Source organism: Reichenbachiella agariperforans, from assembly GCF_900142205.1.
GTDB classification, from domain to species: Bacteria; Bacteroidota; Bacteroidia; order Cytophagales; family Cyclobacteriaceae; genus Reichenbachiella; species Reichenbachiella agariperforans.
The window spans coordinates 1-57,671 of sequence record NZ_FRAA01000006.1 but is presented as its reverse complement, the minus strand read 5'-3'; the positions used below and the strand labels follow the sequence as shown (position 1 = coordinate 57,671).

Here is a 57,671-nt window from a genome sequence, read left to right as displayed (position 1 = left end):
ACTTTAATTTATAACCAACTCTTACAAACATGAAACTAAACAAAGGTCATTCAATCTATTGCTAGTGACATCTTTAGTAACCTAACTCGACCGTTTAATTCCCCCCGATTAAAACGATCCCATAGAGAAATAAACCGTGTTGATCGAAATACAATGTTTTTTTATCAACCTTATCGTTTTTAGGTATGACTTTTGTCATGTCAGTGGAAGTAAATATTTAACACAATTTCAAACAATTAAAATCTAAGTCTATGAAAATTATTAAGAACCTAACAAGATTAATGTGCCTAAGCTTATTGGTATTTGCCGTGGCATGTAGCACCGATGATGAAGAAACATTCGATGCACCAGTCATTACGATCACTAGCCCTTCGTCTTCAGTTACTGAGATCACCGCTGGCGAAGAAGTTACATTCAGCTATACAGTAGATGCTCCAGGCGTTTTCAACACGACTACTGCAACTATCGAAGATGCTGACGGTGCAGACGTGACAACAGCATACACTGCCTCTAAAGAACCAGGTGCTACAGAAACTAGCTTTACATCTGATAACATTTTGGTTACAATTCCTGAAGCTTACGCAGGTCAAACTTTGACTTTCACAGTGACTGCCGTAGATGATCAAAATGCAACTGCATCCGTTTCTATAGATCTAGATATCACATCTATCCCAGCAATCTCATATACAGAAAAACTATTGTATGCGCCTACTCAGACAAGAGACTCTCATACATTTTTCTCTACTAACTTAGGAGAAACTATTAGTTCTGGTGAAGTCGTTGCTAGTACTGCTAGCTCTGCAGATGTTGATTTTGGATACTATTACTTCAGTGAAGCTAATTTAGGATCACCAGCGACATACCCTTCTTCAGTTTATGACTTGTCAGCAGATGGTCAAGGTTGGGGAACTTTAAATGCTACAATGTTCAAAGAAACGACTTTGTCTTCTGAAGAATACATGGCACTATCTACTTCTGCTGCACTAGCTACTGCATATGCTGACAATACCTCTGATGAGATTGGTACAGTAGAAGATCTAACTGAAGGACAAATCATCCTTTTCAGTACTGATGCTGGCAAAGAAGGTGGGTCAAAAATAGGCGCAATCAAAGTAACTGAGATTTACAAAGGTCAAAGTGGCAATGGATATGATAATGATGCTTATTTAGAAATCGAAGTATTGGTTCAGCCATAATAAGAATTTCTCTCCCAAAAGGAGAATAACTAAAAACCTGGCGGTCTCCGTCAGGTTTTTTTTGTGCCTAAAGAGGTAAATTAAAAATGCCATGACTTTGTGCTATCCTTGATACGAGTTCACAAAACCATATAACCATAAAGCAAGACCGTAGAGGGTGGACTTTTGAAACATAAAACGGTTGTGCAAGCATGGGCTTGAGGTTGCGCAAGCAGACCGTCATCCTTGCGCAAGCAGGAGGCAGTCTTAAGGGTTAAAGTGATTTCTTAGAAAGGATCAGACTATACTCTCTTCCATGTTTCATCCCTAAAAAAAGTAAGAAAGCCTAAAAACTACCGTGTACGAAGCGTCAAATCCACAAGGCCATACATGATGAAACTAAAATTAATGAAAGGTAGGGTTTTGCTTCGCACCTGATTTGATTCGCTCTTCTTCTTTGAGTTTCTCATCTAGGTAATCATAGTAGCCGTCTAGGTTTTTAGGTAAGATCTGTACAAGCTCGTAGACTTCCCTCCTCGCAAAGGACTGTAAGTCCATCCCTGCATAGTGAATAAAATCGATGTAGTAATATTCATCTAGTCGCTGTCCCATGATCTCTAAGATCTCCTCCATTTTTTCTTTCGCCACATCAAAGGTTTCACCCTCCGCCTCACGAGCCAGCGATTCATTGTAGACACGTTTCTCTTGTTTGTACTGCTTGCTCACCATACGGTAGACCGCCGTGGCAGGACTAGCGACTGCACCCATTGCCCCTAATCTATAATCGTCCGCTTCCGTTTTGGGGGCTGCATAGACTCCATTAACATGCACTGATTCGAGACGAGGGTTTCGGATGATGGTATTCGCCTGATACATACTACTGACCTGCACATCCTCTAACACGATGGTAGTTTTCTTCATGCTGATCATGATGTTTTGATAGCGAATCGAGTCGGTCACCACATACTGCTGCTCCTTGTAGCCCAGCAAGGAAAAGTGTAGTGTATCCCCTGACAGCACTTTTACCACGAAGTTGCCATCGATATCGCTATACGTACCCGAGTGGATGTGCGTATAAACCTGAACATCCCGGAGTACATCCGCTGTCTCACTGTCCATCACAGCACCTCTTACCAAGATGTCTTGGCAGATAGCCATACCCGACTGGGTCATAAAAAGTATCGATAATAAAATGATTCGTCGCATAGTAGTCTACTACAGTCTAATGCAAACTAACGACGAAATGATGTATAGAAGAAAATCTATTTTAAAAAGGCGTTTAATTTTTTCTTAAGCGACAACTTTTCGCTTTTGATCACGAGATTCTTGTGCACCAAGGGATACATCTCCATCACAGCACCATAGCTATAGCCCAGTTTGTCAGCGATCATGTTGCAGTATTCAACCTCCTCGTTGAAGATCTCGTCATCTACCTTCATGAGTTGGATGATGCTATAGAGGAATTCGAACTTCTCGTCAGGGTCCAAATTAGCCACCCCGGTAAGTTCACCGGGGTGGTCTACTATCTCTTGAATGGACTCGTCAGAGAGACCATGAGCGCTACCTATTTTGAAGATCAAAGAGCGTTCGCGCTCATCGATGTTATCATCACTCTTAGCGAGATTCACTAAGGCCGTCAATTGCTTTTTGATCATGGGCATAGGTTTAGAACATTTTTTTCAGGGCATCTTTGGCTTTTTTCTTGGCCTCCTCTGCTGCTTTTTTAGCTTGCTCCTCAGCCTCCTTTTCTAGTTCTGCCTGTTTCTTCGCTAACTCTGCTTTGGCCTTAGCCTCTGCCGCTTTTTTCTGTTTGTCTAGCTCGGCCTTAGCTTTGTCCTCGGCAGCTTTGAGCTGCTTATCGATTTCTGCTTTAGCGGCAGCCTTGACAGATGCAGCGGGTGATTGTCCTCCCGCAGATTCAGCACTGGCGATTCCTACCTTCGGATCCTCATAGGTGCCGGATACTTTTAATTTGACCAGCATGGTCTCATCGATAACTTTCGCACCACCAGTGTAGGTGGCCAACGCAGCATTGACCGCACTGCCTACTTTTCCCGTCTTTACGACTGTACTGATTTTATAATCCAGAGAGCCATCTATGCCATTCGAGCCATAGATGGTGGCTTTCTGCCCTTTCATCGACACATCGAATGGATCAACATAGATACGCCCTTCTTTGATCTCTACTTGGAGTTTGACATCCTTCACCGTCACCTCTTCGCCACTGAACTTAGATACCGCGGAGATGGTTTTCATCAGCTTGTCTCCTTTGAGCGCAGCATCATCGATTTGTATCACGCCTGTGCCATATAGATGCTCATAGATGGGCATCATATCCGCTCCGAGGTTACCTGAGAGTTGCAGTAGTGCAGAAAAATCTCCTGTGACATTCTTCGCTACAGGTGCTAATTTCTGGACAGTATTGAACGTCTCGTATGCCTTCGGGATAGAAAGGTCGCTGATGTCAAACCCGAAATCAAACGCAGGTTCTTCGACTACAGAATTATAGGTGCCATTCATCACAAACGCTCCATCGAGGAGATTAAAGTCTATGTTGTTGAGACGAGCGATTCCTTCTTTGACTGTAATCAATCCGTCCAAATCTTTGATCTCCATACCGTCGTAGTGTATGGTATTGATCGCGGACATAAACGCAAAATCAATGTTGGTCGGAACACGAATCACCTCTAAAGGAGCAGCAGTCGTATCGACTTCTGCTGTTTCCTCCGTCATCCACTCATCCAGATCAAACGATTTGGAGCGTAGGTTGAGCTTCCCAACTAGTGTTTCGTTCTCCGACAGAGCAAAACCTATGAAATTAGACACCACACCGTCGAGCTGTATATCGCTCTTGCCCAGCATCGCATCGAACTCTTTCAAGGCAACTTGTTTTGGGGTGAATGTCATGCTCGTCTTTTTGATGCTAAAGCCCTGAGGCAGGTCTTCGCTAACCACCTCAAAACCCGTCAGTGACAGTGAACCCGCGGCGGGTATTTCCGCATAGCGCTCCTCCTCTATGAGTTTCATATTACCCGAGGTACTCAGGTCAGCTGTCATGAGTCCTTTGAGATTCATTCCCTCTACAGGGACGACTTTTAGCAGCTTCTCTAGGTCGAGATTGCCATGTAGTCCAAAGTCCCACGTATAGTTCTGTAGATTGCTAAAGGCCAAATTAGCAGAGACAGTCTCACCATCTAGGAGCATCGAGAAGGTCGGCATGTTAAAGGTCATGTTGTCCATATTCTCGCCTGGGACATTGAGTGCGGTACGTATGGTCAGTTTCTCGATAGGAATTGGATACTCTGCATATTTGATTTTCCCATTGTCTACATCCAGTTTAGCCGTCACATCAGGTAGGCGGTTTTCGTTGTAGGTACCTTTGGCCGTCCCCGAAAACGAAATGCTACCACTCGTCTCTACGCCAGCAAGGTATTCCTGATATACGCCTGGAATCAGAGATAAAATACTCTTGATAGAAATATCGGATCCCGAAAAATTCAAATCCATGTCGATATCCTCGGTAGGCATGGCAACATACCCGTCAAAACCTATCCCGAAATCATTGAGCGCAATCTTGTTCTCTTTGAATGTGTACTTGGCATGGGGCAAGTCCATATTGAGTGTGAGGTCAGCGGTCAGCGTTTTGTTGCTCAGATACTCGACTCCATCCATGTTGACAGTCAAACCATCGACCGTTGTCTGAGTGGTGAGGTCAAATATATCTTGCGTAAAGTCACCCGTTCCGCTGTGGTTCAAGCCCAAAATCGTCGTATAGAACTTCATCGACTCATCATAGTAGATAAGGTTGGCATTCCGGATCTCCCAGCTTTTGATCGCAACAGAGAATGCCGCAGTACTAGCAGTCGTATCTTCCTCGGCTACTTCTTCGCTCGCCACGGCTATGTCATAGTTTGCTTTGCCGTTCTCCAAAACCAGCACCGTGATCTCTGGCTGATCCAGCAGGATGGAATTGACTTTGATCTGCCCTCCATTGATGACAGACATCAGGTCAATTTCAAATCCAAAAGAAGCGACCGACAAAAGCGTATCCTCTTCGAAAGGTGCTTTACCCACGATACCGAAATCATCTATCGCCAAACTAAAATTGGGGAAGCTTTTAATCAAAGAGAGCGAAAAACCTCCTCTATCATAGTAGACCGTCGCATTGATATTTTTGGCTATCGCATCATCGACCGCCTTTTGTATGTCATCTTTGAAAATAATCGGGATCAAAATAAGAAGTGCAACGACGAGCGCTACGATAGACCCCAAAATAATTAGGAGCTTTTTCATCAGTTTTTACGTTTTGGTATGAATATCTAATTTAGGATTAATTGCTAAGGAACACTATCTATTACCCAAATCACTTGGTTAGGAAAAGATAGACATCCTCGACGAGCTGTAGTTTGACCTTACTATCACTCGCTTCTAGGATTTTGTAAGGCATCCCGAACTCATCTCCTTTGTTCTTGACATTGAGTGTGTCACCGAGCATCTCCCACTCTAGACTATGAACCAAAGTATCCTTGCCAAAGATACAGTTCTCATAACCAAACGCACTAATCGTGATTTTCCCATCAGGCTTAATGTCCATTTTTCCATTCATGGTGAGGTTAATGCTAGGGTCCATAGGAGCTTCATTGTCTGGGTAGGTTACCCACTGAACGTCCCAATTACCGACTAGACTTTGCTTCTTTTCCTTACCTGATTCGCATGATGACAAAACGAGCACAAAAAAGAGCACAAAGGTTGCAATTGCCGATTGATTAAAATTAGCTGTCATTTTACGTGTGTTTTTGTAGTATTTATTATGCCGTAAGGTAATTCAGAGTTTGTTCGAAAAAAACCATATCCCCTCTGTATATCCTTTTTATTACGCGCATTTGAACCTAGATTTGCAGAATTTTATACCCCTTAAAAAAACAAAAGTCGTCGCAAAATGCCAAAGGATAAAAGTATCAAATCGGTTTTAATAATAGGAAGTGGACCCATCGTCATCGGTCAAGCATGTGAGTTTGATTATTCAGGATCACAGGCTGCTAGGTCACTAAGGGAAGAAGGAATCGAAGTGACGCTGATCAACTCGAACCCAGCGACCATTATGACCGACAAGGTAACCGCTGACAATGTCTATCTCAAGCCTCTCACCAAAGCATCGATCAGGGAAATCCTAGAAAAACATGATATAGACGCTGTACTCCCTACCATGGGAGGTCAGACCGCACTCAACCTAGCCATGGACTGTGACAAAGCAGGCATCTGGGACAAATACAACGTGCGAGTAATTGGATCTAACTTCGATGCGATCGAAACGACCGAGGACAGAGAGAAATTCAGACTCAAAATGGAGGAAATCGGCGTAAGTGTCTGTAAAGGACGTACAGCGACTTCATTCCTAGAGGGAAAAGAGATTGCACAAGAAATAGGTTTCCCATTGATCATCCGTTCTTCATACACGCTAGGTGGTGCAGGAGGTGGATTTGTAGAAACACCTGAGGATTTCGACAAAGCACTAAACGATGGATTACACGCCTCTCCTATTCATGAGGTACTCATCGAGCAGAGTATCCTAGGATGGAAAGAGTACGAGTTGGAAATCATGCGCGACAGCATAGGCAACTTCATCGTCATCTGTTCGATCGAAAACTTCGACCCTATGGGGGTACATACTGGTGATTCTATCACAGTAGCACCTGCGATGACTCTACCTGATACAGTCTACCAAAGAATGCGAAACCATGCCATAGAAATGATCAACTCTATCGGTCAGTTCGCAGGGGGATGTAACGTACAGTTCTCTGTCAGCCCAGACAACAAAGAAATCATCGGGATCGAGATCAACCCAAGGGTCTCTCGATCTTCTGCACTGGCATCTAAAGCCACTGGATATCCAGTCGCCAAGATCGCTGCTAAACTCGCTATCGGTTACAACCTAGACGAGCTCAACAACCAGATCACTAAAAATACTTCTGCGTTCTTCGAACCATCGATTGATTATGTAATCGTCAAAGTACCACGCTGGAACTTCGACAAGTTCAAGGGAGCTGATAGACACCTAGGCCTACAGATGAAATCAGTAGGAGAAGCGATGGGTATCGGTCGCAACTTCCAAGAAGCCCTACAAAAAGCCTGTCAGTCACTAGAGATCAAAAGAAATGGGCTTGGCGCAGATGGCCGTGAGCTCAAAAGCCATGATCAGCTACTCGATAGCCTAAAGAACCCTAGCTGGAACAGACTGTTTCATATCTATGATGCTTTCAAATTGGGCATCCCGTACAAGACGGTAAGAAACCTCACCAAAATCGATCCATGGTTTCTATACCAGATCGAGGAGATGATCGCGCTAGAAAACGAAATCGAAAAGCATACGCTAGCTGACATCCCTAAGAAGCTCATGATGACGGCCAAGAAAAAAGGCTATGCCGACAGACAGCTCGGTCATTTAATGGGCAGTCTCGAAAGTGAGGTCTTCGCCAAGCGACAAGAGATGGGTATCAAGCGTACCTACAAGATGGTAGATACTTGTGCGGCAGAGTTCGAAGCGCAAACACCGTACTTCTACTCTACATTCGAAGAAGAAAACGAGTCGATCCCATCGGATAAAAAGAAAATCATCGTACTAGGTTCAGGTCCTAACCGCATCGGTCAGGGAATCGAATTTGACTACTCCTGTGTACACGGTATCCTCGCAGCGAAAGAGTCTGGATACGAAACGATCATGATCAACTGTAACCCTGAGACGGTTTCTACTGATTTTGATATCGCAGACAAGCTTTACTTTGAACCCGTATTCTGGGAGCATATCTACGAGATCATCTTGCTAGAAAAACCAGAAGGGGTCATCGTACAACTCGGTGGACAGACAGCACTCAAACTAGCAGAGAAACTATCCAAGTATGGTATCAAAATCATAGGCACAAGCTACGAAGCACTTGATTTGGCAGAGGATAGAGGTTCATTCTCTGATCTACTAAAAGAAAACGACATCCCTTACCCAGAGTTCGGTGTAATCGAGAATGCTGACGAAGCACTCGAGTTATCCAAAACTATTGGCTTCCCTATGCTCGTGAGACCATCCTATGTACTAGGCGGTCAGGGTATGAAGATCGTGATCAACGAGGAAGAGCTCGAAGAGCACGTAGTAGAGATATTTAGAACGATACCAGGCAACAGAGTACTGCTCGATCACTTCCTAGAGAATGCACAAGAAGCCGAAGCAGATGCCATCTGCGATGGAGAGAACGTCTACATCATCGGGATCATGCAACACATCGAACCAGCAGGGATCCACTCAGGGGATTCGTTTGCTGTCTTGCCTCCGTACAACTTGGGAGACCTAGTCATTAGAAAGATCGAGGACTACACCAAAAAAATCGCTTTGGCCCTCAATACGGTTGGTTTGATCAACATCCAGTTCGCGATCAAAGATGATCAGGTCTACATCATCGAGGCTAACCCAAGAGCATCACGTACAGTACCGTTTATATGCAAGGCTTATGATGAGCCGTATGTGAACTATGCGACAAAAGTAATGCTGGGAGCTAAAGTCACTGACTTTAAATTCAATCCGAAGAAAAAAGGATATGCGATCAAAGAACCCGTATTCTCGTTCAACAAGTTCCCGAACGTAAACAAGGAACTCGGACCAGAAATGAAGTCTACCGGTGAAGCGATCTACTTCATTGACGATTTGATGGACGATTACTTCCTAAAACTATACAGTGAACGCAACCTTTATTTGAGTCGATAAGTACATATAAGTCTATGTTGAAGTTTTTAGTATTATTTATTCTGTTCTTTTGGATTGTGTTCAAGCTGGGCGGCTTCTTTATGAGGATGTTCTTGGGCAACATGGTCAATCAAAACAGGCAACAGTCTGCACAGCAGCATCAGCAGAGACAGCCACAGGATGGCAATGTACATATTGATTTTGTCCCTAAAAAGGGAACTAAAGCAGCAAACAAATCAGATTTCAAAGGAGGCGATTACGTCGATTACGAAGAGGTTTGATAACGATAAAAACAACAAAAAACGAGGATCAATATTGATCCTCGTTTTTTGTTTCTAGCCATGACACGTCCAGATCAAGATATAGTAGACCTACGTCCCGAACTACCACAAGCTACCACTGGGCGCAGTGGAGAGGTCGAGCGATTCCAAAACGGCATCATTCGCCCCATCATCAAACTACAGCACGAACTAGTCATCGCACTGGTCCAAAAAGAAAAGACCTTTGAACTCGGCGTACTCCAAGCCAAAAACAAATCCGAATACAGAAATCTCGCCGGCATCTGGCTCCAAAAGCGTCCAAAGATCAAAAATCAACTGCTGGGGGTCGTCATCGCCATGATGACAATAGAGGAGCTAACAGGCTACCACCTGCATTATACCGAATACAACAAGCGTATCCTCCAGATCATCGTCACACGAGTGGCCGATACGCTGTACATAGAATGAAAAACACAGCGTCTTAAGCTACTCCTCTTTTATAAAATCCAAAGACACGGAGTTAATGCAATAACGCAAGCCTGTAGGAGGAGGTCCATCATTGAAGACGTGCCCTAGGTGTCCACCACATCGCGCACATTGTATTTCAGTCCGTCGCATGCCGTGCGAATTGTCTTGCAACTCTACAACACTACTGTCAGTAGCATACTGGAAGTAACTCGGCCATCCACAGTGTGCGTCAAACTTAGTATCGGAGTTAAATAACGGATTGCCACAGGCTGCACAGACATAGAGACCAATTTCGTCATGGTCATCATATTTTCCTGTACCAGGACGTTCGGTTCCTTTCTCTCTAAGAATATAATACTCCAAATCACTCAATTCAGACTTCCACTCTGCATCAGTTTTATTGATGGTATAGCTACCGCTAGATTTATCCTTCTTGCTTTGGCCCTGTGTCGCACAGGCAGTGATCAGGACTAGGGAGATAATGCTTATATATTTCATGCTGTTTTCATTTTGTAGTGCAATAACCTATACTACCTACGAAATAGTTCCTTGATTAGATTTGTAAGTACAAGCGCATTTAAGAATCCAGTCAGGGCTCTATGTGTGTTAACTTCTCATACCCCATCTTCACCACCATCTTCATACCCCGACTTCACCCCCCGTCATACCACGACTTCACCACCACCTTCATACCCCGACTTCACCACCCCCGTCATACCCCGACTACACCACTACCGTCATGCCCCGACTTGATCGGGGTATCCCTCACGTATGGCAGACTATCAGGAGTTCTGGTTTAAATGCGTTTTCTCTGCAAGGAGCAGCTAAAAGTTTTTTTTCGTCAAAAGACTTCCTAAATTATGCCCTCAAATTAAACTAATCATAGCTATGAGATTATTAGTCATTTTAGCCTTTGTATGCACTTCTTTTTTGGCGGTCGGCCAGACGCCTGTCAAGAGTATCCCTTTCGAGCTATTTGGAGATCACATCATCATTCAGCTCAATGTAGATGGTTCTGAACCCTTGGATTTCATCTTTGACTCTGGCGATGGACTGACGGTCATTGACCAAGATGTCGCAGAGGCCCTCGGTTTGGAAAAGCATGATGCCACCATCAACAATGGTACTGTTAGAGGTTCATTGATCAAGCACAACACGCTAGCCATCGGTGATTTCTTGTTAGAGAAAAACATCAAAGTATACGCCACGGACTTAGATCATCTGGAGATCAGTCTAGGGAGAGATTTTGATGGGATTATAGGATACGACCTAATGATGCACCACGCGGTACGAATCGACTATGAGAACAAAATATTCGAAGTGTACAACCACGGTGAACACCCTAAAGTCGGCAAAGCCATCCCCTTCAAACTACATGCTGGCATCCCTACTGTAGAAGGAAACGTGATTTTAAACAATGGCGAAACACACCCAGGTAGCTTTTTCGTGATGACAGGAGCTGGTACGACCATGGATTTCAACTCTCCTTATGCCCTGCAATATGACGTAGCACACAAGACGGGCGACCACTACTCCTATATGGTCAAAAGCATCTCGAACAAGGAGACCAAACACTATGAAGGACGGGTACAATCTTTCTCGTTCGGAGGAGAAAAATTTGATAACATCCCCGTAGGGATCAGCGAAGCAACCACTGGTGTACAAGCTGACAAGAAAATCGCTGGTATCATCGGAAATGAAATCCTCATGCGCTACAATCTAGAATTTGACATGCCTGCCAAAATGATCTACATCGAGAAAAATGGCAACTACGACAAACCCTTCCGTATCAACTGTAGCGGACTAGATGTGCAACTATCCCCAGACAAGCAAAAAGTACTCATCCACCAAGTATTCGAAAACAGCCCAGCAGAGGCCGCTGGCATCCAGCAAGACGATGAACTAGTCAAACTAAACGGCATGTCGATGAGCGAAGTGGATATGGCAGAAGTCAAAGAAACCTTAAAGACCGATGGCAAAACTGTCGAGCTCGTCATCCTCCAAGACGGTGCTGAAAAAACCGTGACGCTGGAGCTGAAGCAACTGCTGTAACGCTACTACTACACGAAACAGAGAAGGCATCCATGGTATGGATGCCTTCTCTGTTTTTGACCTAATTCTACTTACTCCTATTTCTATCTCAATGCCGCTATTTTGTCCTGAATGTGAGTTGTGTTCACATTGGCGTTCTCTACTTTCATCGCGTCCATAGACTTGATATAGTACTCCGTTGCTTGCTTATTCAAGTTACACTTGCTGTAGTAGTCTCCCATAACTTCTAAGTTGTATGGAGCCTCCTTAATGCTAAGCGATTCTTGTATCCAACCTTTCGCATTGGCGATGCCCGCATTCTTCTTTATCAAATAATCTGCTTGTTCTGCCAATAGCATCCAGTCATCTGGCGCACCGTTTTCGACTACACTTACTGCTTTTTCAACAGCCTTTTCTTTCGCTCCCGAGGCAAAAGAAGAGGTGTTCATGAACAAGACTGCTGCTACTACGAATGTGATTGTTTTGATTGTATTTTTCATGGCTTTATAATTTAAGTTTTTAATATCTGATTCTATATTGACCAAACTCATGCCAAAACAAAAAGACTACTGTTAATCAGATACTTACAGTTTTGAACGCGAAAAAAGAGGGTAATAGCGAACACTAAAGCGTTCTAAAACGAACACATCACACTAGAAAGTATGGACTATACTGAGGGGAAACATCATTCTGATACAGAAAAATGATAATTACTGGGACCGCCCTTCGGTCACGTACGAGACCAACACTCCGTCACGAGCGAGACCGACCCCCTGTCCAGCACGAGACGGCCCCATCAAACCATAAGGTAGCGCGACCATCCACTTCAAAAAGACGGTAGGGTTTCTGGCTCGGTAGATATACCTGCTATGATGGCTGTGAACTTCTTGAAATCTCTGATGATGTCAGACAAAATATCGCCCTCTTTGGCAGAGGCGATCAAATACAAATGCGCTACCACAGCATCCTCGTCACAGACTCGGGTGATGGGGACGACCGTGGTTCTCGCTGAGAGCAAGGATTACGGTAGTTGCTCTACCATCAATCTACACCTCTGGTTGTAGCGTCCGCTACGACCTTGTCATGACAGGCAGATCATCTCATCCTGCATAACTCCAGCACCGGGCGGACCTGCCTCGCCGGACAGGCAGGCGCCCTTCTATATTTTGGGTCTTAGTGGATACTAAGACCAGTGGGGTTCAGAAAGATGAAAAATCCTGCGATCTGCACTCAGTAGAAAGCACAACCATTTCCCAGCGGCTGATTCATGGTATGGTTTGCACTGATATCTGTAAAGTGGCAGTTGGCGCATTCCTGCTCAGCGATTGTTATCTTCTTTTTTTTCCGTCAATTCGAGAGTTCGTTCAAGTGTTTCAGTGATGTTCCGATAGTTACTTAGCCCTCCGAAGTTCACCACTATTAGAAAAATCAAGGTTTGAAATGGAAGAATGTACCACTCAGAACGAAAACCTAAAATCAAGCTTGTCAGAAGTCCAAATGTTACAAAAATCATCATGAACACGGCAAATTTGAATTGTTTTGATGGCTTCAAACTCAAGTTGAGTTGACCGTTAGAAAGAGTTCCTCGAACCACAGGAGTTAGCCAAAGACCAACCTTCACGTTATAAATTTCCAGTTTATTCTGTTTGTAAGTCCCTCCAAATACATTCGGTGCGGTTTGTTGCTTCGAATCAAGTAGGTTGTTAATTCGTTCCGATATCTCCGTTTCAGAAAGTTGTGTCTGGTAGTAGACTTCTTGGTTGGGCTTCAGAATTTCCATGCGACAAATTGAAGATAACGTCTAGTATATGGCAAGTAGGGCAGTAGAAAACAATGAACTTTCAAGTTTGCACTGAGCCAAAGCGTTGTATTTTGTTTTTATTTTATACATTATAAAAGCCAAATCGTTGATTTGGCGGTGTTTCAAATAACCACTGGACTTTCATAAGCCACTAAACGCCCTATTTGCTATATACAGTGTTGGCTGTATTTTTATAATCCTAAAGGTATTGGGATGTATTCCAAAATTTCCTCTTTCTCGCAATTCTTTAAAAAGAAGTAGAATGTTGAATCAATAATTTTCACAGAAGAGGTTCCGATGTCATAATCAAATATCGGTGGTGAAATTGATTTTTTTACCTGGTTTGAAACGAGGGTTTGTAAGAAGTAACCCATATCTGATGGTCTCACATCATCTGCTCTATGGTGGATTACTTTTATTTTCTCCTGAATTACTCTACGTTTTAAACCGTTTGTGATGTCTTCAAATTCCTCATTAAATAATGTTTTTATAAAATAGTATGGAATATACAAAGGTATTTCATCTGAGCTTTTGGCTTTCTGTTCTACAAAAGCTTCCAAGCAACGAATATGTCTACTTGAATAGTCGCTAAGCTTTATATCAATTGCTTGCTGAATATTTTCAATTGATATAAATACAGTTTCTTCAGCTGTTTGCTTAACTCCTGCAGCATAACATGATTCTTTGCATAATTCTTGAAACACTCCAACGCTATCAAAGCATGTTTCAACTAATGTGTCAAATACATTTTCAAAACTTACATTTAAAAGAGGCATACCCTCTTGAACTATTGCTTCTAAATGTTGCTTTTCCCAAGGTTCAACGGGTATCTCAATTAGTCTATCAACTAAATCTCCGTTGAATTGAATTAATCTATTTTTTTCTCTCCATATTCCTAATACAATAAATTGAATTTTGTAATCATCAAAGATTCGTAAATCTATTGCAAGTAACTTCTGGTTATCTTCTGTTAGATAATGAAAATTCTCTACAATAATCTTTTTATCAAATTCAATTACCCTCAATAATTCCGATAAGTCTTGAGCTAAGAAAAGATTATAATCGACAACCTTATACGATAATTTGTCTCCCTCTTTTGTTGATGCCTTACCTTCTACACTTGCTTCTCCTGAGCCAAAGAATGGTATTTTTACCTTTGCTTTAACACCCGCTTTTAGCTCGCCACCGACTTCCTGTGTTACTTCTCTTGATTCAATAATTTCAATGTTTAGTTGTCGAACTATTGAATTATATAAATCTTGAATTGTCGATGCTGGTGAGCAATTAACTTTAATGTAATCCTTTTCTTCTAGGTGCTTAGCTGTCAGTGCGGTTTTACCCTGTTTAGAAGCTCCATATATTACTATATGTTTGTTTTTCTCTAGACCTTTAACAAACAAATCGTCAACGTCTGGTCTTTCAATATATGTTGAAACCATTTCATTCGAAACCCCAAAGACTTCATGTGTTTGATACATATTGTTATTTATTATAAGGTATTCATTCAAATTACAGCCAACATTTCGCTATACGCAATTGCGTATATATATTATTGGCATCAACACTACGTCAGTCATTGATTTCCCAAGAATACTCCTTAGCCCTGATAGATACAAGCAAGCGGGTCTCTAAGATCAAAGTACAGCCTGTATATACCTAGATTCAGGGGGCTTGAAGTGTGTCAGGATTTGCTCCTGACGTCATCGGGAAGGAAACACTGACGCTAAATACTGTCCTGCAGGCTGCAGAAAGGATCTGTTTTTGTCTTTTCAAAAACCCGTGCAGATTCGGAGCAAAGTCTGCGTAGGTTTGATCTAAAGTCTGCGCGGATTTCTAGCAATGTTGCACGGGTTTTCTAGCAAACCTGTACAGGTTTAGTGTAAAGTCACAGCAGGTTTGGGACAAAGTATCAGTAGGTTTTTGGTAAAGCTTCAGTAGGTTTGGGACAAAGTCTGCGCAGGCGGATCAAAAGAGGTGTAACTATAAAAATCTGAAATCCATATTCTATGTCGATGACCCGCTTAGTGCAGCGCTGTACTATGTTCGCTTTAAGTAGGAGACTATATTATTCCTTAAAAGAAACCCCAAACGACACTACTCCTTCCAATCCTTCGTGATCTCATCGAGCTTTTTGATCTTGTAGTCAAAGTCACCTTTGAGTTTGTCACGGACTTTGGCCATTTGGTCGAGGACATCATATTTTCCTGTGCCAGAACGCTCGGTTCCTTTCTCTCTAAGAATGTAATAGTCCAAATCACTCAATTCGGACTTCCACTCTACATCAGTTTTATTGATGGTATAGCTACCGCTAGACTTATCCTTCTTGTTTTGGTGTCGCACAGGCAGTGATCAGGACTAGGGAGATAATACTTATATATTTTATGGCTGTGTGTTTAAGGAAAATAACGATAGTCAAAGAGGAATGGTTCCTCTCATCATTGGCTGTCATTACCAATGGCCATGAATTTTACCTACAAGGATTTCCTAAAAATCGCAGTGCTAAGAAGCTTGTTTTTTAATTTATTGTGAATCACTTTTGTAGCGTTCTATTGAATTGTATTAACAACCAGCCATGACACGTATTCAATTTAAGATAATTTACCCCATACTATTCTCCCTCCTGTTTGCTTCCATACTTTTGTATAGCTGTAAGGAAGATGACGTGCAACCAAACGTCGTGCAACCAAAAGAGGAAGAAAAAGCAGTCGAAGATTTCATAGATTATTATTCACTTTTGAGTTATCCGATCGTGTCTTCCCAACCTACAGGTAGCCAGTTTCTGTTGCCTGAGTTGGTTTTCGCCTATCCGATTGATTCTGCATTTGAAGTGGAGACGGACACGTCTACGCTTACTTATAAGTTCGAGATGCTGGATTTTTCACTCAGTTTTTTTGATCAAATACAAGAATTTGATCGTGACGTATGGAGCAACACCAAAGACACCCTTACCCTATTGCCTTCGTCCCCCCTCCAACGAGAAGGCACTTACTTAGGTGAGATCAAACTCCAGCTATATGTGCAAGATGACAATGAGCAGTGGATAGCGGTCAACCACACAAAAACATCGAAAAGGTATGAACAATATTTCAACTATTCTATTTCACCAGTTGTCCATTTTCAACTGGTCAAAGGGATGCATTTTTTAGAAGACCGAGCGTTGAATCCATACCGACCCAACATCCTATTCGATCTGTACTTTATCCCAGTCGACACTTTCTATTGGGATGAACAACTAGACATAGAGGTCAGACACGAGTACAGCATTAAGATAATGCAGGATGGCAGGGAAGTAGCGTTCGATTATGAAATCCATGAGAAAGATATGCAGTTAGAAGTCACTCTGGACGAGGCACTATGTGAGTCTTGTACGTATTCGCTTGATATCGAGTTGGCTTACTTTACGCGAGTATTTGGCGAAGAAAAGCAACTGGAAGACCCAACAGGCCCTATCGTGGACGAAAACTCCTACACATTCGTGGGGGGAGAAAATCAACTGTCAGATCAGATCATAGCAGATAATATAGATTACCAATACCCAGTAGATAGACAATACACTTTTTTAACCAAAGAGTATCCTTATGGATATTTAAAGCTCCTATATCATCAAGAAGGCTTGCTGAACAGTGACAGTGACCCGTCCTGGGCTACACAAGTTCGTATCTCTTCACTAGACGATACGTATAGCAAAACAGTTCCATTGACCTATGAAAACTTAACTTTTCAGTACGAAATGCCCGACGACCTAGCCAAAGAGACAATACACAAAATAGAATTTTTGGAAAGTTCACAGGACGGTCAAGAGTCTGTCTTTCATACCCTTCATATTCGCACCAGTTTGTACGACACTTTTTTGGAGAAGATCGAAGACAATGGGCCGAGTGATGGATATTGGCAATATCCTGGAGAGAAATATGATGAGTATGAGTTGCGAAGATTTGGCAACAATTTGATAATCAAAGAAGAAGCTTTTGATTGGGTAGAGGTCAAAGGAAATGAGAAAAACCATGTGAACCCATTCCTAATCCTTACCAATGATTTTGATGATAGTTCTTACTATCAAAAAATCTATGATCTGGTATATAAGGTGGTAGAATTAGGACTTCTAACAATAGAAGAAAACACTGAGGATGGTGTACCTCCACTCGATGCGGTTTATTGGTGGGGATACCCGTACTCATTCATTTTAAATGATGAACATATACAAAACAATTTTGCCCCTAGAGAAGACTCAGAGGGTACGGTTTCAAATTTAACCTATAGTTATTTTGTGAAACATTTTGTAGAGCTTAGAGACAAAGCAAAAATTCACCCTAATCAGGATAATAGTTTGATTAAGAACCTTCAAAACACTCAATTTTATTCTCCTAAGAGCACTTGGCCTTACTACGTCTACTATACACTCCCTGGAGACATACATACCAGTACCTACCATCACAACCCATAAGCACCAATAGTTTCTCTTTATTGATTAATTGGTCATTATAATACCAACTAAAATGAAAAAACTAGTCCCCTACCTCCTTCTCTTTACTGTGATCGCTTGTCAAGAAGAAGAGTTGAACCAAGAAGAGTTGAACCCAGACAATCAGATCGTCTCATTGCGGATTAATACATTTGAAATATCGATAGATCATGCATCACATGAAATTGTGGTTATTGCAGATTACGGTGAAGATCTTACAGATGTCCTGGCCACAATAAAACTCCCCGCTGGCGCCAGTTGCGATCCTGACTTATCCGCCCCCCTAGATTTGAGTGAAGATGTCAAGCTGGAAGTGACAGCCGAAAATGGTGATAAAGTTACCTATTCGGTTAAGGTGAAAAAACGGCCTGGGATTTCTTCCTTCAAGGTCTATGGTAGAGAGGCGCTGATCAACAACAACATGATAACATTTGACATCTACCAATCCAGTGATCTAACGTCCATCCAGCCCGTAGTTGCATTGGGTGAGGGGCTTACAATCAGCCCAAGTATCGATCAACCCATCGACTTCACCAAGCCAGTCACTTTTACCGTTGAGACTGAAGAGGGACTTTCTACCTCATATCAAACACAAGTTAATTATATCAACGGAGTAGAATCTGTCGAATTCTATATTGGAAATCACTCCAGCACGGGCTATGTCAACTCTGGTAACATTATATCGATAGATGTGTCGTACACCAAGGTAGAAAAATACCTTGAAGATTATCTAATCAATATTCAGCCCAGGTTGTTGAATGGATTTAGCAAGACCGACAATATAGTTATGGACCACTTCTTAACCGATCTAACATTTGCTGTTACTGATCCATTAGGCAATGAGGAGAAGTACACTATTTCTTTCAAGAATACGGAGAATGAAATCCTTTCTTTCCAAAACCCAGAAGTATTCCAATCATACCCTAGTGACTGGGGGAGGAGAAATTATACGGGTGTAGTAGGTGATGATTTCAGAGGGATGCCAGACACGCATTGTTACTTGATTTATGTTTGGTCTTATGTAGATTTAAGCCGTTTCTCTCTGATAGCCACTGTCTCTGAAGGTGCATCAATTCAAGAAGGAAATAATACGCCATTGGATTTTACGAATGACCGATATATCACAGTGATCTCCGAATCAGGACATAGTCAGAAATATCTAATACGAATCAAACCATATACTGTTCAATTCACTGATTATCACGGTTATATTCGTAATTGCGATAGTCAAAAATCCACAACACCACAATCCTTTACCATTAAGTATCGGAGCTATGATAAACTTGAGACAGTGAGCCTAGTAGATCAATCAGATGCAAATCATATTATTGATTTAACTATTAACTCTAATTATTATACTTCTCCCGGCAAGTTCGCTAATATAAGCTTGGGCTATCCAGAGGCTATCCCAGAAGGAGACTACTATTTGACGGGAACTTTAGAAAATGGTGATTCCTTTTCATTAACACAAGGCCTGTGCTTTTATGAGTAATTTATACTAAACAAAGCGAGTCATCACTCCTAGTACACCTTTGAGGGGGATCATAACAAATGGTATATGTGATGAAAGGCTCGATTTCATCCGACACTATACTATTCACATGTAAAACTACAATCTGGTACATGAAAGAGATTCTTTTGACCACAGTGTTGGCACTGACAACACTCACTGCTTCGCTTGCCCAAAATATCCATATCAAAAAAGACTTTGGTCTGAACCAATATACGCTAAACGGGAAAAGGGTTGGCATGAAGGAGATGGTAAAACTCACCATTATCGATCGAGAAGCCCATAACCTAATGAAAAAAGCAAAGAAGGGGCATGTCTGGACGCAAATACTTACTGGAATTGGTGGAGGTATGATAGGTGTCTCTATAGGTGCATCAGCGGCAGGAAATGATCCACAGTGGGATTTGGCGCTTGTCGGTGTTGGTTTCATCGCGATAGCTATACCCATAGCGTCCCGAACCAACAAGAATGCTCGCGAAGCGATCGGTATATACAATTCCAATTTGATGGAAAATCAATATAGACTAGGGCTTAAACTGATAGGGAGTCCTAATGGCGTTGGGGTAGCGATGACCTTCTAAAGAGCTTATTGAGAAAGTTAATTCGTCGTTAGTCTTTCACTCAGTTCTTCCAATCCTTCGTGATCTCGTCGAGCTTTTTGATCTTGTAGTCAAAGTCACCTTTGAGTTTGTCACGGACTTTGGCCATTTGGTCGAGGACATCATCGATGGTCTCGGGGATCACTTCGGTGAGCATTTCACGCATGCGTTTGGCGACTGTTGGCGACTTGCCATTGGTGGAGATGGCGATTTTGAGATCACCTTTCTTGACCACTGAGCCGAGGTAGAAGTCACACAGTGCCGGTTTGTCTGCCACGTTGACGAGGATGTTTTGCTGACGACAGATGACTTGGATACTGGCGCTGGTCTCTGGATCATCTATACCGACGATGGCTAGGTTGATTCCCGCTAGGTCTGACGGTTCGAATGGCTTTTCGACCAACGAAATATTTGGGTAGCCCTCCGCCATTGCTTTGATTTCGGTACTCATCTCAGTGGCGACTATCCTGATGGTCGCTTTCGGACTGTTTTTGAGTACTGCACCCAGCTTTTCACACCCTACATAGCCTCCACCTACAAGGAGTAGGTTCATGTCTTCGAGTTTGAAAAATACTGGAAAGAGATTGTTGCCTGTGTCAGTCATGTGTGCGCTAGTTGAGATAGATTATATATTGAGCTTGTTGATTTCCTTGTTGAGTTTGGCCTGACCGAGTTGGACGGTCTGCCCTACAACGATGATGGCGGGTGATTGGAGGTCTTTTTCCAACACCAGCTGCACCAAGTTCTCTACAGTACCGATGACGATCTGTTGGTCTTCTCTTGAACCGTTTTGGATCACTGCGGCCGGCGTATCTTGTTTCCCATGCTTGACGAACACAGCCATGATTTCTTCGAGTCGTTTCATCCCCATCAGGATCACGACGGTGGCGGTGGATTGTGTGGCCAGCTCTATGTCTGCAGCCAGACTACCATCGCTTTTGACGGCTGTCATCACCCAAAAACTCTCGTTGAGCCCACGACGGGTGAGGGGGATCTGGTTGAGGGCAGGCACCGAGATGGCACTCGTCACACCTGGCACGATCTCTACCTCTACACCATTCGCTTCGGCATACTCTAGTTCTTCGTGTCCTCTACCAAAGACGTAAGGGTCTCCCCCTTTGAGACGAACGACATGCCCATGAGCCAAGGCCTCACTGACGATCGTTTCGTTGATTTTGTCTTGCTGATACACGTGGAAGCCTGCCCGCTTACCGACGAAAGTCTTGATGACTCCCTCTTTACAATAGTCGAGTAGACTCTCATTGGCCAGCGCGTCGTAGAGTACGACATCTGCATCTTCGAGTGCTTTGATGCCTTTGAGCGTGATCAAATCCGGATCTCCGGGACCAGCACCTACGAGTGTGAGTTTTGCTTTGCGTGCCATACGGTAAATTTATGCTAATTAGCGGATTGGAAACGCACTTGGTTATTCAATACACTAATTCAATCTTTCCTGAATAGGGAATAAAAAAACACCCTTCCATAGCGTCCTCAGTGAGGGATACAGAAGGGTGTGTTTCGTTTTGTGTCTGTGACTTATACGGTTTCTGCTTCAGCAGCTTGTACTTCTTTGACTCTCGCCAAATATGCGTCTGCCTCTGCGATGTATTTCTCCGCCCATTCTTTCGTCGGTTCGTTTTGCTTGATTCTCAAAACAAAATCTGTGTAGGATGATCCCACAACTCCTTCGAAATCAGAACCGAACTCTTCGTCAAAGCTCTGCATGATGCCTGCTTGGGTATTGACAGAGACACCTCTGTCTACCAATAGTGCCTTCGCTCCGTTGATGAAGACGTTGTAAGCGTGATAGATCGAATCAGCATAGTGGTCGAGCTCATAGGCTTGTTTGGCCCACTCTGCTTTCTCTTCTGCCTCGAACATCAGTGTCGCGAACAAATCGATGATCACGCCCGCACATTCTCCTACCTCAGTCTCTACTTTGAACTGCTGGTCTTTGCCCCAGTCCACATAGTCAGAGTCTACGAGATTGTCCGTGTCTGCCAAGAATTTCAGCAATTGGTAGAAGTAATCTTTGCCTTGTCTTCTGAAGTACGTCGCGTAGTACTCGCCCTCTTCTGCATTGTCATCATAGTCGTTGAACAAGACTCTCAATACATCTGGTGCTTTCTTACTCGGCACTTTGATGACTTTCTCAGCGATGTAGCCATCTCCGTCTTTGTCGATACCTCCACCGAGTAGCACTTGCACAGCTGGCAAGACCTTTTTGTTGGCTTTGTTTTTCAAAGACGAACCGTGGAAACCAATCGAGGCAATCCCGTGGTGACCACATGAGTTAGGACACCCACTGATCTTGATCTTGATGTCGTTGTTTTTGATCAGCTCTGGAAACTCTCTTTCGATCACGTTTTCGAGTTCCAAAGCGACACGTGTACTGTTGGAGATCCCAAGGTTACAGGTATCCGTACCTGCACAAGCGATGATGTCGGCAGTACTGTCGAATCCTGGGTTTGCCAAATTCAAGTCATCTAGCTCTGTAAAGAGCGATTTCAAACTATCCTCTTTGACATATCTGAGGATGTAGCCTTGGTTGACTGTCACACGAATGTCATCTGCGGCATACTTGCCAATGATGTCTGCAAACTTGTGAGCCTTTGCTGCGCCAATATCACCATTAGGCACTTTGATTTCTACATAGTAGTAGCCTTCTTGCTTCTGCGGATGAACATTGGTCTCTTTCCATAGCGCAAATCGCTCTGGGTTGATCAATGCCTTGTCAGAGAATGCAATTGTCGCTGGCAAAGCAGGCTTAGGCACTGCATTCGTATCTATTTTGTAGCTTTTCGTGCTGAGCGATTTCCACTCTTCTTGGATGAGTTTCATCACTTCTTCCAGTCCGATATCCGCCAACAAGAATTTGAACCTTGCTTTTACTCTTCTCTTGCGCTCACCGTATCTATCGAATACTCTCAATAGCGCCTCTGCGAACGGAATGATTTGATCCTCTTCGAGGAAATCGTAGGCTTTGACCGCAGCAGCAGGCTGCGCACCGAGTCCACCACCGATCATTACTTTGAACCCACGAACTTCTTTGCCATCCACCATTTTGATTTTTGGAATGTAACCAATATCATGGATAAAAGAAATCCCTGTGTCCTTTTCGCTTGATGAGAAAGAAATCTTGAACTTTCTACCCATGGCCTGACAGATTGGGTTACGCAGGAAGTATTTGAAAACTGCCTGAGCGTAGGGAGATACATCAAAAGGTTCGTTTGGATCGACCCCTGCGATGGGTGATCCCGTTACGTTTCTCACCGTGTTTCCACAGGCTTCACGCAAAGTGATATCATCTTGCTCTAGTTTGGCCCATAATTCTGGGGTACGGTCTAGGCTCACGTAGTGAATCTGAATGTCTTGACGGGTCGTCGCATGCAAGTTGCCTCCACCATATTCTGTAGAGATATCAGCGATACGTCGCATCTGCTGGATGGTCATCTTACCAAACGGGATCTTGATTCTGACCATTTGATTGCCAGGCTGACGCTGGCCGTACACCCCTCTAGCGAGTCTTAAACTTCTGAATTTGTCAGGATCGATATCTCCTCCATGGAATTTTTCGATCTTAGCCGCCAAATCAATAATGTCTTGTTCAACGACTGGGTTGTCTAGATTTTCGAGTTCTGTTCTGAAACTTTGCATAGTATGCTTTTCGTTTTAATCTAAAAAAAGCCTCTCCTGTAGAGCGGGAGAGGCTTTTTTTAATGTCTTATTGTTATCGGTTAACTTCTATCTAATAACGCACTAAAATATATCTCCACTGGTGCTCGTGACTGCACAGCAACAACACGGCTGACAACAGCCCATCATTCTTGAGGTATATAATGTGTTAATTTTCATTGTCTTATCCCTTAGGTTCATGCTTAACGCACTACACTTAAATGGGGTTCAAAGATAGGGCGCTTTTTTATAAAAGGGTCGTTTATTTGCCCTAAATGACATCCATTAGGTTTATTTTTATCAAAATCACAATTATTTGTTAATAATTTAAACTTTCAGTAATCCATCTCTAGCCCAACCATTGTTTAAATGCACTGGCTTTTTCGCTACTAACAATAATCTGCTCTTCTATCGGTAGACATGCTTCGACGAGAAGTTGACTCTTCCCATATTTGTGTACTGCAGCGATACAGTGATAGCATAGTACAAATTGGCGGTTGACGCGGTAGAATTTTTCGGGATCCAATTCTTTCATGATTTCATCCAATGTCATGTCTATCACATAGCGTTTAGCAGACTGACTCACCAAATAGACCAACCCGTTGTTCGCCTGAAAACAAGCGATGTGCTCTGTCTCGACGGACATCATTTTCTCGCCCATTTTGACAAGAAAGCGTGATTTGTACTTGATTTGGCCAAACTGAATATTTTTGACCAGCTCTTGAATATTGGGTTGTGATAGAGGCTCATTGCTGAGCTGTGCCTTGAGTGTTCGGTATTTGTCCAAACTCCGCTGAAGTTCGGACTGCTTGATTGGCTTGAGGAGATAGTCGATGCTGTTGACCCGAAAAGCCTTGAGCATGTACTCGTCAAAGGCCGTGGTGAATATCACGGGTTTTTTAACTTCCGCTTGATCGAAGATTTCAAAACTGATGCCGTCATTGAGCTGGATGTCCATGAAGATCAGATCGGGTGTTTCATGTGCATTCAGCCACTGCACCGTATCCTTCACGCCATCTAGTACCTCGACGATTTCTATGGAGGGATCGATTTCTGTGAGAAGTTTTTGCAACCGTCTAAAGGCAGGCGCTTCATCCTCTATGATGAGTACTTTCATAATTATACAGCGGATTTGAGGTGTTCTACTTCGGAGATCAATTCGATCAGAGGTACTTTAACGATAAACTGTTCATCACCCTGGCTAACACTTATTTCTCGCTGACCGAGTAGTTCATATCGCTTTTTGATGTTGTCCAGCCCGAGTTTAGTGGACTTCTCTAGTGACGTTTTGATTTGTAGGTTGTTGGATACGGTGACACGGTTGGTCTCGTCTATGTGGATATCTACAACTAGTGGCTGGTTTTTAGAAACAATGTTGTGCTTGATGGCGTTTTCGATCAGCATCTGAATGGTCAGCGGCGCGATGTAAAGCTGCCGTTTAGCAGCATCTACATCTATCCTGACATGAAAGTTTTCGGGAAAGCGCTTCTTCAACAAAAAGATGTACCCTTCGCAAAACTCGATCTCCTCATCGAGCCTTACCAGTTCCCGTTCCTTGTTTTGGAGGATGTAGCGGTAGACCTCTGAGAGTGTTTGGGTAAAATCAATGGCTGTTTTTTGATCTTCAGTAATGAGTGTCGTCAGCGTATTGAGGCTATTGAAAAGAAAGTGCGGACTCATCTGGTTCTGTAGTACGCCATATTGAGTACGGATCTGTTGGCTTTTGAGTGCTTCATTTTGGATGACAGACTCTCTCCACTTCTGAAAGAAATAGGTCGCCTCATAGATCGATGCAATCATGAAGGCAGAAATGAAATTGAGATGTGCATGTCGAAAGAAAAACTCAGGAGACTGAAGACTCGAAAACGAACACAATCCTAAACTAACCCCTATCATATTTGACCCGATGGTTAAAAAAAGGGCAGAATAGAAAAACGTTAAGACAAGTCGCTTGGCCGTTTGGTTGACTGCATCAAAACGTCTACGCATCCATTTGATAATCATAAACACACCGTTCCATAGAATGGCAGTGAAAATCACAGAAATGAAAAATTCCTCAAGAAGTGACATCCGATCATGCACATCGTCATCGATAAGAAACGTCATGATGAAACTCAGAATAAGAATCCCAACCCACCGAATATGTACCTCTTTGATTTTGCGCATGAACAAGGCTAGCTTGATTTTGAATCAAAAATAACTATTCCCAGACGAAGCAGGAATAGCTGCCAGTCAAACAGGAAAAGTAAATAGTGAACTGGAATGAGTAACTAAAAACGATTCAATAGACTAAAATGACGGTTCAGATCGAATAATGCCCTATTCACCTTGCTTTCATTTTCTAAAAAAAAGCACTCCCCTACTTTCGTCGAAAACCAATAAACGAATGAAAAAGACCATTACCATTCTAGTGGGTATCCTACTCGCCCTGATTAGTATCAGCCAAGCCCAAGTGCAAACAGTAAAAGGAAGCATCATAGATGCCCAATCCGAATACCCACTCATCGGTGCATCCATACAACTAGTCGGATCCAGCCCCATAGTCGGTGGCCTCAGTGACATAAATGGACTTTTCAGTCTAGAAAATGTACCCACTGGACGACAATCTCTACAGATCAGCTACATAGGATACAAAAGTATCACCCTACCCAATATCCTCGTAACAGCTGGAAAAGAAGTCATGCTGCGGATCAAACTAGAAGAATCTGTCGAGCAACTCAGTGAAGTCGTGATCTCTGCGGATGCTGATAGAGACCTACCCATCAATGAACTCGCCAAAGTCAGTGCCCGGACTTTTAGCCCTGATGATGTCACTCGTTTTTCTGGAGGGAGAAATGATGTGGCACGACTGGCAGCTTCTTTTGCAGGAGTAAGTGCTCCCAATGACTCTCGAAACGATATCGTCGTGCGTGGCAACTCACCCACAGGCCTACTCTGGCGACTCAACGGCCTCCCCATCGCCACCACCAATCACTTCGCCACACTCGGGACGACAGGAGGCCCAGTCAGCGCACTCAATACCAACATGCTCCGTAGCTCTGACTTCCTAACGGGGGCTTTCCCAGCAGAATATGGCAATGCCAACGCAGCGGTTTTTGATGTCAACTTTCGCAATGGCAACTCAGACCAATATGAGTTCACAGGTCAAATGAGCATCTTCTCTGGTCTAGAAGCTATGGCAGAAGGGCCTCTCAGTAAGAAAAACGGCTCTTCATTCTTGATATCCTACCGCTACGGGCTGGCCCAGATGGCTGCTACTGGGACGAGTGCTGTACCTATCTATCAAGACTTATCTTTCAAACTAAACTTTGGCACCAGCCCATTGGGTCGTTTTGAACTCTTTGGTATGGGAGGACTGAGTAGCATTGATTTTTTCGGAGAAGACATTGACGAGAATGATCTCTTTGCCAATCCCGACGAAGATGCCTTTGTAGACAATGACCTTGGCCTTTTGGGATTAAGCCATACAGGCCGATTGGGCAAAACAGCTTATATCAAATCGACCGTTGGTGCATCCACCTATAGCAATCAGTTCTTTCAGGACAATTTCGTCAGAGATGCCAATGATGACATCACTGACAAATACCGAGCAGTCAATGTCAACAACCGTGAAAGCCGTATATCACTCACCTCTGCGCTCAACAAGAAGTTTAATGCACGATGGTCGTTGCGTACAGGCTTTTTGAGTGAAATGTATCTCCCTAACTTTTTCACAGAAAGTCGAGACAACCAAGCCGACATCCCGGACAATAATGGAGATGGCATTCCTGACTATTATATACTGGCTAGAGATTTTGATGACCGCTATGCTGTCAGTCAGCTCTTCGCTCAGGCAATGTACAATGCATCTGACCGTCTCAGTATCACCTATGGTCTCCACGCTCTCTACCACTCCCATACCGAATCCAAGGCTTTGGAGCCACGGGCTGCCGTGAGTTATGAGCTAAACAGCTATCAGCGCATAAGTTTCGCCTACGGACTACATGCGCAGGCCATTCCTAGCCCAGTGCTCTTCTACGAAGAAGAAACCAGCCCTGGGGTTTACGAACGTACCAACGAGAATCTTGGCTTTACGAGAAGTCACCACTTTGTTTTGGGATACAACCGCAGCCTAGGCACGGACTGGCGACTCAAGTCAGAACTATACTATCAGTACCTCTTTGATGTCCCAGTAGAATCTTTACCCAGCAGTTACTCGGTGGTCAACGAGGGAGCCGACTTTGTCTTCGACAACAAAGGCTCACTTGTCAATGAAGGAACTGGACGTAACTATGGTATAGAGCTGACTTTAGAAAAATTCTTTAGTCAAGGCTACTATCTCCTCATGACAACTTCCATCTACAACTCAGAGTACAAAGGCAGTGATGGCCTGATGCGCAATACCGCATTCAACAACCAGTTTGTTTTCAATACACTCTTCGGGAAAGAGTGGAAGTTCGGTAGCCAGAGCCAACATGCATGGACATTTGATACCAAATTCACAACCGCTGGCGGCCAGCGCTATACGCCCATTGACCTAGCCGCCACACGACAAAACAATGGCGAAGAAGTACGCTACGAGAATCAGGCGTTTGAAGATCAGTTGGCCAACTATCTCCGTTGGGATGTCAAACTAGGTGTCCGACTCAACAGCACCAAACGCAATGTGTCACACCAGTTCTACATTGATTTCCAAAATGTCACCAATCGAAAAAATGAATTTGTACGTCGCTACAATGAGGTCACTGACGCTATCAACGTAGTAGAACAAACAGGCTTCTTTCCAGACGTACTCTACCGAATCAACTTTTGATCTCAGGCTCATTTATTCCAATACAAAACCATGAAACTAACAGGAAATAAAATACTCATCACAGGTGGTAGCCGAGGCATAGGTCTAGCTATGGCAGAGCGTTTTTTACAAATGGGCAATCAAGTAATCATCACAGGTCGAAACGCCTTTGCACTGAATAGTCTCGCCAAACGACTACCTGCGCTAGAAGTCTACCTGTGTGACCTCACCAAAACAGATGACATCCAAGCGCTCATCAGGCATATACAACATCAGCACTCTGACCTGAATATCCTCATCAACAACGCAGGTGTACAGTTCAACTATCACATCCCAGAGCAACCCAACGTCACACACTGGGTATACGAAGAAATGGAAACCAATCTGATCGCTCCCATCCTCTTGACCAATGGACTACTGCCTGTACTGGAGCGTAACCCCAACTGTGCCATAGTCAACGTCACCTCGGCCTTGGCTTTTGTACCGAAACAATCCGCGCCCATCTATGCCGTGACCAAGTCTGGTCTGCACACCTACACGCAGGTGCTACGCTATCAACTAGAAGATCGGATGAAAGTATTCGAGCTCATACCCAGTCTAGTAGATACGGCCATGACAGAAGACAATGAGGGGATGAAAATATCACCAGAAACACTGGTAGATGAGTTTATGAGAGGACTCAAAAAGGATATGTATGAAATCAATATCGGAAAGGTAAAACTACTCCGACTTCTTCACCGTCTTGCACCTAAAGTGGCACTCAGGATGATGCGTTTCAAATAGCTTCTTTGAACACCAGCTCTCTGTGCTTGACCCCTTTATAAAACAAAATCAAAGACAGGATCATAAAAACATGGCTGACATCATCTCTGTTAAACCAAAGGTGTAAATCTATTCCTCCCAAACGAAACGGGAGTGTCAAAATCATCAAACCAATCGAATAGAGAAATAAATAATAGTGAGACGCTCCCATGCGTACTTGATGGATAGAAGATGCGCCTAGGATAAACAAAAGGCCAATCGCAGTATGTATCATCACCCATGTGAACTGGAGGTTGATAGATAGTAGCAGGAGTATAATGACGGCTTTGGCTCGGACAAGATTCTTTAGTGTATTTTGACGGCCTTCGTACTGGGTCGCTACGGCCATTTCGATACTAGAGATTGCCAAAACACCCGCTAACCAACCAGGTATTTTGCCCATCATCCCGAAATAATTAAACATCAAATGCGAAAAGCCTCCGAAGAAAGTAGACAAAGCAAAGAGCCAATAGAAATTGATCCAGTACTTTTTAAAGTCACTGATCTCTTCGTCCTTCAGTCTAAAATAAAGGAACATGGAGAGTAGGCACATCACCATGTTAAGCAAAAATCCCATGGGCTCCAATAATTGCAATCCCCACAGGTCAAATGAAATCTTCGTCATATCGCATTTTGATCGAGCTGCAAAATATGCACAAATGGCATAGAATAAATAATATTGCGCTCGAATATTTAAATGAAAGAGCGATTATCCATGAATAAATCAAGAGCAATCACATCCCAAGAAAAAGCCATAGTAACAGCAATGCTCTCGCATATCACTGCTAACACTGATCAATTTCCTGTATCTGAGACAGTCACACAGTATGGTGACCCCTATATGGGCAGCATTAATTTTGACAATGATCGCCCTGACCTCTATGACGGAGATCTCGTGCAGTGCAAGTATGTGGACACTGATGGTGTGAAGGTCGTGCTCTCACTGACCAAAGACAAAGAAGGTAAGCTACTAGACCTAGATTTTTGGAAAGAGAACTTTACACCGCTGGTACAATACCCTACGCCTGAAATAGTAGATTATAATGTAAAATAAGGTGCAGGAATGCCCCTACACCTTATTTAATTTCTGATCTTTTACTCCTTAAATGCGTCAAACTCGGACTTGACCTCTATGCGAGGAAAAGAATTGTTCTCCATGTTCACATCGGGTAACTCTTGTTGCGGATCAATAGTGATACTAGCCACCTCTTTCTCTTTTAAGAAAGTCTTTTTGATCTGCACTTCATTGAGCCGCCACACCTCGGCTGGCAACCTATCAATCTCAGTACTACCGTCTGTATACGTCCACTCGATGATGACTGGCATGATGAGCCCTCCTTCATTTTTGAGGGTTAGCTCATAGATGTTTTTCCCTGAAACTTGATCACGCATAGCTGTCTCATCTATTCTACTGAGGAACCCGCCATAGCTTTTGTCAGGTGTGTTAATCATATTGAAAGGTTGTGGGCCAGCAGAAAAATCCTTTGTCATTTCTGCCTTTTCATCTTTCCCGCTGATTTTTGATTTTACTTTCTTGCCTTTGTTTTCAATCACTACCTCTTCTTCACTCATCTGAAACCATTTGACTTCCGTCAGATTGATGTCGACCTTGTCTGTGGTAAAGTACCACCCTCGCCAAAACCAATCCAAATCCACGGCAGAAGCATCTTCTAGCGTACGAAACAGATCCGCTGGGTTCGGGTGTTTGTACATCCATCGTGTGGCATACTCTTTGAACGCCGCATCAAACAACTCTGGCCCCATCACTGACTCTCTCAAAATCTGAAAGCCAGCCGTCGGCTTGTCATAGAAGTTGGCTCCTATGCTATACAATGACTCGACATCAGATGTCACCATGATAGGACGCATGACATTTTGATCTCCATCCATGTAGGGGATCATATCCTTTGGTGTCAAACTATGAAACTGTGGATAACGCTCCGCCATAGTTTTTTGGTCTAGGTAAGTATTCAACCCCTCGTCCATCCACATCCATTTGCGTTCGTCAGAGCTCACGATCATTGGAAACCAGTTGTGCCCCACCTCGTGCACAATAGTTCGGATCATACCTTCTTTGGCATTGTGACTCATTTCTCCATCGATTGGTCGCCCGCCGTTGAAGCTGATCATCGGAAATTCCATCCCGATATTAGACGTATTAACCGATATCGCTACTGGATAGGGATAGTTGAAAGTAGCCTCCGAGTACACCTCTAGCGCATGGACGACTGCCTGAGTGGACTCCTCACTCCAAACGGGCAGCCCTTCTTTGGGATAGAAAGACATAGCCATCGTGATACGGTTGGGCAACTTGACAGCCTGTGCATCCCAGATGAATTTTCGCGAACTCGCAAAGGCAAAGTCACGCACATTTTCTGCATGGAACTTCCACGTCTTGGTATCGGTGCTTTTTGTTTTTTCATTGGCGGCAGCCTCCTCTGGGGTCACAATCATAATAGGTTCGTCAAATGATTTTCTGGCTTTCGTCATTCGCTTTTTTTGGTCCGAAGACAGGATGTCCTTATCGTTTTGTAACTCCCCAGTCGCCGCGACGAGGTGATCAGCTGGCACAGTGATCTCCACATCATAGTTGCCAAACTCTAGCGCAAACTCCCCCAGCTTCTGAAACTGTTGGTTTTGCCAGCCCTCGGTATCGTTGTACACCGCCATGCGAGGAAACCAGTGTGCGATTAAAAAAACACAGTTATCATCCTCTGGAAAATACTCATAGCCCTCCCGAGACAGCAGAAAATTGGATCGGTCCGTCACAGGGTAAGACCAACCAATAGAGAAAGTCACCGACGTGTTCGGCTGCAGCGGTTCTGGTAGCATCACTTTCATCATCGTATTGTTGACGAGGGATTTCAAGGTCTTACCCGAAGCATCCTTGATATACGAGATAGTGTACCCTGCCTCAAACTCAATCGGTCGTAGCAGATACTGCATACGCTGAGAAGTCATCGAGTCCTTGACACTAAAGATCCCACCAAAGCCTTCATTCTCCTTACGATTGACATTTTGCTCTAGCTGTAGCCAGAGGTATGGCAATTCATCCGGAGAATTGTTATAATAAGTAATGGTCTCTTCGCCCGACAGTACTCGGGTTTTCTCGTCCAAAGACGCTTTGATTTTGTAATCAGCACGCTGCTGCCAGTAGTCTGCGCCTGGGGCACCAGAGGCAGTACGATAGGTACTCGGTGGATCAATCATCCGATCGATTGGCTCGAACTTTCCTCGCCAAGTTTTGTCCTGTGCGAACGACATCCAAGAAATGGATGAAATCAGCACGACTAGGGTTAATACTCTCATGAGGTTGTTGTTTTGATGAATGAATAAATCTATGCAATCATGCTCAAACAAAAACCACCTATTATTTGAAAGGTTCTAGAAAAGACTAAATAGCCTGATTATCAAACTTTTAATATCAATAGTTGTATTTAAAAAATTGATCTAGATCCAATTTCCAATGTTGAGCGGATCCAGAGCTTCGGCTTTTTTCTGGATCAAAGCCTCCAAAGACATGTAGCTCACCCTCTAATACTGCTGCTCCCATGTGTCGTCCGCGGAAGTTCATCTTAAAGGTTTTTGTCTTTAAGCTTTTAGTATCAAAAACGACCATTTGATCCATAAACTTATAATCCCCTATAAGAAAAATGTACTGTTGATACTGAACAAGAGCATAGGCAGAACAGGGGTTTTTCAATCGACCTATTTTACTCCACTTGTCTTTTTGAATATCATAGGCATGGATCTGATCACTGGCCTTCTCTCCATACCCACCTAGTGTATACAACGTTCCTGCTACAATACAACCTTTGGTTTCTTTGCCCTCTGGCATATCAGATAGCTGCTGCATGAGTCCCGTTTTAAGGTTATAGACATACATGCGTTTGTTAAATTCGAACTCAACACCTTCTTTATCTGCCTTTCTCCCTGTCGAGCCACCAAAGATGTAAACTTTATCATTTGCATAAGCCAAACCTTGATTCTTCGCTGCAATAGGGTTTTCGCCTAAATCCGAAGACTGAAACGTCTTCATATCGTAAAACTGAATGTTGTCAATCAGCAACACATGATCACGTGTCTGCGTCGTGCCTCCAGCGAAAAGCACGCTACCATAATCCTCAAGGTATACCGCCCCTCCAAAAAGTGTTGGTTTCAACGGACTAGACGAAGACAAGTTCAACCACTCATCAATGGCACTATCATATACATATATCTCGTCCGAATTAGCCGAAAAAGAACGCCCTCCAGCAAGTATTGCTTTTTGCCCGTTTGCGGCATACGACATTCCAAAAATAGGTTGGGGTAATTTTTTCGCTTTGGTAAAAACAACATACTCGTTGCTTTGTGCAAAACTAACTTGAGTCACAATCAGTCCAATACTGAGCACTCTTAACAAGTTTTTCATAGTGGTGTAGATCTGATATAAAAGTACATATATCTATGCCACTAACCTTATGAAAGCAAAAACTGTCTTAAAATAGCTTACTACCCGCATTAGCTATCCCGAGATTGATGTGGTGAGCTAACCTGTGGAGCAATAAGCTGAACAAAATTCATTTTTCTGCACAAAAAAAGGAGCCGCATACACGGCTCCTTTTCAAAAGGGGGAATGATATATAAATAAAAGAGTGCAGATTAACTTAAAGCTTTTTTGTTCACGTAATTCCCTTCGGTATCGAACTGTATAGCCCATTTCACACCTTCAGAGGTCACGACGAACTCATAGAGTGTCTCGTCAGTCAAATCTAGTTTGTATACCTCTTCTACTTCAGCAGTTTGGATGTTGGTTTCTTGAAGGCCATCTTGTACTTCAGCAGGAACTTCTTCCATAGCGATGGCTGTTTTTTCAGACTGCATCTCTTGTTCCATGGCTTCATCAGTAGGAGCATTTGGATCTACAGTTTGAGCAAAAGCAGCACCTGCTACTACGAATGACAACATCAATGACGCGATTAATTTTCTTGCAATTTTCATAGGTATAAAATTTTAAGTGAATTTTTAATTTTGTTTGATAGTCATATAGACAAAGGCGTGCCAAGGCAAAATAAAAAACTTAAATAGCTGATTTACAGTTGTTTTGTGTTTTTTTAGACCATGCCAAATCCAGAAACACTTTGATTAGCATCACCCCAGACTGTAGAATCTCTCTACAAAAACAGCGTCCTTTGGTGCGGGACGTACTGGTATGCATTCAAAATTAGTCCTAATTTTAACTCCATGAACCGTATTGACCGCCTGTCTGCTATCATGGTACAGCTGCAGAGCAAAAAAAGAATACCATTGGTGGAGATCGAAGATAGATTTGAGATCGGCAGGCGCACAGTCTTTCGTGATATCCGTGCATTGATCGAGGCGGGCGTACCGATAGGAGGCGATGCTGCTCAGGGGTACTTCATCGTCGAGGGCTACCATTTGCCTCCAGTGGTGTTTGACAAGCAAGAGGCCGCTGCTCTACTGCTCGGCGGAAAGCTACTCGCGCCAAGATCAGACAAGAAAACAGTTCAGGCTTTTGAGGAAGCATTGATGAAAATCAAAGCAGTACTCCGCTACTCTGACAAAGACTATCTCCAGACGCTAGAAGAAAAAGTAAGTGTGCTTCAGAGAAATAGTGCTAATCATGATGATTTTCAGGATCAGTTTTTCCCAGATGTGCAACAGGCAGTAGCGGAGCATCTAGTGGTAGACATGGAGTACTTTTCCAATTATAACGAGACCGTCTCCAATCGGCAAGTGGCACCATTAGGGTTGATCTACTACAATGACAACTGGCATTTGATTGGTTATTGTTTTCTGCGGGAGCAGATTCGTGATTTTAGGACGACCCGCATCCGAAACCTAGAACTGACTCCACGGACGTTCGACCCAAAAGACTACCCCAATTATGATGATTTTATTGAGGAGCAAAGGTCACGTTTCGTACTGGAAGAGGTCACCGTCGAGCTACATAGTAGTATAATCAAATACATAGTCGATAGTAAGTACCAGTATGGTTTCGTCAGTGAGATAAAGAAAGGAGAATGGAGCGAAATGAAATTTATGATTCCAGACCCGTATTACTTTGCGCGATGGATGATGATGTATGGCAAGTATGGACGCATTGTAGCACCGTCATCTTTGAAGAAGATTGCCAAAACCCTCAGTCAAGAGATTTTTGACCAGTATCAATAATTTTTTTGATTCAAAAAATGCAGTGACATAGGGCTGTCACTCACGCGAGTTTCTTTGTATTCGAACAAAACAAAATCAACAGATGAATACAGAAATCAAAGAGCTGGTGATCTATACGATCAAGGAAGAGCTGAAAATGGAATACCAAAAAGTGCAGCATATCGTCAAAGCATGTCTAGAAGAAATGCCGGGCTATCTCGGCGTACAGAGCTACAGATCCTGTGGTCAGGACAATCAGCTGATGGACTGGGTCGGCTGGGAGACGCTAGCCCACGCCAAAAATGCACAACAGGAGTTGGAGAAACATCCACAGTTCGCATTGTTGATGCAATACGTAGCGGATATGAAATTTTCGGGCCACTTTAAAAACTAAACCATGGTAGCAGAAAAACTAGATTTGACCAAGTCGGACAAGGTGTACTATACCGCCAAGAAGAAAGCAGAGGTTGTAGATTTGGGGACTTACCCCTACCTCACGATCTCCGGACAGTCCGCGCCAGACGCAGAGCGGTTTCTCTCCGCGATAGAAAAGCTCTACAAGGTAGCCTACACCATCAAGTTTATGCAGAAGGCGGAGGATTTGGATTTTAAAATCCCCAAAATGGAGGGGCAGTGGTGGATAGCGGGCGGTTATGAGCAGCAGCACCTGTTTGAGAGTACTCCTCAGGATCAATGGCACTGGCGGCTACTCATGCGTATGCCAATCTCGGTGAGTGAGGGTGTTTTCGAAGCGGGCATAGCAGCTGCTCTGTCTAGGGACAAATCACTAGATGTGACAGGCGTACAATATGAAGTGATCAATCTAGGAGAATGCGTGCAGTGCTTGCACGTAGGTTCGTATCAGGAAGAAAAACCAACAATAGATAAAATATTGAGTCTGATGCAAGAGCAGTGTCTCAAACCGAATGGGTATCACACAGAAATCTACCTGAGTGATCCAAGGCGAACTGCGGAAGAAAAGTTGAGAACGATCATTCGTCATCCGGTGTGTTAGGGAGAGGCTGAATCGACTAATCTGGAATCTTTGGCATTGAGTAAGTTTCGATTCTTTTGTTAAGCTATTGTATGGCTCTACCATTGTGTTAAATTTGGTCTACATTCAAAAACAATCGTATGAAAACCAAAAATTATATCCCTGTGATAGTTGCCCTATTCTCGATGTACGCTTGTACTCCTAAGAAGGCACAAGAAGAAAAATCAGAAGAGGCGACCAAAGAAATCGTCTATGACGTAGCTGCCGCGCAGATCAAATGGACGGCTTTTAAGCTGACCGAAAGAGTCGGTGTATCGGGTACCTTCGATGAGGTAGCTGTGACCGCTGGCGGTGAGGGTACTGTCGAAAGTGTATTGACAGATGGTAGCTTTAGCATCAATACATCAAGCGTTAACTCTAACGAAGCGACGAGAGACCCAAAAATCAAAGAGTCTTTCTTTGGCACATTCAATACCCCAGCGATCGAAGGAAAAATCGTTTCCGCAGACGCAGGTAGTGGCGAACTGTCGCTCATGATGAACGACACGACGAGTGCTGTACCGTTTAGCTACATCACCAACGACTCAACTTTGATCTTGACGGCTTCTATAGACGTGACCAACTGGAACGGTGGCGCGGCGATCGACTCACTCAACAGTGTGTGCGAACTGCTACACAAAGGATCGGATGGCGTATCTAAACTGTGGCCTGATGTGACGGTTCAAGTAACCATCCCTGCTAAGAAATAATAGAGCAGCTCAATCAAGTTTGATAAAAGTCCATGAACGCTATCGTTCGTGGACTTTTTTTTATACCCCAATAGGCACAGCATGGGTCTGCTTGATCTCGCCCATCACAAAGGTGCTATGTGCACTGCCGATGTTGCTGACCGATCCGAGGCTGTTGAATACAAAGTCCTGATAGTGCTTCATGTCTTTGACGAGAACTTTCAGCAGAAAATCATAGTCACCCGAGATGTTGTAGCACTCGGTGACCTCCTTGAGGGCAGTGATCTCTTCGACGAACTGATTGCCGATAGCTTTGGTGTGTTGCTTGAGCGTGATGTTACAAAACACGATCAACCCCCTGTCCAATTTGTCAGCATCTAGCACCGCAATGTACTTTTTGATAAAGCCATTTTTTTCCAACCTCTTGATTCGTTCGAATACGGGAGTAGCTGAAAGATTGACTCGTTTGGCGAGCTCTTTGGTCGTCAAGTTAGACTGAGTCTGAAGGAGGTCGAGTAGTTTAAGGTCTACTTCGTCGAGTTTTGGGGTAGAAAATTTTTCTGTTTTGGCGTCCGAAATCATGTATTGATAAATTAATAATCTTTGATATAACCCATATTAAGATTTAATAACCAAATATATTTTATAATTCGGATCATTACACTTGATATATAGTTTTGTGGAGAAAATAAATCTAAACAAACTATGAAAACCAGCATATTGGGCTATCCCAGAATAGGCAGCCAACGTGAACTAAAGAGAGCATCAGAGAAGTATTGGAAACAAGAGATTGATGCGGAAGAATTGCTGACCACAGCCAAAACCATCAGGAGACAAAATTGGGCACTTCAACAGAAGGCTGGAGTAGACTACATTCCATCCAATGATTTTTCGCTTTACGATCAGGTCTTGGATATGACGCTGACACTGGGGTGTATTCCACAGCGCTATCAGCAGGTCAAAGCAGAGTCTTCACGTCTTGATCTATATTTCGCGATGGCACGTGGGATTCAGCGTGACGGCTATGATGTCACCGCCATGGAGATGACCAAATGGTTCGACACCAACTATCATTATATCGTCCCTGAGTTTGTTCAGAATCAGACTTTCGCGCTAGACGCAACCAAAATCGTGGGAGAATACAAAGAAGCACTCCAACTAGGGCTACAGACCAAGCCTGTCTTGATCGCTCCTGTGACCTTTTTGCTTTTGGGGAAAGAGAAGGAGGCGGGGTTCAACCGCCTTGATTTACTGGATCAGCTATTGCCAGTATATTTTGAGCTGATCGACCAGCTGATTGATCTCGGGGCTACTCAGATCCAGTTCGATGAGCCATGTCTAGCACTGAATCTAGATACATCTGCACAATCAGCCATCACTCAGACCTATACACAGCTCGCACACAGGTTCCCTACGTTAGAAATCGCCTTGACCAGCTATTTTGATTGCTATGGAGACCATCTCGATAGGGTATTGGAGTTGCCTATCCACTCTTTACACTTGGATTTGGTTCGTTGTTCCTCGCAGTTGGATGATATTTTGGGATCCCCAAAACTAAACGATCAACTGATTCTTTCTCTCGGACTAGTTGATGGTCGCAATGTCTGGAAAAACGATTTTCAATCCTCTCTAGAAGTCATTCAGCGTGCTGTCAAACAACTGGGAGGTGAACGCGTATGGGTCGCGAGCTCATGTTCGCTGCTCCATAGTCCCTGCGACTTGGATCTGGAGGAGAACAACGCACAGTTACCAGATACTGTCAAAAACTGGTTGGCATTCGCCAAACAAAAAGTGAGTGAAGTAGTCACACTGAAGGCTTTGACTGTAGAGGTGAAGTCTGAGGCATTGGTCGAAGAATTAGTCACGAACAAAAAGGCTAATGATGATAGACGAACCTCAGGTTTCATCCATGACCCGAAAGTGAAGCGTCGTGTCGAGAGATTGGCACCTTCTCATAGCCAGCGCATCTCTGCCTTCTCTGTGCGCCAAACTACCCAGCGCGAGACTTTGAAGCTTCCACTTTACCCGACGACCACTATAGGTTCCTTCCCACAGACCCCAGAGGTGAGAAGCTGGCGTGCCAAGTTCAAGAAGGGAGGCCTGACTCAGGGACAATATGACCAGTTGCTCAAAAAGGAAACCGAAGCAACGATTCGTTTTCAAGAAGAGATAGGCTTAGACGTCTTGGTGCATGGTGAGTTCGAGCGCAATGACATGGTCGAGTATTTCGGGGAAAAACTCGAAGGTTTTGTATTCACGCAGTTTGGGTGGGTACAGAGTTATGGGAGTCGCTGTGTCAAGCCTCCGATTATTTTTGGGGATGTATATAGGAGACAGCCGATGACAGTCAAGTGGTCTAGCTATGCACAGTCTTTGACTGATCGTCCTGTTAAAGGAATGCTGACTGGGCCAGTCACGATCCTACAGTGGTCTTTCGTCCGAAACGATCAGCCGAGAGCTACGACCTGTCAGCAGATCGCACTGGCCATACGAGACGAAGTGTGTGACTTAGAGGCAGCTGGTCTGGCAGTGATTCAGATAGACGAACCAGCGATTCGGGAGGGCTTGCCCCTTCGTCGAGAGGATTGGAAAACCTATTTGGACTGGGCCGTGGAGGCATTTAGAATATCAGCAAGTGGTGTGCAGGACGGCACACAGATTCACACACACATGTGCTATTCTGAGTTCAATGACATTATCGATAGCATAGCAGACATGGATGCCGATGTGATCACGATCGAAACCTCCAGATCTGAAATGGAGCTTTTGGACGCCTTCGTGGAGTTTAAGTACCCTAACGAAATCGGGCCAGGTGTCTATGACATTCACTCACCGCGGGTACCGAGTCAGGAAGAAATCGAAAAACTACTTCAGCGAGCAAGTAAACTGTTGCCTATTGGCAACATTTGGGTCAATCCAGACTGTGGACTCAAAACCAGACAATGGCCAGAGACCAAGCAGGCGCTTTTACACCTCGTGAATGCTGCAAAGAAGCTAAGAAAAGAAGTCGTCGTGTTAGCGTAGCACTTTGATTGTTTGGTAAATATTGTTTTGGAAAGTCGATGGAGGTGTGCTTCATCGACTTTTTTGTTTGTCTAATCTGCCTCCAGCGAGGTTCGTGTCCTCACGAAGCTTTACTCCGGAGCTTTTTGATACAACTATATATTCTCCATTATGTTTGTAGCATGCTCACAGGTAGAAAAACGACAATCGAAGTATGTGTAGATTCAGTGACCTCAGCGCGCAATGCTCTGGCAGGTGGAGCAGATCGTGTGGAGTTGTGTGACAATCTGGTCGAAGGAGGAACCACACCGAGCGCCGGTATGATCAAAACCATCCGTGAGCAGGTGAGTATTGGACTTCAAGTTATGATTCGCCCCAGAGGCGGAGATTTTTTGTATGACGAAGATGAGTTTCGCGTGATGCAAGAGGATGTACGACAAGCTAAATCTCTGGGAGCAGATGGCGTGGTATTCGGCCTTTTGATGTCAGATGGAAACATAGACCGAGAGAGAACCCAGCAACTGATCGAGTTGGCTCGACCGATGCAGGTGACATTTCATCGTGCCTTTGACATGGTATCAGACGCCAGTCGTGCATTGGAGGATTTGATTTCTATAGGAGTAGATCGAGTACTCACTTCGGGGCTGGAGGCCAATGTGGTAGAAGGTGCCGCTCAGTTGACAGCACTAGTCCAACAGGCCGGAGATCGGATTGTGATTTTAGCTGGAGGAGGAGTCCGTCTCGACAATATCAAATCGCTGGTAGAACAGACAGGGGTTCGAGAGATTCATATCAGTGCTCGACAAACTATAGATAGCCAGATGAACTACCGAAACCATCGAGTCAAAATGGGTGCGATACCCGATGCGGAGTATCAGAATCGTGTGGTAGATGTATCAATCATAAGGCAATTTTTAGTGTTTTTGTCCTGAGACAAAGATTTGATTTATCATCTGCCAGTGTGACTTTCTTCTAAGCGTAAATATTGCAGTTTTATATGGTAGTATTCCGTGGTTATTTAAATGTTAATTTGATGAACTAGCTATCTTCGCATTCGTAAAATCATTTACGAATATCCATCACACATTATGTCTACTGTCCAAACAGACCAACTCGAAAAAATCAACATTCCTAAATCAGAATTACCACGAATCGTCATTATAGGAGGAGGATTTGCGGGATTGCGGTTTGTCAAAAATATTGATTCTAAAAAGTACCAAGTCGTACTCCTTGACCGCTACAACTACCACACATTTCAGCCGCTGCTCTATCAAGTCGCTACGGCAGGTTTAGAGCCCGATTCGATTGCTGGCCCATTGCGAAAGACTTTTCATCACAAGAAGAATTTTTACTTCCGTATGGCATCCGCCAAAAACGTAAATCCAGTAGATAAAATCATCGAGACCAATATAGGTCAGTTGAGTTATGATCATTTGGTGTTGGCATGTGGATCGATTACTAACTTCTTTAACAACGAAGAGTTCGAACAGCGTGCATTTCCACTCAAGCAGTTGCCTCATGCGCTGAACCTACGCTCGCAGATTCTGCAAAATTTCGAAAAGGCAGTCCTTAAAAACGACGAAAATGAAGTGCAGCGTCTCATGAACTACGTGATCGTAGGCGGAGGACCTACTGGAGTCGAAGTGGCAGGAGCGCTAGGAGAGCTAAAGAAACAAGTACTCCCCAAGGATTTCCCAGAACTGAACCTCAATAAAATGCAGATCTACTTGATCGAGGGACAGGACAGGCTTCTGGGTGGGATGTCCCAAAAATCTAGTGAAAAGGCCTTTGGTTATCTCAAAAAATTTGATGTCAACCTCTATGTAGGCAAGATCGTCGAGTCTTTCGATGGAGAAACGGTCGTGCTCAACGACGGGATGCGTATCCCAAGCGAAACGCTCATCTGGGCAGCAGGTGTCAATGGCAATGCTTTGACAGGCATGGACACCACATTGACCCGTGACAACCGCTACCAAGTAGACGAATACAGCCAGGTCAAAGGTTTTGATGAAGTATATGCTGTGGGTGATGTAGCCTCTATGCAAAGTGAGGAGCTTAAAAGAGGTCACCCCATGCTTGCGCCTGTAGCCACACAGCAAGCGGGCTTATTAGCCAAAAACCTGAATAAGGGGATGGAAAAGACCAATTGGAAAGCCTTCAAATATGTCGATAAAGGAACCATGGCAACCGTGGGGAGAAACAAAGCAGTAACCGAGATTTTCGGAAAACTGAAGTACGGTGGTTTCTTGGCGTGGTTGACTTGGATGTTTGTTCACCTAGTGCTCATCGTTGAGTTTAGAAACAAACTCGTCATCATGTCTAACTGGGTATGGAACTACTTCACCTATGATCGCGGGACACGACTGATCATTCGCCCGTTCGTCAAGAAGAAAAAGAAACATGTTGAGCAAGCAGAAGAGATGCCTGTTTAGTCTAAGCTCAATAAAGGTTAATCCTACAATCTCATGTTACTCGTCGTATTGTTTTGCGATACTAGACACCTTTTAGTATTTTGAGACAAACATAAAACCTGTAGCATGAGATTGATTTTATTAGGAGTCCTGTTGCTCCTTTCAACAGTAGCTGTTCAAGCGCAAAGCAATTGTGCTTGCTGTACTACCAGCCACGAAGCGTTTGATTTTTGGGTAGGAGACTGGGAAGTTTATACCATAGAAAATGAAAAGCTCGGGGAAAGCACCGTATCTAAACTAGAAAAGGACTGTGTGATCCAAGAGGAGTGGCACGGAGAGTCGGGAGTCACTGGTCGTAGTTTCAACTATTTCGATCCGTCAGATTCCAAATGGAATCAACTCTGGCTCGATAGCGGTGGATCCAATCTAAAGCTAAAAGGCGAACAATCAGACGATAGCATGGTCTTGCAGAGTGGGCTTACCCGTGGCAAGAAAATCTCATGGTACTATGACCGCATCACCTACACCAAGATAGATGACAATACTGTGAGTCAAGTCTGGCAAATACTAGATGCCAATGAGCGTCCCGTAACTACCGTGTTTCATGGTGTGTATCGCAGAAAAAGCTAAGATGACAGAAAAAGAAAAAATGCTCTCTGGCCAACTATACGATGCATCAGATGCAACGTTAGTCCAGGAGCGCCATCAGGCGAGGTTGTTGTTTCAAGAGATCAACAGGACAGGTGACGAACACAAAGAGCAACGCAACGAACTATTCTATAAGCTATTTGGGTCGGCAGGAGAAGACCTCTGGATAGAGCCACCATTCTACTGCGACTATGGTTATAATATCAAGTTGGGAGAGAAAGTCTTCATGAACTTCAACTGTTGCATACTCGACGTGATGGAGGTTAATATAGGGAACAATGTTCTCTTCGCGCCCAACGTGCATGTCTACACAGCCTCTCACCCTTTGGATGCCAAGACACGATCTAAGTGGCTAGAGAATGCCAAACCCGTCACCATCGGCAATGATGTTTGGATAGGCGGAGGAGCCATCGTCTGCCCTGGAGTCACTATTGGCAACCGTGTTGTAGTAGGTGCAGGATCAGTCGTCACCAAAGATGTACCAGATGATGTACTCGTCGCAGGTAACCCTGCTCAGGTCATCCGTCCGATAGATAATTCGGGTTTTGATGAGACTTGATAACTATGGCAAACAGCACTCCGAAACTTTCTGTAAATTTGGTGCGTTGAACAAATCACATGCCCAAATCAGTATCATTTGATAGAGCCCAGGTCATAGACCAAGTCACGAAACTATTCTGGAGGAAGGGGTTTCATGCGACCTCTATGCAGGATTTGGTGGATGCTACAGGTCTCAATAGATCGAGTATCTACAATACCTTTGGGGATAAATATCAACTTTTTGAAGCGTCCATTCGACATTATCAAAACGGCCAGTCTGAGACGGTTTTACAATCTTTTTATAAAAGCCTTTCTCCTCTAGAGTCAATACATGATTTTTTTCTCTCCATACTAGCGAGTATCAAAGAGGACAAAGAACGAAGAGGCTGTTTTCTCTCCAACTGTACTACGGAGCTAGGCAAATCAGATGTCAATATCCAAGGATTGCTCATTGCGAACAAGGATGCGATGGTGGGACTGTTTGAGCAGAAGTTAGTTGCAGCACAGAATGCAGGAGAAATAGCTCTGGATAAAAATGTTCGCCTCTCGGCGCTTTACCTTTTCACAAGCCTACAGGGTCTACAGGTCACGGCGATATTGATGTCTGACCAGAGAGATTTGGATGCGCTGGTCGAAAGGATTTTAGAAAATCTATAATTTTTTTGTTCAAATCTGAAACGTTCGTTTCAAATGATTCGTTATCTGAACCAATCGTTTCAAATAACCAAAACAAAATCATGAGTAGATTAGAAAACAAAGTAGCATTGATCACTGGAGGAAACAGTGGTATCGGTTTGGCAACTGCCAAACTTTTCGTAAAAGAAGGAGCTAAGGTCGTGATCACAGGTCGTAGACAAGAAGCACTCGATGCTGCAGTTAAAGAAATCGGGGGAGATGTAACTGCGGTTCTGGCAGATGCTAAAGATATAGCCGCTAGTCAAGCAGCTGTGCAAAAAGCAGTAGCGGCCTATGGTAATATTGATATTCTGTTCTTGAATGCGGGTATAGCTCATTTTATGCCGATGAGTGATATCACCGAAGAGCACTTTGATGATCATTTCAATACCAATGTGAAGAGCCCCTTCTTTACAATCAAGGCTGCAATACCACATCTTAATGAGGGAGGCGTCATCATCGGGAATACTTCGATTGTACACCAAAAAGGTTTCCCAGGTTCTGCGGTTTATTCCGCGACCAAAGGTGCTTTGAGACTGCTATCCAGAGTGCTGACTAATGAACTAAGTGCTAAAAAAATCCGTGCGGTGAGTGTGGCGCCAGGCCCGATAGATACCCCGATCTACGGTAAAATGGACATGTCCGAAGAGCAGCTGAACGAAATGGGACAGGGTTTTGCACAGCAAGTGCCACTAGGTAGGTTCGGTTCGTCTGAAGAGATCGCTAAGTCAGTTTTGTTTTTGGCGTCTGACGAAGCTTCATTTATCACAGGAGTAGAACTAGAAATAGACGGAGGTTTGAGTCAGGTATAATAGACTTGTTTCCACATTAGAGAAAAGGCGTTTGAAATATTTCAAACGCCTTTTTTGTTAAAATTTTAATCGAACACGGTAGTAGTCCTTTTTACTTGAACAGCAACAGTGCCGTGATTCTAAGGTTAGGGTTATCCTTAGGTGAGTAAATAACTTTTTGAATGCCAGTATTTTATTTATTTTTGTTCTAACTGTTAGCACAGAGATAATATGCTTTAAATACTTATGGAAAAACCCATGAAAACACTATTATGTATAGTGCTATGCAGTTTGCTACAGACCTCAGTTAATGCGCAACAATACCCTTTGTCAAAGCACGATTCGGCGGTGGTTATAAAAAACCAAGCGAATTATGAACAGAGTCTAGATGAAAAGGGAAATTTCAAAGATGCTTCATATTTTCTCAATCAGATTGCTTACGTGTATTGGGAGCACAACCATTATGAAGAGGCTATCAAATATTACCACAAATCACTCGAACTTAATAGACAGATTGAAAATGAGAATGGTATAGCTATGCTTAATAATAATTTGGGAATGCTTTATTCTGATATAGAAGATTTTAGTCAGTCCCGTGATTATTTTATGAAGACTTTAGCAGCTAGGCGATCAAAGAATGAAAAGCTAGGCATGATATCCGCGCTCATTAACTTATCTGTAGTACTTAATAACTTGAAAGAGTATGATCAATCAGTAACATTTTTGCTGGAAGCACTTAACCTAGCAAGGGAAAAAAATGATGTAGACCAAATGAAAAGTTGTTATGGAATGCTGTCAGAAACCTATGAAAAAGCAGGCAACGCCAAACAATCAATTTATTATTTTGATCTCTACAAGACCTTTACTCAAATGGCTCAGGATGACAAAATGGATAAAATCATGGAGGATTACTCTGAGGAGAGATTGCTTAAGCAAAAATTAGAAGAAGAAAACAGAAGAGGCCAAGAAGAACTTGCCGCAAAACAAAGTCGAATTAGAGAGATAGAGGGGAAAAGAAGGAGTCTTGATGTGAAACTCAGCCAGTATGATAGTGTCAATGCTGCTTTATATGAGAACTTAACACAGAAGGAGTTGCAAATAGAGGTGATACAGAAAGAGTTTACAATTAAAGAATTGGAATCTGAGCGTGCCATTCAAGAACAAAACCTAGAAAATGAAAAACAAAGACGAATTAGAGATATTGTCATTCTCTGTTTGATGACTATGATCATCACAACAATATTTATTGCAAGGGGCTATAGAAAGGCAAGGAAAGTAGCAGGTTACCTCAAAGAGAGTAGAAGACAAATTACAGACCTTAATGAAAACCTTCAAGTCAAGGTAGATGAAAGAACAAAAACACTGCGACTCGCTAATGAAAAGTTAAAGGAGTATATTTTTTCTAATAGTCATGTGATCCGCAGACCTGTAGCTAACATCATAGGGATTTTAAACTTAATCGAGACGAGAAAAGGAAATTTTCAAGAAAGTGACTTGGAGTTATTTGCTTTGTTGAAAACAAGTATCGACGAACTTGATGAGGTGATTAAAGCATCAAATGAAAGTTTGACTCTCAATGAGTCCGTGACCAATCAAATTGAAACTAGTGAACAATAGGGCTTTGAATCTATATAGGAGAGCTACAAGTATAATTGTAATACTGCTTTGCTCAGTAATCGTGGTGTTGGCTCAAGGTAATCACACCCCGAAACCACATACAGATGCTGAGGGAAGAGTATACTGGAACAAATCACAGCCAGTTTATCTACGTCTAGCAAGTTCGCCAGATGATAAGGGAGTACTGCTAAAAAATGATGAGCAACCGCAGTATACTAGCCCAATATATTTTGATACCGAAGGTATCAATTATATCAGAACCCGTCATGCGATAGATAATCAGACTAAGACAGTAGCTGTTCCGCATCAGGAAGTTCTGCTACCAGTATATGCCGATGGACTCAGTCCACGAACACAGTTAGAGATCGTCACGACGAATGTTTATTCAAATGCTAATATCGAATATACTGGTAGTGGCGCTGTGGTGTTTCTTCATAGTAGTGATGCTATGTCTGGCGTGGAACAAATTTATTATTCACTCAATGAGGATGGGTTTGCTCCCTATACTACAGAGATCGAATTGAGAGAATCGGGCTTGAACCATCTCAGGTATTATGCAGTGGATCATGTGGGCAATGTTGAGACGCTACACGAACAAAGAATAATGGTGGACTTATATTCACCAGTGAGCACGCATCGTATTGACGGGATCCAGATTCAAGAAGCTTATTCTCAAGGAGCTTCATTGGTATTAGAGTCCATGGATAGCCTATCGGGAATCAAAGCGATATATTATCAGCTAGATTCTGGAGAATATCAGTTGTATTCAGGTCGTAACTTGTCGTTGGATTTTTTGACCAATGGATATCATACGCTTCAGTACTATGCCGTTGACTATGTTGGTAATACGGAACCAGTTAATACTTATGAATTTTATTTTGACACTGCAGCACCATTAATGGCCGCTGATATCTTGGGAGATAGATTTATAGTAGGAGATCAGATTTATTTTTCGGGTCGAACGAAAATGAAGTTTACGGCAGTGGACAATAAAGCAGGCATAGAGCATATTAAATACAGTATTGATAGCCAGCCGTTTTTAGACTATGATCAGCCCTTTTATCTTCCTAGCGCTGCAGGTACTCATGTGATCAAATATTTTGCCATTGATAGATTTGGTAACAAAACCAACGATGCAAAATCAGCCCGCTCATTTCATGAGTATGAACATCAAGCGACCAAGGTGTATGTAGATTTAACAGGTCCTGATTTGAGTTATTCTTTTACAGGAGATCTGATTGAAACGAGAGATACTGTGTTTGTGAACTCTTCTACAAAAGTAATCTTACAAGCAACAGACAATGAATCTGGGATGCAAAAAATTACATACAGTTTAGAGGGGTCAGCAGAGGAGTTTGATTTTACCGAAGGGTTAAATTTTGTAGAGCCAGGATATCATGCCGTTGATTTTTATGGCTATGACAATGTCAACAATCGCAATGTGAATCATATAGATATGTTCGTGGACAATCAAGGGCCCAAAATCTTTTATTACTTTAGTAGCAAACCATACACCACATCACCCGAAGGTGAGTTTTATACCAACGGAACAGCCATATATCTGGCAGCACAGGATGATCATGTAGGCCTCAAAGAGCTATACTATAGGGTAGATGATGGGAAAGAAAGAGTGTATGTGGGCAAGGTTAAATTCGTACAGAAGAACCAAAAACAAATACTATACATCAGGGCAGTTGATTTATTGGGTAATGAATCAGAGGCAGAGGTTCTATTTGTGACGGGAAAAAATTAAATTATTTCAAATACAGTCACCTATTGATTAGGATCAATAGGTGACTGTATGATTAGGAGGGTTAAACCGTAGCAGCCTCAAGTACCGGCGCTGCGGGAAAATCAACTTCGAACTGACCGAAACCGTGTAGGTAGTTGCTGATGGTTTTGTCACCGATGAGGATGATCGTATCTACTAGATTTTCTTTGGTGTATCCTGCTGCAAAAAAAGCGTCTATTACACTTTGATCTGCTTTGCTGCGGTTGATAGATGCATTTTTCACCAACTGAGCTAGGGCATCAAACTTGCTGTCAAATGTTGCGCGACCTGTTCTAATCTCTAAAATCTGCTCATCTGAGAACCCATTCATTTTAGATACTGCTGTGTGTGCTGCTAGACAGTAATCACAGTTGTTGACCTGGCTGACAACTAGATTCACTACTTCTTTTTCTTTATTGGATAGAGACGTTTTTCTATTGCTCAGAGTAAGGTAGTCGCCGAGTGCTCCCTCGGCATGTGGGTAAGACGCATATAGGTTTGGTACGAAACCAAGAGCCCCTTTCAGTTGATCAAAAATTGCTTGATTGCTTGCTGATACTTCTTCTCTTGTTTTTGGATTTAAATTAGCCATTGTCTTATGTGTTTAGTGTTTCAAAAAATTGTTTCTGAGTATATAAACAGCGAATCACCGATTAGGTCATGGTGATGTTTTCCCGACGAATGGTCAATATTTCCCTAAGTGAGCTTTTTCTTCGATTTTTTGTAATCTATGGGGGCACAGCCTGTGATTTTTTTGAAAAGCTTGTTGAAAGCAGATGCATCCTCGAACCCCAGACTGTGCGAGACCTCCTTGGCCGTTTTGTTGCTATTCAACAGCTGGTACTGAGCCTCTTGGATCACCCGGTCGTGAATGACTCGAAGAGGAGTCTTGTCACTGTGTTTGGAAAATGCATTTGATAGTGTTTTGGGAGATTTGTGTAATAGATCAGCATAGTCTGCTATGTTTTTCATCTCACGAAAATGTTTGTCGACCAAGGCAGTATAGACACGAATGATATCGGAGGCGTCTTGGATATTAGGCTTTATGATAAGCTGTGCCTTGGCAAGCCTAGTACATTTGATAATGAGTCGAGTGAGTAGTAACTGGAGCATTTCTCCCTGAATGACGTCTTTTGTGTCAAACTCCTCTTCGAACACCTCGAATAGGCTTTGCATTTTTTGGCTTTCGCTCTCATCTAGATGGATCAGCGGGATGTCCTGTGTGCCGTAGAATATGACGCCATTGCAGGATACTTCTTCTTGGTGGTCTTTGATACAATAGAATTCCCTATTGAAAGAAAGGCAAGTGATCTGTACATCTCGGGTATTGAAAGTTACATTTTGAAGCTCAGTCGCAGTGGTAATGTGATTAGGTGCTAATTTGACCTGTCTATGATTGATTTCAAGTTCAATGGTACTGGTAGACTGATTCCAAAACAAGTGGTTGAGACCTTTTGTCATCACAAGGTTTTCTGTCATCAAATCCAGCTGATTGCTGAGTCTAAAGTAGGCACTGAGTTGTCTTTCTTTGTATTCTAGGTGCATATCACATGAAGGTATTCTTTCTAACAATATTATGAAAAAAAGGTTCGGGTTAGTTGAGTTTAAATTGTCTTCTTCAGAAGGTGGTTTTCGTGAATAGAATATGTTGTAGGCGAAATGAAAGACTTTTTTATTAGTAAAAAGACGTTAAAACTTGAAAATTCAAAGCAGAACTCGATTTTTATGTTTTAATGAATGACCGCATATTTACCTCTTAAATGACTAGTAAGAATGAGTGACGGATATTTTGATGAACAGGTTTATACAGCGGTTGATTTTGGAGCTGAAGCATGGGAAAACGGAGAGTATGTCGACTGTACTTTCAAGAACTGTAACATGTCAGGACTGGATTTGTCAGGTGATACTTTTGCCACTACAGAATTCATAGGGTGTGATCTGAGCATGTCAAAACTGGCCCATACCTCATTCAAGGAAGTTCATTTCAAAGATTGCAAATTGATGGGGTTGCACTTTGATGATTGCAATCCGTTTTTGTTGGACTTTGTTTTCGAAGGTTGTGTGTTGGATTTTTCTTCCTTTTTTCGATTGAATATCAAGAAGACAAGGTTTGAAAATTGCAAGATGGAGAAGGTTGATTTTACGCAGACGGACTTGACTCAGTCACTGTTCAAAGAGTGCAACCTGTCTCAGGCAGTATTTGATCGCAGTGGTTTGGAGAAGTGTGATTTTAGAACAGCCTATGGTTATGCGCTCGATCCAAATATCAATGCCATCAAAGGTGCTAAATTTTCAAAGGAAGGTGCAATCGGTTTGCTCAGCAAATACAAAATTGATATTTCATAGTGGCTATCTAGCCCAGTTCATGCAGCGTTTGACGGCATTGTGCCAGCCTTCGTAGAGTTTATTTCGCGTATAGTCGTCCATCTTGGGCTTGAAGGTTTTATCTACCGATCGTTTTTTGAAGATCGTATCCTTGTTCCATATACCTGCAGTAATGCCTGCGAGATACGCCGCTCCTAGTGCTGTTGACTCTATGTCCGATGGACGCTCGACAGGTATCCCCATGATGTTGGCCTGAAACTGCATGAGGTAGTTGTTGGCAGAGGCACCACCATCGACTTTTAGTTCGGTGATTTTGAGGCCTGAGTCTGCAGCCATGGCCTGCAATACGTCTCTGGTTTGATATGCCATAGAATCCAAAGTGGCTTTAATCAAATCTTGTTGCCCTGAATCTCTCGTGAGGCCAAAAATCCCACCGCGTGCATACATATCCCAAAAAGGTGCACCTAGTCCCGCAAAGGCTGGTACGACGTACACCCCCGAATCTGGGTCAGCTTTCTTAGCGATGGCTTCCGTTTCGTCCGCAGAGGTGATGAGTTTGAGTCCGTCTCTGAGCCAGTCTACCGCAGCACCTGCCATAAAGACGCTTCCCTCTAGAGCATAGTCGATTTTGCCATCAAATCCCAGTGCGATGGTAGAGAGCAGACCGTTGGTCGAGTATTGGATGTTTTCACCTGTATTCATCAGGATGAAGCAGCCCGTACCATAGGTGTTTTTGGCCTGTCCTGGCTCGACACAGCCCTGTCCAAATAAGGCCGCCTGCTGGTCTCCAGCGACTCCTGTGATCTGAATTTCTTGTCCGTATAGTTTGGCTAGTCCAAAGAAATACCCTGAATGCGTCACGTCAGGAAGCATTTCTCGAGGGATGGTAAATTTACCTAGTAGCTCATCGTCCCACTTGAGCTCCACTATATTGAAGAGCATGGTGCGAGAAGCATTGGTGAAATCTGTGATATGAGATTCTCCTTGAGTCAGATTCCAAATAATCCATGAATCTATAGTGCCGAAAAGGAGTTCTCCGTTTTCGGCCTTTCGTCTAGCTCCAGAGACGTTGTTCAGTATCCATTGCAGCTTAGTCGCCGAGAAATACGAGTCAAGTCTGAGACCTGTAGTTTCTTTAATATAAGCATCGAGTCCTTCTTCTTCATCTTTCATTTCACGACACTGCTGCGCAGTACGTGTGTCTTGCCATGAAATACAATTGTAGATTGGCTTTCCGTTTTTTTTGTCCCAAACAACGACCGATTCACGTTGATTGGTAATGCCAATAGTGGCTACCTGTGTGATACTGACTTTGGTTTTTTTGAGCACCTCAAAAATGACCTCTTCGAGATCTTTCATCATCAATTTGGGATCATGCTCCACCCAATCTGGTTTGGGATACACTTGCTTGAGTTCCTTTTGAGACACCCCGATCATTTTTGCTTTTTGATCGAAAATAGCAGCCCTCGTACTCGTGGTTCCCTGATCCAATGCCAGTACATATTGCTTCATATTGTCAAATATCAGTCTATTTTACCTATATAGAATAGATTAATTTATCATTTTTTACAGAGAAAAACTAAACCATGACCAATAACTGTTGAGGAGAAAAAAGTCTGTGTGGGTAACCACTTCATAATAAATGGATTGTGGATATTGGGTAGTTTGGAGAATGCCGTGATGATACATGGATAGTAAGTACGAGACACAAAAAAGCCTTAGCGAAACCATCGCTAAGGCCAAACTCAAAACATAACCAATCAACTAATCTATCGGTCCCGGCTGGACCATAAACTATGAAATTTTATTAATCTAAACTCGATAGGTAATAGGCAAGCCCTGTGCCAAAGTCAGAACATGAATGTTAAAATAGGTGAAATGCCTAGGTCTTCTTTAGGCATAGCTTTACATCACCATCAGGTGATAGCTCTTCACTAGGTTGATGAATTCACTGCGGTAGCCGTTTTCGTCTTTGCCCTTGGAGGCCTTGGCCCATGAGAGTACTTGCTGGCTCGTAGCGCCTCCTTTGAACTCTGAGTCACGGAGGATCATGCCAAATGCCGCTACGCTGGCTGACCACCTGAAATTGTCCGAGGTTTGTTCCCATGAGATGGCATGATCAAGTAGCGGGTGTTCGATCAAGAGGCTCTTATTGCCTTTGGGGGCTTTGTAGCGTAACTTGACAGTCATGAGCTCATCGGTTTGCTGTGCGGCAGGTGTTGTTTCTACGGTTTGATATTTCAATTGGTCTACGGGGCTAAATTCACTTTTGACACCTACAGGGATGACTTCATAGAGAGCCGTGACGGTATGACCCGCTCCGAGTTCGCCTGCATCTTTCTTGTCGTTGTTGAAGTCCTCATCTGCTAAGGCACGGTTTTCATAGCCGATCAACCGGTAGGCTTGGACTTTGGCGGGGTTGAATTCTACTTGGATTTTGACATCCTTGGCGATGGTGAATAGTGTGCCGCCAAATTCGTTGACGAGGACTTTTTTGGCTTCCAAGATATTGTCGATGTAGGCATAGTTGCCGTTTCCCTTGTCTGCGAGGGTTTCCATTTTGGCATCCTTGTAGTTGCCCATCCCGAAACCAAGTACGGTGAGAAATACACCTTCTTCTCGCTTTTGCTCAATGAGTCGCTGCATACCTGCATCGCTGGATTCTCCGACATTGAAATCTCCGTCGGTTGCAAGTATGATACGGTTGTTGCCGTGCTCTTTGTAGTGGTCTTGGGCGATTTTGTAGGCGAGGTTGATCCCTGCTCCACCAGCTGTAGAGCCACCTGCTTCTAGATTGTCTAGGGCACGAATGATGGTTTCTTTGTCATCGCCAGGCGTAGAGGGCAGTACCAGCCCAGCGGCACCTGCATAGACGACTATGGCGACTCTATCCTGTGGGCGTAGTTGCTGCACGAGTAGTTTGAAGCCTGATTTCAACAAAGGCAGCTTGTTTGGGTCGCTCATCGAACCGGATACATCTAGTAGGAATACCAAGTTGGAAGCGGGTAGATCGTCTGTAGGGATGTTTTTTCCTTGCAGGCCGATGTGCACCAGTTGATGCTGTTCGTTCCATGGGGCAGTGGAGATTTCGGTGTTGACTGAGAAAGGATCAGAACCTATCGGTTCGGCATAGTCGTAGTTGAAGTAGTTGATCATTTCTTCGATTCGCACGGCGTCTTTGGGTGGTTTTTGACCGTTGTTGATGAAGCGACGCATGTTGCTGTAGGACGCAGCATCCACATCGATGGAGAAAGTCGAGAGCGGTTTGTTTTGCGCCATATGAAAGATGTTTTCTTCGATAGCATCATAGTCCTCCGTGTTGTGTTGTATGTTGGCTTCTCTATCATAAAAATACATGGGGGCAGCCATGGCTTTTTTGGTGCGGCTGTTGAACAAGCGAGACTTGGCTGTGCCATAGCCTATGACGACACACTCTTCCAACTGAGACGAGTCCACGTGCAAGTTGACATGGATGGTGTTTTGATTTTTGATTTCAACCTCTTGTGTCTCATACCCGATGAAAGAGAAAGTCAAGAAGTTTTTGTCCGAAGGGACAGAGATAGCATAAAGGCCGTCTATGTCGGTGATGGTTCCGGTAGAACTACCCTTGATGATGACTGTGACCCCTGCGACCGGTTGGCCGTCAGCAGCGTCAGTGACGCGACCTTGGATTGTACGGTTCGTTGTGGGGGATTGGGCAGCTGTACCTACCAATAGGGCGAAAAGGATAATGGCTATTTGTCTCATGATTTTAACTTTTTGGTAAAACATTTGACCATAGGATGCAGCCTCGATTGGGATTCCATAAAAGTTTTTGAAAAAAGTGAATAGATTGATCTCTCATCCGAGAAAAAGAACCCGTATTTGACAAACTCCACGACTGATAGCGACCATTTTATTTTGCAGCAGTACCAACAGCATGTAGACATAGCGGTACTCGGCAGGTTATACCAGCGCTACATGCACTTGGTCTATGGGGTGGCGTTGCAGTATTTCAAAAACAAGGAAGAGGCACAGGATGCCGTACACAATATATTCGAAGAACTGGTCGTCAAGTTGCCTGGTCACGAGGTGGACAATTTCAAGAGTTGGCTCTATGTCTTGACAAGAAACCATTGTTTGATGCAGCTGCGAAGACAAAAAACCAAAGGCCAATCGTCAGAATTGTCGGAGGCAGTTATGGAATCGAGTGAAGATTTGCATCATGATGACGAAACCAGGCTCGAAGAGAATCTCGTAAAATTAGAAAGCTGTATAGATAAGCTGAAAGAAGAGCAGCAGACTTGCGTTCGTTTGTTTTTCCTCGAAAGAAAGTGCTACCAAGAGGTGGAATTAAAGACTGGTTTTGGGATCAAAAAAGTAAAGAGTTACATCCAAAACGGAAAGCGAAATTTGAAACTATGCATGGAAGAAAGTGAATAAAGACCGTCCACATATCGAACCTCTGTCAGAACTGACACCTGCACTGATGCAACAATATCTACGCGACGAGCTCTCACCAGAGATGCGACATGCAGTAGAGCGCTATCTGCTGGATCATCCCTTTGAGGCGGAGGCCATGAGAGGCTATGAATCTGTGTCCGTAGAGATGGAAAAGGATGTAGCGACCCTGGTTGAGCGTTTGGCAATGGCCAAGTCAGACGCCAAGGTTGTGCCGATATGGAAAAATCCTATGCGGATAGCTGCTGCAGTGGCGTTGTTGCTTATGGGGTCGTTTTCGATATGGATGGTGATGGATACGCTCAGTGAGGAAGACACTATCGTCATGAAGGAAGATACTCCAGTGAAACCAGAAAAGGAACAAGCCCAACCACCTCTCTCGAAACCTGTGACCGAAGAAATAGAAGCAGTTGAGCCGAGTAAGAAAATAGTAGCCCCGACTCCTAAGCATAAGGTTTCTCCTCCAAAGGAAACACCTAAGCAGGACATGCTAGAGATAGCTGTAGAAACAGAGGGTCAACCCATGCCAGAACAAGAAGAGAGCCCTTCTTTGGCTGATGAAGAATTGGCAGAAACCGTGTATTCTGTCGAAGAGGACGTAGTACCAATCAATCAGGCAGCAGAAGAATCTATGGCGATGAGTTCTCAGCCAGCCTTAGCTGCGCGAATGAAAAAGCGACAATCCGTCGCTACGTCTGATGGGAGCTACAGTAGCAAAACGGTTTATGGCAAGGTCGTAGGATCCGACGGAGAGGATATTCCGGGTGCGACAGTTTGGATTAAAGAAACCGGCGAAGGAACAGTCACGGATATCGAAGGACGGTTTGAAGTGTCGAATGCCCATGAGGGGGAGACGCTGGAGGTGAACTTTATTGGCTATTCGAGCGAACAGATCAGGATAGGTGCGAATGACACAATCCTTGCAGTCATGGAAATCGATATGGCGTCTCTCGATGAAGTAGTGGTGATTGGCTATGGTGAGTCTCGCCCTAAGCCCGACGCAGGTGCAACTCCCGTTGATGGTTTTTTGAAATACAAAAGATATATAAAGGAAAACCTACGCTACCCTGTCGCAGCGAAAGAGCTGCAGATCGAAGGAAAAGTCACCGTACGGTTTACAGTAGACAGCTATGGTAATGTATCTGATATTGTGATCAAAAAAGGCTTAGGCTATGGCTGTGATGAGGAGGCCATTCGCCTGATTACGGAAGGGCCATCTTGGAAGCCATCGATTAGGGACAACCAATCTGTCGAGGATGTCATCACCTTGCGCATCAAGTTTAGTTTGGAATAGGACTGGAACTAGTGAGTCTTAACTCATACCCTAAATCATTGTGTATTGATCGTGAATTTCGTATTTTGTAGTACCAACGAGTTCATAACCAACCCACAAGACAATGAGACCAACCCTACTCATGTGCTTACTCGTGATGAGTTTGCACGCGTTTTCGCAAATCACAGAGGATTTTACTGACGGAGATTTTACCAACAACCCTGCTTGGTCAGGTGACATCACAGCGTTTGAGATCGAGAGCGGTCAGCTCAACTCCAACGGCCCAGATATTACAGAAACACTCCACTTATCCACTCCCAATTCTTTGATAAACTATACCGAATGGACGTTTCTCGTGGATATGCGATTTGCCCCATCAGGGAGCAACAAAACTAGAACCTACTTGGTGTCCGATGCAGCGAACCTCGAAGGAAACCTCAACGGGTACTACATTCAGATCGGTCAAAGTGGAAATGACGAAATCGATTTTTATAGGCAGACTGCAGGTTCATCCAGCTTGCTTTTCACAGGCACAACTCAATTTACTGGTGATGTAATTGTACGGGTCAAAGTCACCCGTGACGCTTTGGGTACTTGGTCCATTTTTGCTGACCCAACAGGCGGAGTAGCGTTCGCTTCCGAAGGAGATGATTTTGTAGACAACACCCATACTTCCACCTCCTACTTTGGTTTTGTGGCTTTTCATACCAAGACCAACAAATACAACTTTTACTTTGATGACGTAAGTGTAGCGGCGTTTGATCCGCCTTTTGGATTGGCTAGTGTAGATGTCGAGGGTAGTCAGTCCCTAAGACTGCATTTCACGCAGGGTTTGGATGCGACTTCTGCGGAATCGGTTAGCAACTACACGTTGAGCAACGGGTATGCTACCCCATCATCAGCCCTCATAGATGCCAGCAATGCAGATCAAGTGCTACTCACCTTCGCCGATGATTTCAGCAACAACGACTATATCCTCACGCTAAATAATATCAACAATGCAGATCAAGACGAGACCTT

51 protein-coding genes and 1 pseudogene are annotated in these 57,671 nt (G+C 43.6%); 28 read left to right on the top strand and 24 right to left on the bottom strand.

Going from position 1 to position 57,671, the window contains the following annotated elements; genetic code table 11:
- Nucleotides 1-251: 251 nt before the first annotated feature.
- Nucleotides 252-1,196 carry a hypothetical protein gene (locus tag BUB99_RS14885; RefSeq protein ID WP_139281035.1) on the top strand — a complete coding sequence of 315 codons (945 nt, stop codon included), beginning with the start codon at nucleotides 252-254 and terminating at the stop codon, nucleotides 1,194-1,196.
- Nucleotides 1,197-1,580: 384 nt separating this feature from the next.
- On the opposite strand, the gene BUB99_RS14880 is transcribed toward BUB99_RS14885, so the two are convergent.
- From BUB99_RS14880 to BUB99_RS14865, 4 genes are all read right to left on the bottom strand, one after another.
- Nucleotides 1,581-2,333 carry a carboxypeptidase-like regulatory domain-containing protein gene (locus tag BUB99_RS14880; protein WP_170863816.1) on the bottom strand — a complete coding sequence of 251 codons (753 nt, stop codon included), beginning with the start codon at nucleotides 2,331-2,333 and terminating at the stop codon, nucleotides 1,581-1,583.
- A gap of 104 nt (nucleotides 2,334-2,437) precedes the next feature.
- A complete protein-coding gene (locus BUB99_RS14875; protein WP_139281034.1) occupies nucleotides 2,438-2,830 on the bottom strand; it encodes a tellurite resistance TerB family protein in 393 nt (130 codons plus the stop codon).
- A gap of 10 nt (nucleotides 2,831-2,840) precedes the next feature.
- Nucleotides 2,841-5,468, bottom strand: a complete 2,628-nt coding sequence (locus BUB99_RS14870) for an AsmA family protein (RefSeq protein ID WP_073123681.1) — start codon at nucleotides 5,466-5,468, stop codon at nucleotides 2,841-2,843.
- 70 nt (nucleotides 5,469-5,538) lie between these two features.
- Complete coding sequence (locus tag BUB99_RS14865) at nucleotides 5,539-5,958, bottom strand: hypothetical protein (RefSeq protein WP_073123679.1); 420 nt, start codon at nucleotides 5,956-5,958, stop codon at nucleotides 5,539-5,541.
- A gap of 156 nt (nucleotides 5,959-6,114) precedes the next feature.
- Between BUB99_RS14865 and carB the strand changes: the two genes are divergently transcribed.
- Genes carB through BUB99_RS14850 form a run of 3 tightly spaced genes read left to right on the top strand, consistent with a single transcriptional unit; the run spans nucleotide 6,115 to nucleotide 9,632 of the window.
- Nucleotides 6,115-8,925 carry a carbamoyl-phosphate synthase large subunit gene (carB, locus tag BUB99_RS14860; protein WP_073123677.1) on the top strand — a complete coding sequence of 937 codons (2,811 nt, stop codon included), beginning with the start codon at nucleotides 6,115-6,117 and terminating at the stop codon, nucleotides 8,923-8,925.
- A 14-nt stretch (nucleotides 8,926-8,939) separates the two neighbouring features.
- Nucleotides 8,940-9,185 (top strand): hypothetical protein, encoded by a 246-nt coding sequence (locus BUB99_RS14855; protein WP_073123675.1) that lies wholly within the window; start codon nucleotides 8,940-8,942, stop codon nucleotides 9,183-9,185.
- 60 nt (nucleotides 9,186-9,245) lie between these two features.
- Complete coding sequence (locus tag BUB99_RS14850) at nucleotides 9,246-9,632, top strand: hypothetical protein (RefSeq protein WP_084190582.1); 387 nt, start codon at nucleotides 9,246-9,248, stop codon at nucleotides 9,630-9,632.
- Between the two features lie 18 nt (nucleotides 9,633-9,650).
- On the opposite strand, the gene msrB is transcribed toward BUB99_RS14850, so the two are convergent.
- Nucleotides 9,651-10,130 carry a peptide-methionine (R)-S-oxide reductase MsrB gene (gene msrB / locus BUB99_RS14845; protein ID WP_073123673.1) on the bottom strand — a complete coding sequence of 160 codons (480 nt, stop codon included), beginning with the start codon at nucleotides 10,128-10,130 and terminating at the stop codon, nucleotides 9,651-9,653.
- 390 nt (nucleotides 10,131-10,520) lie between these two features.
- Here msrB and BUB99_RS14840 point away from each other — a divergent pair, with 390 nt between their 5' ends.
- Nucleotides 10,521-11,684: an aspartyl protease family protein gene (locus BUB99_RS14840; protein ID WP_084190581.1), complete on the top strand. Its 1,164-nt coding sequence runs from the start codon at nucleotides 10,521-10,523 to the stop codon at nucleotides 11,682-11,684.
- 83 nt (nucleotides 11,685-11,767) lie between these two features.
- Here BUB99_RS14840 and BUB99_RS14835 read toward each other — a convergent pair whose 3' ends face one another.
- From BUB99_RS14835 to BUB99_RS14815, 5 genes are all read right to left on the bottom strand, one after another.
- Nucleotides 11,768-12,163 (bottom strand): hypothetical protein, encoded by a 396-nt coding sequence (locus BUB99_RS14835; RefSeq protein ID WP_139281033.1) that lies wholly within the window; start codon nucleotides 12,161-12,163, stop codon nucleotides 11,768-11,770.
- Nucleotides 12,164-12,489: 326 nt separating this feature from the next.
- Nucleotides 12,490-12,681: a hypothetical protein gene (locus BUB99_RS14830; RefSeq protein WP_073123667.1), complete on the bottom strand. Its 192-nt coding sequence runs from the start codon at nucleotides 12,679-12,681 to the stop codon at nucleotides 12,490-12,492.
- A gap of 300 nt (nucleotides 12,682-12,981) precedes the next feature.
- On the bottom strand, nucleotides 12,982-13,443 hold the full coding sequence (locus BUB99_RS14825; RefSeq protein WP_073123665.1) for a hypothetical protein: 462 nt from the start codon (nucleotides 13,441-13,443) through the stop codon (nucleotides 12,982-12,984).
- A gap of 212 nt (nucleotides 13,444-13,655) precedes the next feature.
- Nucleotides 13,656-14,942, bottom strand: a complete 1,287-nt coding sequence (locus BUB99_RS14820; RefSeq protein ID WP_073123663.1) for a P-loop NTPase family protein — start codon at nucleotides 14,940-14,942, stop codon at nucleotides 13,656-13,658.
- 616 nt (nucleotides 14,943-15,558) lie between these two features.
- The gene (locus tag BUB99_RS14815; protein ID WP_073123661.1) at nucleotides 15,559-15,804 is read right to left on the bottom strand and encodes a peptide-methionine (R)-S-oxide reductase; all 246 of its coding nucleotides are present in this window, start codon (nucleotides 15,802-15,804) and stop codon (nucleotides 15,559-15,561) included.
- Nucleotides 15,805-16,036: 232 nt separating this feature from the next.
- Between BUB99_RS14815 and BUB99_RS14810 the strand changes: the two genes are divergently transcribed.
- From BUB99_RS14810 to BUB99_RS14800, 3 genes are all read left to right on the top strand, one after another.
- Nucleotides 16,037-17,908, top strand: coding sequence for a hypothetical protein (locus tag BUB99_RS14810; RefSeq protein WP_073123659.1), 1,872 nt, complete (start codon nucleotides 16,037-16,039; stop codon nucleotides 17,906-17,908).
- A 52-nt stretch (nucleotides 17,909-17,960) separates the two neighbouring features.
- Entirely contained in the window at nucleotides 17,961-19,418 is a 1,458-nt protein-coding gene (locus tag BUB99_RS14805; RefSeq protein ID WP_073123657.1) for a DUF5018 domain-containing protein, read from the top strand.
- Between the two features lie 131 nt (nucleotides 19,419-19,549).
- Entirely contained in the window at nucleotides 19,550-20,017 is a 468-nt protein-coding gene (locus BUB99_RS14800; protein ID WP_139281032.1) for a hypothetical protein, read from the top strand.
- Between the two features lie 40 nt (nucleotides 20,018-20,057).
- On the opposite strand, the gene BUB99_RS14795 is transcribed toward BUB99_RS14800, so the two are convergent.
- The 5 genes from BUB99_RS14795 to BUB99_RS14775 all read right to left on the bottom strand — a co-directional run bounded on the left by BUB99_RS14795 (nucleotide 20,058) and on the right by BUB99_RS14775 (nucleotide 25,876).
- Nucleotides 20,058-20,639, bottom strand: coding sequence for a precorrin-2 dehydrogenase/sirohydrochlorin ferrochelatase family protein (locus BUB99_RS14795; protein WP_073123653.1), 582 nt, complete (start codon nucleotides 20,637-20,639; stop codon nucleotides 20,058-20,060).
- Between the two features lie 21 nt (nucleotides 20,640-20,660).
- Nucleotides 20,661-21,419: a uroporphyrinogen-III C-methyltransferase gene (gene cobA / locus BUB99_RS14790; protein ID WP_073123651.1), complete on the bottom strand. Its 759-nt coding sequence runs from the start codon at nucleotides 21,417-21,419 to the stop codon at nucleotides 20,661-20,663.
- Nucleotides 21,420-21,571: 152 nt separating this feature from the next.
- Nucleotides 21,572-23,692 carry a HEPN domain-containing protein gene (locus BUB99_RS14785; protein WP_073123649.1) on the bottom strand — a complete coding sequence of 707 codons (2,121 nt, stop codon included), beginning with the start codon at nucleotides 23,690-23,692 and terminating at the stop codon, nucleotides 21,572-21,574.
- Between the two features lie 367 nt (nucleotides 23,693-24,059).
- The gene (locus tag BUB99_RS14780) at nucleotides 24,060-24,827 is read right to left on the bottom strand and encodes a LytR/AlgR family response regulator transcription factor (RefSeq protein WP_073123647.1); all 768 of its coding nucleotides are present in this window, start codon (nucleotides 24,825-24,827) and stop codon (nucleotides 24,060-24,062) included.
- A gap of 2 nt (nucleotides 24,828-24,829) precedes the next feature.
- Nucleotides 24,830-25,876 (bottom strand): sensor histidine kinase, encoded by a 1,047-nt coding sequence (locus BUB99_RS14775; RefSeq protein ID WP_073123645.1) that lies wholly within the window; start codon nucleotides 25,874-25,876, stop codon nucleotides 24,830-24,832.
- Nucleotides 25,877-26,096: 220 nt separating this feature from the next.
- Here BUB99_RS14775 and BUB99_RS14770 point away from each other — a divergent pair, with 220 nt between their 5' ends.
- Together BUB99_RS14770 and BUB99_RS14765 are read left to right on the top strand one after the other, a co-directional pair.
- The gene (locus tag BUB99_RS14770) at nucleotides 26,097-28,502 is read left to right on the top strand and encodes a TonB-dependent receptor (RefSeq protein ID WP_073123643.1); all 2,406 of its coding nucleotides are present in this window, start codon (nucleotides 26,097-26,099) and stop codon (nucleotides 28,500-28,502) included.
- A 30-nt stretch (nucleotides 28,503-28,532) separates the two neighbouring features.
- Complete coding sequence (locus BUB99_RS14765; protein ID WP_073123641.1) at nucleotides 28,533-29,264, top strand: SDR family oxidoreductase; 732 nt, start codon at nucleotides 28,533-28,535, stop codon at nucleotides 29,262-29,264.
- Here the strand turns inward: BUB99_RS14765 and BUB99_RS14760 are convergent.
- Entirely contained in the window at nucleotides 29,257-29,907 is a 651-nt protein-coding gene (locus BUB99_RS14760) for a DUF6962 family protein (protein WP_073123639.1), read from the bottom strand. The two genes, BUB99_RS14765 and BUB99_RS14760, sit on opposite strands and share 8 nt — an antisense overlap.
- Nucleotides 29,908-29,997: 90 nt before the next feature.
- Between BUB99_RS14760 and BUB99_RS14755 the strand changes: the two genes are divergently transcribed.
- A complete protein-coding gene (locus tag BUB99_RS14755; protein ID WP_073123637.1) occupies nucleotides 29,998-30,336 on the top strand; it encodes a DUF6984 family protein in 339 nt (112 codons plus the stop codon).
- A gap of 41 nt (nucleotides 30,337-30,377) precedes the next feature.
- Here the strand turns inward: BUB99_RS14755 and BUB99_RS14750 are convergent, their stop codons facing one another.
- The 3 genes from BUB99_RS14750 to BUB99_RS14740 form a co-directional block, all read right to left on the bottom strand.
- A complete protein-coding gene (locus BUB99_RS14750) occupies nucleotides 30,378-32,591 on the bottom strand; it encodes a M1 family metallopeptidase (RefSeq protein WP_073124068.1) in 2,214 nt (737 codons plus the stop codon).
- A gap of 115 nt (nucleotides 32,592-32,706) precedes the next feature.
- The gene (locus BUB99_RS14745; protein WP_073123635.1) at nucleotides 32,707-33,693 is read right to left on the bottom strand and encodes a Kelch repeat-containing protein; all 987 of its coding nucleotides are present in this window, start codon (nucleotides 33,691-33,693) and stop codon (nucleotides 32,707-32,709) included.
- A 230-nt stretch (nucleotides 33,694-33,923) separates the two neighbouring features.
- Nucleotides 33,924-34,262: a hypothetical protein gene (locus BUB99_RS14740; protein WP_139281031.1), complete on the bottom strand. Its 339-nt coding sequence runs from the start codon at nucleotides 34,260-34,262 to the stop codon at nucleotides 33,924-33,926.
- A gap of 243 nt (nucleotides 34,263-34,505) precedes the next feature.
- On the opposite strand from BUB99_RS14740, the gene BUB99_RS14735 reads away from it, so the two are divergent.
- The 4 genes from BUB99_RS14735 to BUB99_RS14720 all read left to right on the top strand — a co-directional run bounded on the left by BUB99_RS14735 (nucleotide 34,506) and on the right by BUB99_RS14720 (nucleotide 37,178).
- Nucleotides 34,506-35,456 carry a helix-turn-helix transcriptional regulator gene (locus BUB99_RS14735; RefSeq protein ID WP_073123630.1) on the top strand — a complete coding sequence of 317 codons (951 nt, stop codon included), beginning with the start codon at nucleotides 34,506-34,508 and terminating at the stop codon, nucleotides 35,454-35,456.
- An 82-nt stretch (nucleotides 35,457-35,538) separates the two neighbouring features.
- On the top strand, nucleotides 35,539-35,829 hold the full coding sequence (locus tag BUB99_RS14730) for an antibiotic biosynthesis monooxygenase family protein (protein ID WP_073123628.1): 291 nt from the start codon (nucleotides 35,539-35,541) through the stop codon (nucleotides 35,827-35,829).
- A gap of 3 nt (nucleotides 35,830-35,832) precedes the next feature.
- Nucleotides 35,833-36,450, top strand: a complete 618-nt coding sequence (locus tag BUB99_RS14725; protein WP_073123626.1) for a GyrI-like domain-containing protein — start codon at nucleotides 35,833-35,835, stop codon at nucleotides 36,448-36,450.
- Nucleotides 36,451-36,569: 119 nt separating this feature from the next.
- Nucleotides 36,570-37,178: a YceI family protein gene (locus BUB99_RS14720; protein ID WP_073123624.1), complete on the top strand. Its 609-nt coding sequence runs from the start codon at nucleotides 36,570-36,572 to the stop codon at nucleotides 37,176-37,178.
- 60 nt (nucleotides 37,179-37,238) lie between these two features.
- On the opposite strand, the gene BUB99_RS14715 is transcribed toward BUB99_RS14720, so the two are convergent.
- Nucleotides 37,239-37,739, bottom strand: coding sequence for an Lrp/AsnC family transcriptional regulator (locus tag BUB99_RS14715; protein WP_073123622.1), 501 nt, complete (start codon nucleotides 37,737-37,739; stop codon nucleotides 37,239-37,241).
- Nucleotides 37,740-37,862: 123 nt separating this feature from the next.
- Between BUB99_RS14715 and metE the strand changes: the two genes are divergently transcribed.
- From metE to BUB99_RS14670, 9 genes are all read left to right on the top strand, one after another.
- On the top strand, nucleotides 37,863-40,181 hold the full coding sequence (gene metE / locus BUB99_RS14710) for a 5-methyltetrahydropteroyltriglutamate--homocysteine S-methyltransferase (RefSeq protein WP_073123620.1): 2,319 nt from the start codon (nucleotides 37,863-37,865) through the stop codon (nucleotides 40,179-40,181).
- Between the two features lie 161 nt (nucleotides 40,182-40,342).
- Nucleotides 40,343-41,092, top strand: a complete 750-nt coding sequence (locus BUB99_RS14705) for a copper homeostasis protein CutC (RefSeq protein ID WP_073123618.1) — start codon at nucleotides 40,343-40,345, stop codon at nucleotides 41,090-41,092.
- A gap of 156 nt (nucleotides 41,093-41,248) precedes the next feature.
- Nucleotides 41,249-42,592: an NAD(P)/FAD-dependent oxidoreductase gene (locus BUB99_RS14700; protein WP_073123616.1), complete on the top strand. Its 1,344-nt coding sequence runs from the start codon at nucleotides 41,249-41,251 to the stop codon at nucleotides 42,590-42,592.
- Between the two features lie 105 nt (nucleotides 42,593-42,697).
- Nucleotides 42,698-43,201, top strand: a complete 504-nt coding sequence (locus tag BUB99_RS14695) for a hypothetical protein (protein WP_073123614.1) — start codon at nucleotides 42,698-42,700, stop codon at nucleotides 43,199-43,201.
- 1 nt (nucleotide 43,202) lies between these two features.
- Nucleotides 43,203-43,778, top strand: coding sequence for a sugar O-acetyltransferase (locus tag BUB99_RS14690; RefSeq protein ID WP_073123612.1), 576 nt, complete (start codon nucleotides 43,203-43,205; stop codon nucleotides 43,776-43,778).
- Between the two features lie 59 nt (nucleotides 43,779-43,837).
- Nucleotides 43,838-44,416 (top strand): TetR/AcrR family transcriptional regulator, encoded by a 579-nt coding sequence (locus tag BUB99_RS14685; protein ID WP_073123610.1) that lies wholly within the window; start codon nucleotides 43,838-43,840, stop codon nucleotides 44,414-44,416.
- An 80-nt stretch (nucleotides 44,417-44,496) separates the two neighbouring features.
- Complete coding sequence (locus BUB99_RS14680; protein WP_073124066.1) at nucleotides 44,497-45,246, top strand: glucose 1-dehydrogenase; 750 nt, start codon at nucleotides 44,497-44,499, stop codon at nucleotides 45,244-45,246.
- Between the two features lie 237 nt (nucleotides 45,247-45,483).
- Entirely contained in the window at nucleotides 45,484-46,842 is a 1,359-nt protein-coding gene (locus BUB99_RS14675; protein ID WP_170863815.1) for a tetratricopeptide repeat protein, read from the top strand.
- A 67-nt stretch (nucleotides 46,843-46,909) separates the two neighbouring features.
- A complete protein-coding gene (locus tag BUB99_RS14670) occupies nucleotides 46,910-48,595 on the top strand; it encodes an OmpL47-type beta-barrel domain-containing protein (protein WP_073123606.1) in 1,686 nt (561 codons plus the stop codon).
- Between the two features lie 61 nt (nucleotides 48,596-48,656).
- Here the strand turns inward: BUB99_RS14670 and BUB99_RS14665 are convergent, their stop codons facing one another.
- Nucleotides 48,657-49,205, bottom strand: a complete 549-nt coding sequence (locus tag BUB99_RS14665) for a carboxymuconolactone decarboxylase family protein (RefSeq protein WP_073123604.1) — start codon at nucleotides 49,203-49,205, stop codon at nucleotides 48,657-48,659.
- Nucleotides 49,206-49,309: 104 nt separating this feature from the next.
- On the bottom strand, nucleotides 49,310-50,158 hold the full coding sequence (locus BUB99_RS14660) for a helix-turn-helix domain-containing protein (protein WP_073123602.1): 849 nt from the start codon (nucleotides 50,156-50,158) through the stop codon (nucleotides 49,310-49,312).
- A 228-nt stretch (nucleotides 50,159-50,386) separates the two neighbouring features.
- Here BUB99_RS14660 and BUB99_RS14655 point away from each other — a divergent pair, with 228 nt between their 5' ends.
- Complete coding sequence (locus BUB99_RS14655; RefSeq protein WP_073123600.1) at nucleotides 50,387-50,959, top strand: pentapeptide repeat-containing protein; 573 nt, start codon at nucleotides 50,387-50,389, stop codon at nucleotides 50,957-50,959.
- A 3-nt stretch (nucleotides 50,960-50,962) separates the two neighbouring features.
- On the opposite strand, the gene glpK is transcribed toward BUB99_RS14655, so the two are convergent.
- The gene (gene glpK, locus BUB99_RS14650) at nucleotides 50,963-52,450 is read right to left on the bottom strand and encodes a glycerol kinase GlpK (RefSeq protein ID WP_073123598.1); all 1,488 of its coding nucleotides are present in this window, start codon (nucleotides 52,448-52,450) and stop codon (nucleotides 50,963-50,965) included.
- 393 nt (nucleotides 52,451-52,843) lie between these two features.
- Nucleotides 52,844-54,685, bottom strand: coding sequence for a vWA domain-containing protein (locus tag BUB99_RS14645; RefSeq protein WP_084190594.1), 1,842 nt, complete (start codon nucleotides 54,683-54,685; stop codon nucleotides 52,844-52,846).
- A gap of 117 nt (nucleotides 54,686-54,802) precedes the next feature.
- Here BUB99_RS14645 and BUB99_RS14640 point away from each other — a divergent pair, with 117 nt between their 5' ends.
- From BUB99_RS14640 to BUB99_RS14630, 3 genes and pseudogenes are all read left to right on the top strand, one after another.
- Entirely contained in the window at nucleotides 54,803-55,360 is a 558-nt protein-coding gene (locus BUB99_RS14640; RefSeq protein ID WP_073123594.1) for an RNA polymerase sigma factor, read from the top strand.
- On the top strand, nucleotides 55,353-56,672 hold the full coding sequence (locus BUB99_RS14635; RefSeq protein WP_073123592.1) for a TonB family protein: 1,320 nt from the start codon (nucleotides 55,353-55,355) through the stop codon (nucleotides 56,670-56,672). Before BUB99_RS14640 ends, BUB99_RS14635 begins: the two co-directional genes overlap by 8 nt.
- A gap of 103 nt (nucleotides 56,673-56,775) precedes the next feature.
- A pseudogene (locus tag BUB99_RS14630) lies at nucleotides 56,776-57,671 on the top strand (hypothetical protein); the annotation flags it as partial.

Coding starts and splice junctions, on each gene's coding strand:
- BUB99_RS14885 (WP_139281035.1), top strand. CDS start 252: ATGAAAATTATTAAGAACCTAACAAGATTAATGTGCCTAAGCTTATTG.
- BUB99_RS14880 (WP_170863816.1), bottom strand. CDS start 2,333: ATGGCTATCTGCCAAGACATCTTGGTAAGAGGTGCTGTGATGGACAGT.
- BUB99_RS14875 (WP_139281034.1), bottom strand. CDS start 2,830: ATGATCAAAAAGCAATTGACGGCCTTAGTGAATCTCGCTAAGAGTGAT.
- BUB99_RS14870 (WP_073123681.1), bottom strand. CDS start 5,468: ATGAAAAAGCTCCTAATTATTTTGGGGTCTATCGTAGCGCTCGTCGTT.
- BUB99_RS14865 (WP_073123679.1), bottom strand. CDS start 5,958: ATGACAGCTAATTTTAATCAATCGGCAATTGCAACCTTTGTGCTCTTT.
- carB (WP_073123677.1), top strand. CDS start 6,115: ATGCCAAAGGATAAAAGTATCAAATCGGTTTTAATAATAGGAAGTGGA.
- BUB99_RS14855 (WP_073123675.1), top strand. CDS start 8,940: ATGTTGAAGTTTTTAGTATTATTTATTCTGTTCTTTTGGATTGTGTTC.
- BUB99_RS14850 (WP_084190582.1), top strand. CDS start 9,246: ATGACACGTCCAGATCAAGATATAGTAGACCTACGTCCCGAACTACCA.
- msrB (WP_073123673.1), bottom strand. CDS start 10,130: ATGAAATATATAAGCATTATCTCCCTAGTCCTGATCACTGCCTGTGCG.
- BUB99_RS14840 (WP_084190581.1), top strand. CDS start 10,521: ATGAGATTATTAGTCATTTTAGCCTTTGTATGCACTTCTTTTTTGGCG.
- BUB99_RS14835 (WP_139281033.1), bottom strand. CDS start 12,163: ATGAAAAATACAATCAAAACAATCACATTCGTAGTAGCAGCAGTCTTG.
- BUB99_RS14825 (WP_073123665.1), bottom strand. CDS start 13,443: ATGGAAATTCTGAAGCCCAACCAAGAAGTCTACTACCAGACACAACTT.
- BUB99_RS14820 (WP_073123663.1), bottom strand. CDS start 14,942: ATGTATCAAACACATGAAGTCTTTGGGGTTTCGAATGAAATGGTTTCA.
- BUB99_RS14810 (WP_073123659.1), top strand. CDS start 16,037: ATGACACGTATTCAATTTAAGATAATTTACCCCATACTATTCTCCCTC.
- BUB99_RS14805 (WP_073123657.1), top strand. CDS start 17,961: ATGAAAAAACTAGTCCCCTACCTCCTTCTCTTTACTGTGATCGCTTGT.
- BUB99_RS14800 (WP_139281032.1), top strand. CDS start 19,550: ATGAAAGAGATTCTTTTGACCACAGTGTTGGCACTGACAACACTCACT.
- BUB99_RS14795 (WP_073123653.1), bottom strand. CDS start 20,639: ATGACTGACACAGGCAACAATCTCTTTCCAGTATTTTTCAAACTCGAA.
- cobA (WP_073123651.1), bottom strand. CDS start 21,419: ATGGCACGCAAAGCAAAACTCACACTCGTAGGTGCTGGTCCCGGAGAT.
- BUB99_RS14785 (WP_073123649.1), bottom strand. CDS start 23,692: ATGCAAAGTTTCAGAACAGAACTCGAAAATCTAGACAACCCAGTCGTT.
- BUB99_RS14780 (WP_073123647.1), bottom strand. CDS start 24,827: ATGAAAGTACTCATCATAGAGGATGAAGCGCCTGCCTTTAGACGGTTG.
- BUB99_RS14775 (WP_073123645.1), bottom strand. CDS start 25,876: ATGCGCAAAATCAAAGAGGTACATATTCGGTGGGTTGGGATTCTTATT.
- BUB99_RS14770 (WP_073123643.1), top strand. CDS start 26,097: ATGAAAAAGACCATTACCATTCTAGTGGGTATCCTACTCGCCCTGATT.
- BUB99_RS14765 (WP_073123641.1), top strand. CDS start 28,533: ATGAAACTAACAGGAAATAAAATACTCATCACAGGTGGTAGCCGAGGC.
- BUB99_RS14760 (WP_073123639.1), bottom strand. CDS start 29,907: ATGACGAAGATTTCATTTGACCTGTGGGGATTGCAATTATTGGAGCCC.
- BUB99_RS14755 (WP_073123637.1), top strand. CDS start 29,998: ATGAATAAATCAAGAGCAATCACATCCCAAGAAAAAGCCATAGTAACA.
- BUB99_RS14750 (WP_073124068.1), bottom strand. CDS start 32,591: ATGAGAGTATTAACCCTAGTCGTGCTGATTTCATCCATTTCTTGGATG.
- BUB99_RS14745 (WP_073123635.1), bottom strand. CDS start 33,693: ATGAAAAACTTGTTAAGAGTGCTCAGTATTGGACTGATTGTGACTCAA.
- BUB99_RS14740 (WP_139281031.1), bottom strand. CDS start 34,262: ATGAAAATTGCAAGAAAATTAATCGCGTCATTGATGTTGTCATTCGTA.
- BUB99_RS14735 (WP_073123630.1), top strand. CDS start 34,506: ATGAACCGTATTGACCGCCTGTCTGCTATCATGGTACAGCTGCAGAGC.
- BUB99_RS14730 (WP_073123628.1), top strand. CDS start 35,539: ATGAATACAGAAATCAAAGAGCTGGTGATCTATACGATCAAGGAAGAG.
- BUB99_RS14725 (WP_073123626.1), top strand. CDS start 35,833: ATGGTAGCAGAAAAACTAGATTTGACCAAGTCGGACAAGGTGTACTAT.
- BUB99_RS14720 (WP_073123624.1), top strand. CDS start 36,570: ATGAAAACCAAAAATTATATCCCTGTGATAGTTGCCCTATTCTCGATG.
- BUB99_RS14715 (WP_073123622.1), bottom strand. CDS start 37,739: ATGATTTCGGACGCCAAAACAGAAAAATTTTCTACCCCAAAACTCGAC.
- metE (WP_073123620.1), top strand. CDS start 37,863: ATGAAAACCAGCATATTGGGCTATCCCAGAATAGGCAGCCAACGTGAA.
- BUB99_RS14705 (WP_073123618.1), top strand. CDS start 40,343: ATGCTCACAGGTAGAAAAACGACAATCGAAGTATGTGTAGATTCAGTG.
- BUB99_RS14700 (WP_073123616.1), top strand. CDS start 41,249: ATGTCTACTGTCCAAACAGACCAACTCGAAAAAATCAACATTCCTAAA.
- BUB99_RS14695 (WP_073123614.1), top strand. CDS start 42,698: ATGAGATTGATTTTATTAGGAGTCCTGTTGCTCCTTTCAACAGTAGCT.
- BUB99_RS14690 (WP_073123612.1), top strand. CDS start 43,203: ATGACAGAAAAAGAAAAAATGCTCTCTGGCCAACTATACGATGCATCA.
- BUB99_RS14685 (WP_073123610.1), top strand. CDS start 43,838: ATGCCCAAATCAGTATCATTTGATAGAGCCCAGGTCATAGACCAAGTC.
- BUB99_RS14680 (WP_073124066.1), top strand. CDS start 44,497: ATGAGTAGATTAGAAAACAAAGTAGCATTGATCACTGGAGGAAACAGT.
- BUB99_RS14675 (WP_170863815.1), top strand. CDS start 45,484: ATGAAAACACTATTATGTATAGTGCTATGCAGTTTGCTACAGACCTCA.
- BUB99_RS14665 (WP_073123604.1), bottom strand. CDS start 49,205: ATGGCTAATTTAAATCCAAAAACAAGAGAAGAAGTATCAGCAAGCAAT.
- BUB99_RS14660 (WP_073123602.1), bottom strand. CDS start 50,158: ATGCACCTAGAATACAAAGAAAGACAACTCAGTGCCTACTTTAGACTC.
- BUB99_RS14655 (WP_073123600.1), top strand. CDS start 50,387: ATGAGTGACGGATATTTTGATGAACAGGTTTATACAGCGGTTGATTTT.
- glpK (WP_073123598.1), bottom strand. CDS start 52,450: ATGAAGCAATATGTACTGGCATTGGATCAGGGAACCACGAGTACGAGG.
- BUB99_RS14645 (WP_084190594.1), bottom strand. CDS start 54,685: ATGAGACAAATAGCCATTATCCTTTTCGCCCTATTGGTAGGTACAGCT.